Annotated in this window: 50 protein-coding genes (1 of these 50 running past the window's edge); 33 read left to right on the forward strand and 17 right to left on the reverse strand. The window is 73.8% G+C overall.

Features of this window, described 5'->3' with window-relative positions:
- The 3 genes from ABWI07_RS38470 to ABWI07_RS38480 form a co-directional block, all read left to right on the forward strand.
- On the forward strand, positions 1–563 hold a 563-nt coding region (locus tag ABWI07_RS38470), incomplete at its 5' end, for a class F sortase (RefSeq protein ID WP_353821557.1).
- A 197-nt stretch (positions 564–760) separates the two neighbouring features.
- Complete coding sequence (locus ABWI07_RS38475; protein ID WP_353821558.1) at positions 761–2,281, forward strand: MFS transporter; 1,521 nt, start codon at positions 761–763, stop codon at positions 2,279–2,281.
- The gene (locus tag ABWI07_RS38480; RefSeq protein WP_235036750.1) at positions 2,262–2,414 is read left to right on the forward strand and encodes a cupin domain-containing protein; all 153 of its coding nucleotides are present in this window, start codon (positions 2,262–2,264) and stop codon (positions 2,412–2,414) included. The genes ABWI07_RS38475 and ABWI07_RS38480 overlap by 20 nt, the downstream gene beginning before the upstream one ends.
- 78 nt (positions 2,415–2,492) lie before the next feature.
- Here ABWI07_RS38480 and ABWI07_RS38485 read toward each other — a convergent pair whose 3' ends face one another.
- Positions 2,493–3,080: a CGNR zinc finger domain-containing protein gene (locus tag ABWI07_RS38485; RefSeq protein WP_353821559.1), complete on the reverse strand. Its 588-nt coding sequence runs from the start codon at positions 3,078–3,080 to the stop codon at positions 2,493–2,495.
- 84 nt (positions 3,081–3,164) lie between these two features.
- On the opposite strand from ABWI07_RS38485, the gene ABWI07_RS38490 reads away from it, so the two are divergent.
- From ABWI07_RS38490 to ABWI07_RS38500, 3 genes are all read left to right on the forward strand, one after another.
- Entirely contained in the window at positions 3,165–4,034 is an 870-nt protein-coding gene (locus ABWI07_RS38490) for an alpha/beta fold hydrolase (protein ID WP_149259059.1), read from the forward strand.
- A gap of 98 nt (positions 4,035–4,132) precedes the next feature.
- The gene (locus ABWI07_RS38495) at positions 4,133–5,224 is read left to right on the forward strand and encodes an adenosine deaminase (RefSeq protein ID WP_149259060.1); all 1,092 of its coding nucleotides are present in this window, start codon (positions 4,133–4,135) and stop codon (positions 5,222–5,224) included.
- Positions 5,225–5,231: 7 nt separating this feature from the next.
- Positions 5,232–5,882 carry a PH domain-containing protein gene (locus ABWI07_RS38500; RefSeq protein ID WP_149259061.1) on the forward strand — a complete coding sequence of 217 codons (651 nt, stop codon included), beginning with the start codon at positions 5,232–5,234 and terminating at the stop codon, positions 5,880–5,882.
- Positions 5,883–5,891: 9 nt separating this feature from the next.
- On the opposite strand, the gene ABWI07_RS38505 is transcribed toward ABWI07_RS38500, so the two are convergent.
- From ABWI07_RS38505 to ABWI07_RS38515, 3 genes are read right to left on the reverse strand one after another with little or no spacing between them, the layout of a single operon-like run.
- A complete protein-coding gene (locus tag ABWI07_RS38505; RefSeq protein WP_353821560.1) occupies positions 5,892–7,565 on the reverse strand; it encodes a phospho-sugar mutase in 1,674 nt (557 codons plus the stop codon).
- Positions 7,562–8,362 (reverse strand): purine-nucleoside phosphorylase, encoded by an 801-nt coding sequence (locus tag ABWI07_RS38510; RefSeq protein ID WP_149259063.1) that lies wholly within the window; start codon positions 8,360–8,362, stop codon positions 7,562–7,564. The genes ABWI07_RS38505 and ABWI07_RS38510 overlap by 4 nt, the downstream gene beginning before the upstream one ends.
- A 40-nt stretch (positions 8,363–8,402) precedes the next feature.
- The gene (locus tag ABWI07_RS38515; RefSeq protein ID WP_141580950.1) at positions 8,403–8,855 is read right to left on the reverse strand and encodes a gamma-glutamylcyclotransferase family protein; all 453 of its coding nucleotides are present in this window, start codon (positions 8,853–8,855) and stop codon (positions 8,403–8,405) included.
- Positions 8,856–9,172: 317 nt separating this feature from the next.
- On the opposite strand from ABWI07_RS38515, the gene ABWI07_RS38520 reads away from it, so the two are divergent.
- Positions 9,173–10,558 (forward strand): NAD(P)H-quinone dehydrogenase, encoded by a 1,386-nt coding sequence (locus ABWI07_RS38520; protein WP_149259544.1) that lies wholly within the window; start codon positions 9,173–9,175, stop codon positions 10,556–10,558.
- A 54-nt stretch (positions 10,559–10,612) separates the two neighbouring features.
- Here ABWI07_RS38520 and ABWI07_RS38525 read toward each other — a convergent pair whose 3' ends face one another.
- From ABWI07_RS38525 to ABWI07_RS38535, 3 genes are all read right to left on the reverse strand, one after another.
- Positions 10,613–11,485, reverse strand: coding sequence for a hypothetical protein (locus tag ABWI07_RS38525; RefSeq protein ID WP_353821561.1), 873 nt, complete (start codon positions 11,483–11,485; stop codon positions 10,613–10,615).
- 189 nt (positions 11,486–11,674) lie between these two features.
- A complete protein-coding gene (locus tag ABWI07_RS38530) occupies positions 11,675–13,111 on the reverse strand; it encodes a hypothetical protein (RefSeq protein ID WP_149259064.1) in 1,437 nt (478 codons plus the stop codon).
- Between the two features lie 179 nt (positions 13,112–13,290).
- Positions 13,291–15,057: an acetyl/propionyl/methylcrotonyl-CoA carboxylase subunit alpha gene (locus ABWI07_RS38535; protein ID WP_149259065.1), complete on the reverse strand. Its 1,767-nt coding sequence runs from the start codon at positions 15,055–15,057 to the stop codon at positions 13,291–13,293.
- Positions 15,058–15,262: 205 nt separating this feature from the next.
- On the opposite strand from ABWI07_RS38535, the gene ABWI07_RS38540 reads away from it, so the two are divergent.
- The 4 genes from ABWI07_RS38540 (at position 15,263) to ABWI07_RS38555 (ending at position 17,884) form a co-directional block, all read left to right on the forward strand.
- Positions 15,263–16,300, forward strand: coding sequence for an SPFH domain-containing protein (locus ABWI07_RS38540; protein WP_235036751.1), 1,038 nt, complete (start codon positions 15,263–15,265; stop codon positions 16,298–16,300).
- Between the two features lie 90 nt (positions 16,301–16,390).
- On the forward strand, positions 16,391–16,720 hold the full coding sequence (locus ABWI07_RS38545) for a hypothetical protein (RefSeq protein ID WP_149259066.1): 330 nt from the start codon (positions 16,391–16,393) through the stop codon (positions 16,718–16,720).
- Positions 16,721–16,795: 75 nt separating this feature from the next.
- On the forward strand, positions 16,796–17,338 hold the full coding sequence (locus ABWI07_RS38550; RefSeq protein ID WP_149259067.1) for a hypothetical protein: 543 nt from the start codon (positions 16,796–16,798) through the stop codon (positions 17,336–17,338).
- A gap of 276 nt (positions 17,339–17,614) precedes the next feature.
- Positions 17,615–17,884 (forward strand): WXG100 family type VII secretion target, encoded by a 270-nt coding sequence (locus tag ABWI07_RS38555; RefSeq protein WP_141580969.1) that lies wholly within the window; start codon positions 17,615–17,617, stop codon positions 17,882–17,884.
- Between the two features lie 171 nt (positions 17,885–18,055).
- Here the strand turns inward: ABWI07_RS38555 and ABWI07_RS38560 are convergent, their stop codons facing one another.
- The 3 genes from ABWI07_RS38560 to ABWI07_RS38570 all read right to left on the reverse strand — a co-directional run bounded on the left by ABWI07_RS38560 (position 18,056) and on the right by ABWI07_RS38570 (position 24,226).
- Positions 18,056–22,660 carry an FtsK/SpoIIIE domain-containing protein gene (locus ABWI07_RS38560; RefSeq protein WP_353821562.1) on the reverse strand — a complete coding sequence of 1,535 codons (4,605 nt, stop codon included), beginning with the start codon at positions 22,658–22,660 and terminating at the stop codon, positions 18,056–18,058.
- A gap of 38 nt (positions 22,661–22,698) precedes the next feature.
- Positions 22,699–23,640: an NAD-dependent epimerase/dehydratase family protein gene (locus ABWI07_RS38565; protein WP_353821563.1), complete on the reverse strand. Its 942-nt coding sequence runs from the start codon at positions 23,638–23,640 to the stop codon at positions 22,699–22,701.
- A gap of 112 nt (positions 23,641–23,752) precedes the next feature.
- A complete protein-coding gene (locus tag ABWI07_RS38570) occupies positions 23,753–24,226 on the reverse strand; it encodes an SRPBCC domain-containing protein (protein ID WP_149259070.1) in 474 nt (157 codons plus the stop codon).
- Positions 24,227–24,382: 156 nt separating this feature from the next.
- On the opposite strand from ABWI07_RS38570, the gene ABWI07_RS38575 reads away from it, so the two are divergent.
- From ABWI07_RS38575 to ABWI07_RS38625, 11 genes are all read left to right on the forward strand, one after another.
- Positions 24,383–25,111 carry a TetR/AcrR family transcriptional regulator gene (locus tag ABWI07_RS38575; protein ID WP_353821564.1) on the forward strand — a complete coding sequence of 243 codons (729 nt, stop codon included), beginning with the start codon at positions 24,383–24,385 and terminating at the stop codon, positions 25,109–25,111.
- A 227-nt stretch (positions 25,112–25,338) separates the two neighbouring features.
- The gene (locus ABWI07_RS38580; protein WP_353821565.1) at positions 25,339–26,238 is read left to right on the forward strand and encodes a CpaB family protein; all 900 of its coding nucleotides are present in this window, start codon (positions 25,339–25,341) and stop codon (positions 26,236–26,238) included.
- Positions 26,239–26,240: 2 nt separating this feature from the next.
- Positions 26,241–27,209 carry a hypothetical protein gene (locus ABWI07_RS38585; protein WP_353821566.1) on the forward strand — a complete coding sequence of 323 codons (969 nt, stop codon included), beginning with the start codon at positions 26,241–26,243 and terminating at the stop codon, positions 27,207–27,209.
- Positions 27,210–28,511, forward strand: coding sequence for a TadA family conjugal transfer-associated ATPase (locus ABWI07_RS38590; RefSeq protein WP_149259073.1), 1,302 nt, complete (start codon positions 27,210–27,212; stop codon positions 28,509–28,511).
- Positions 28,512–28,530: 19 nt separating this feature from the next.
- On the forward strand, positions 28,531–29,469 hold the full coding sequence (locus ABWI07_RS38595) for a type II secretion system F family protein (protein ID WP_353821567.1): 939 nt from the start codon (positions 28,531–28,533) through the stop codon (positions 29,467–29,469).
- The gene (locus tag ABWI07_RS38600; protein WP_353821568.1) at positions 29,466–30,383 is read left to right on the forward strand and encodes a type II secretion system F family protein; all 918 of its coding nucleotides are present in this window, start codon (positions 29,466–29,468) and stop codon (positions 30,381–30,383) included. The genes ABWI07_RS38595 and ABWI07_RS38600 overlap by 4 nt, the downstream gene beginning before the upstream one ends.
- 70 nt (positions 30,384–30,453) lie before the next feature.
- On the forward strand, positions 30,454–30,675 hold the full coding sequence (locus ABWI07_RS38605) for a Flp family type IVb pilin (RefSeq protein WP_089314798.1): 222 nt from the start codon (positions 30,454–30,456) through the stop codon (positions 30,673–30,675).
- A 5-nt stretch (positions 30,676–30,680) separates the two neighbouring features.
- Positions 30,681–31,118 carry a TadE/TadG family type IV pilus assembly protein gene (locus ABWI07_RS38610; RefSeq protein WP_235036752.1) on the forward strand — a complete coding sequence of 146 codons (438 nt, stop codon included), beginning with the start codon at positions 30,681–30,683 and terminating at the stop codon, positions 31,116–31,118.
- A 41-nt stretch (positions 31,119–31,159) separates the two neighbouring features.
- Positions 31,160–31,576, forward strand: a complete 417-nt coding sequence (locus ABWI07_RS38615; RefSeq protein ID WP_149259075.1) for a TadE/TadG family type IV pilus assembly protein — start codon at positions 31,160–31,162, stop codon at positions 31,574–31,576.
- Complete coding sequence (locus ABWI07_RS38620; RefSeq protein ID WP_235036753.1) at positions 31,573–32,031, forward strand: TadE/TadG family type IV pilus assembly protein; 459 nt, start codon at positions 31,573–31,575, stop codon at positions 32,029–32,031. Before ABWI07_RS38615 ends, ABWI07_RS38620 begins: the two co-directional genes overlap by 4 nt.
- Before the next feature lie 64 nt (positions 32,032–32,095).
- The gene (locus tag ABWI07_RS38625) at positions 32,096–35,218 is read left to right on the forward strand and encodes a BTAD domain-containing putative transcriptional regulator (protein ID WP_353821569.1); all 3,123 of its coding nucleotides are present in this window, start codon (positions 32,096–32,098) and stop codon (positions 35,216–35,218) included.
- A 10-nt stretch (positions 35,219–35,228) separates the two neighbouring features.
- On the opposite strand, the gene ABWI07_RS38630 is transcribed toward ABWI07_RS38625, so the two are convergent.
- From ABWI07_RS38630 to ABWI07_RS38645, 4 genes are all read right to left on the reverse strand, one after another.
- The gene (locus tag ABWI07_RS38630; RefSeq protein ID WP_353821570.1) at positions 35,229–36,410 is read right to left on the reverse strand and encodes a YncE family protein; all 1,182 of its coding nucleotides are present in this window, start codon (positions 36,408–36,410) and stop codon (positions 35,229–35,231) included.
- A gap of 161 nt (positions 36,411–36,571) precedes the next feature.
- Entirely contained in the window at positions 36,572–37,630 is a 1,059-nt protein-coding gene (locus tag ABWI07_RS38635; RefSeq protein WP_149259078.1) for an NYN domain-containing protein, read from the reverse strand.
- A 92-nt stretch (positions 37,631–37,722) separates the two neighbouring features.
- Entirely contained in the window at positions 37,723–37,968 is a 246-nt protein-coding gene (locus ABWI07_RS38640; protein ID WP_353821571.1) for an acyl-CoA carboxylase subunit epsilon, read from the reverse strand.
- Between the two features lie 30 nt (positions 37,969–37,998).
- Complete coding sequence (locus tag ABWI07_RS38645) at positions 37,999–39,591, reverse strand: acyl-CoA carboxylase subunit beta (protein WP_149259080.1); 1,593 nt, start codon at positions 39,589–39,591, stop codon at positions 37,999–38,001.
- Between the two features lie 181 nt (positions 39,592–39,772).
- Between ABWI07_RS38645 and ABWI07_RS38650 the strand changes: the two genes are divergently transcribed.
- From ABWI07_RS38650 to ABWI07_RS38665, 4 genes are all read left to right on the forward strand, one after another.
- A complete protein-coding gene (locus ABWI07_RS38650) occupies positions 39,773–42,373 on the forward strand; it encodes a phosphoenolpyruvate carboxylase (RefSeq protein WP_353821585.1) in 2,601 nt (866 codons plus the stop codon).
- A gap of 492 nt (positions 42,374–42,865) precedes the next feature.
- On the forward strand, positions 42,866–43,201 hold the full coding sequence (locus ABWI07_RS38655; RefSeq protein ID WP_353821572.1) for a YciI family protein: 336 nt from the start codon (positions 42,866–42,868) through the stop codon (positions 43,199–43,201).
- Entirely contained in the window at positions 43,198–44,412 is a 1,215-nt protein-coding gene (locus ABWI07_RS38660; protein WP_353821573.1) for an RNA polymerase sigma factor, read from the forward strand. The genes ABWI07_RS38655 and ABWI07_RS38660 overlap by 4 nt, the downstream gene beginning before the upstream one ends.
- 95 nt (positions 44,413–44,507) lie before the next feature.
- Complete coding sequence (locus ABWI07_RS38665; protein ID WP_353821574.1) at positions 44,508–45,245, forward strand: DUF899 family protein; 738 nt, start codon at positions 44,508–44,510, stop codon at positions 45,243–45,245.
- A 251-nt stretch (positions 45,246–45,496) separates the two neighbouring features.
- Here the strand turns inward: ABWI07_RS38665 and ABWI07_RS38670 are convergent, their stop codons facing one another.
- Positions 45,497–46,270, reverse strand: coding sequence for an enoyl-CoA hydratase/isomerase family protein (locus tag ABWI07_RS38670; RefSeq protein ID WP_353821575.1), 774 nt, complete (start codon positions 46,268–46,270; stop codon positions 45,497–45,499).
- A gap of 80 nt (positions 46,271–46,350) precedes the next feature.
- Here ABWI07_RS38670 and ABWI07_RS38675 point away from each other — a divergent pair, with 80 nt between their 5' ends.
- Positions 46,351–47,211, forward strand: coding sequence for a biotin--[acetyl-CoA-carboxylase] ligase (locus ABWI07_RS38675; protein WP_353821576.1), 861 nt, complete (start codon positions 46,351–46,353; stop codon positions 47,209–47,211).
- A gap of 123 nt (positions 47,212–47,334) precedes the next feature.
- A complete protein-coding gene (locus ABWI07_RS38680) occupies positions 47,335–48,342 on the forward strand; it encodes an adenylate/guanylate cyclase domain-containing protein (protein ID WP_353821577.1) in 1,008 nt (335 codons plus the stop codon).
- Between the two features lie 3 nt (positions 48,343–48,345).
- Here the strand turns inward: ABWI07_RS38680 and bfr are convergent, their stop codons facing one another.
- Both bfr and ABWI07_RS38690 read right to left on the reverse strand, forming a co-directional pair.
- Positions 48,346–48,843, reverse strand: coding sequence for a bacterioferritin (gene bfr / locus ABWI07_RS38685; RefSeq protein WP_141581003.1), 498 nt, complete (start codon positions 48,841–48,843; stop codon positions 48,346–48,348).
- Positions 48,844–48,962: 119 nt separating this feature from the next.
- Complete coding sequence (locus ABWI07_RS38690) at positions 48,963–49,274, reverse strand: (2Fe-2S)-binding protein (RefSeq protein ID WP_149259086.1); 312 nt, start codon at positions 49,272–49,274, stop codon at positions 48,963–48,965.
- A gap of 250 nt (positions 49,275–49,524) precedes the next feature.
- Between ABWI07_RS38690 and glgX the strand changes: the two genes are divergently transcribed.
- The 5 genes from glgX to ABWI07_RS38715 form a co-directional block, all read left to right on the forward strand.
- Entirely contained in the window at positions 49,525–51,690 is a 2,166-nt protein-coding gene (gene glgX, locus ABWI07_RS38695; protein WP_353821578.1) for a glycogen debranching protein GlgX, read from the forward strand.
- A 14-nt stretch (positions 51,691–51,704) separates the two neighbouring features.
- A complete protein-coding gene (gene treY / locus ABWI07_RS38700; protein ID WP_353821579.1) occupies positions 51,705–54,128 on the forward strand; it encodes a malto-oligosyltrehalose synthase in 2,424 nt (807 codons plus the stop codon).
- On the forward strand, positions 54,125–55,990 hold the full coding sequence (treZ, locus tag ABWI07_RS38705) for a malto-oligosyltrehalose trehalohydrolase (RefSeq protein WP_353821580.1): 1,866 nt from the start codon (positions 54,125–54,127) through the stop codon (positions 55,988–55,990). The genes treY and treZ overlap by 4 nt, the downstream gene beginning before the upstream one ends.
- A 119-nt stretch (positions 55,991–56,109) precedes the next feature.
- Positions 56,110–56,781 carry a response regulator transcription factor gene (locus ABWI07_RS38710; protein ID WP_019629095.1) on the forward strand — a complete coding sequence of 224 codons (672 nt, stop codon included), beginning with the start codon at positions 56,110–56,112 and terminating at the stop codon, positions 56,779–56,781.
- 99 nt (positions 56,782–56,880) lie between these two features.
- Positions 56,881–57,479: the start of an ATP-binding protein gene (locus tag ABWI07_RS38715; protein ID WP_353821581.1), read on the forward strand. The gene runs 673 nt beyond the window's last position; only the first 599 of its 1,272 coding nucleotides appear in the window; the start codon lies at positions 56,881–56,883; the stop codon falls past the right edge of the window.

Here is a 57,479-nt window from a genome sequence, read left to right on the forward strand (position 1 = left end):
GCCTCGCCGCGCTCGTCCTCGGGCTGGGCGGCCCGGCCGGGCCGCCCAGCCCGCCCGCGTGGGCCGCGGCCACCCGGCCGGTCGACCGGCACGGGCCGGTGCTCGACCCGTCCCCGCCCGTCCGGGTGGACGTCCCGTCCATCGGGGTGCGGGCGCCGCTGGCCCGCCTGGGCCTTGAGGCCGACGGCTCTGTGCAGGTCCCCTCGGCGGACCGGCCGGGGGAGGCCGGCTGGTACGCGGGCGGGCCCACGCCAGGCGAACGCGGCGCCGCGGTCATCCTGGGCCATGTCGACACCGCGAAGGGGGCCGCGGTTTTCTACGACCTGGGCCGGCTGAGGCCCGGGCACCGCGTCGAGGTGAGCCGCGCGGACGGGCGGGTGGCCGTGTTCACCGTCGAGTCCGTGGAACGTGTCCCGAAGGGCCGGTTCCCCACCGGTCGCGTCTACGGCCCCCTCGACCATCCCGGGCTCCGCCTCGTCACCTGCGGCGGCTCGTTCGACCGGGGCAAGCGCAGCTACACCGACAACGTCATCGTCTACGCCGCCGAGACGGCGGTCCGGTAGCGGCCCGCCCGGCCTGGGAGTCCAGGCGGCGGGCGGCCGGGTCCCCGATACCGCGAGCGCACGAATCGCGCTGCCCCTACAACTTCCAGTTGAGCGAGGGGACGGACGGTTGTTTGATCCGGCGGCCCGCCACCCGCTTTGATCTCTCTCGGCCGCCGGGGGCGGCCGACATGAGGGCGGCCGGCGGGAGGGGCGCGGTGAGGGTGCGCATGGGGGAGGGGCGGTCGCTCGGGCGGCCGTTCGGGTGGCTCTGGGCGGCCTACGCGGTCAGCGCGGTCGGGACGTGGCTCGCCTTCGACGCGTTCCCGTTGATCGCGATCACCGTGCTGGACGCCGGGCCTGCCCGGGTGTCGGCGCTGGCCGCCGCGGGCCTGCTCGTGGGGGCGGCGGTGGCGGTGCCGCTCGGTCCCTGGGTGGAGTTCCGCCGCAAGCGGCCCGTGATGATCGCGATGGACCTGGTCCGGTGCGCGGCGCTGCTGAGCCTGCCCGCCGCGTTCCTGCTCGGCGGGCTCGGCTTCGTCCAGCTGCTGGTGGTGTCGGTCGTGGTCGCCGCGGCCGACATCGCCTTCACCGCGGCGAGCGGCGCCTGCCTGAAGGCGCTCGTCCGGCCGGAGGACCTGGTCGTCGCGAACGGGCGGCTGGAGTCCACGAACTGGACCGCGCTCATGCTCGGGCCGCCGCTCGGCGGCGCCGCGATCGGGCTGTTCGGGCCGCTGGTGACCGTGACGGCCAACGCGGCCAGCTTCGTGCTGTCCGCGGCCGGGATCCGCGCGATCGGCGGGACGGAGCCGCGCCCCGCCCACGCCCCGGAGACGGGCGCCCGGCTCCGGGGCGGGGACCTGCTCGAAGGGTGGCGCCACATCCTCACCAGCCCGGCGCTGCGCCCGCTGTTCCTCAACCAGATCCTGGTCGCCGGGCTGATCATGGCGACGGCGCCGGTGCTGGCCGTGCTGATGCTGGGCCGCCTCGGCTTCGCGCCGTGGCAGTACGCGCTGGCGTTCGCCGCCCCCTGCGTCGGCGGTCTCGTCGGCTCGCGGCTGGCCGGACGGCTCGCCTCGCGGTTCGGGCGTCCGAGGACCATGCTCGTCTTCGGGACCCTGCGCGCGTGCTGGCTGCCCGGACTGGCCTTCGTCCGTCCGGGCGTCGCCGGGCTGGTGCTCGTCATCGCCGTCGAACTGGGGCTGATCACGTGCATGGGGGTGTTCAACCCGCTCCAGGCCGCCTACCGGCTGGAGCACACGCCGTCCGACCGGGTCGCCCGGGTGCTGTCGGCGTGGTCGGTGACCGGCAAGCTCACGATCGCGGGCATGACCGCCCTGTGGGGGCTGCTCGCCGGCCTCACCGGCCCCCGCACCGCCGTCGCGATCGCCGGCGTCCTGTCCCTGGCGACCCCCGCCCTGCTGCTCCGGGCCCGCCGCGCGCTATCCGGCCCGGACGTCTTGACGCAGGTCAGCCCCAGTGCGAGCGTGAAAAGTGAGGGGGAAGGGGGAACCATCAATGATAGAGATCAAGAGCATCGAGAAGCCGGACGACCGGCGGGACTTCCCCAGGGGGCACCTGGAGATCGCCAACCTCAGCGGCCTCGTCTTCGGGAAGGCGACGTTCGAGCCCGGATGGCGCTGGACGGAGTCGGTGAAGGACATCGCGGGCACCGACCTTTGCGAGGTGCACCACAACGGCTACGTGGTCCAGGGACGGATGCGCATCCTCACGAATGACGGCGTGGAGCAGGAGGTCGGCCCCGGTGACGTGTTCGTCGTCACGCCCGGCCATGACGCCTGGGTCGTCGGGGACGAGGCCTGCGTCATGTACGACTTCGCCGGGGGCATCGGCGAGTACGCGAAGGCCTAGCGCCGACTGTTCGGCATTCTGAGGCGGGGGCGCCGGCGCGTGCCCCCGCCTCCTAGCGTCAGCTCCCGCCTCATGGCGTCAGGAGGACGCGGGGTCGGGCTCGGCGGGCCGGTGCCGCCGGTAGTGGCGGGCGACGCGGACGCGGTTGCCGCAGCGGGCCGCCGAGCACCAGCGGCGGCGGGGGTGGGCGGGCAGGAAGAGCATCACGCAGTCGTCGGCCTCGCACTCCCGGACCTTGGCGACCGCCGGGTCGGCGAGGAGTTCGGCGGCGGCCTCGGCGAGCCAGGCCGCCGGGCGGAGCGCGGGCGGGCCGGTGCGGCGGCGGGCCGCGCGGAGCGACCGCCCGTCCCAGTCCAGTTCGGTGACGGCGGGTGCGGCGCGCTGCGCCCGGTTGAGCGCCTCCAGGTCGCCGGCCGATGGCGGCTCGCCGCGGCGGACGCGGTCGAGGGCCAGGGCCGTGTGCTCCCGGACGTCCCGGACCGCGGCCAGCGACTCGGCCGCCGGTTCCGTGGCGGCGAACGTCCGGGCCTCCTCGGACCTCTCGGCTTGCAGACGCAGCCAGACCCGCAGGTCATCGGGCGTGGACAGCAGGTCGGCGCCCACCGGTCGCGTGTTGACCAGGTCCAGGGCCGGCGGCTCACCGATCAGCGGGCTCGGGTCGCTCATGTTCTAACGGTACATCGATGGGTTGACCCGTTAGGTGGTTGACGACTATATCTAATGCGTCTCTTCGGAAAGAAGGCGTTAGATATGCTCACGATCGCTCGCACCGCCCACCGCCACGTCGACGTCGGCGGCGTCCGCGTCTTCTACCGCGAGTCCCTCCCGGAGCGGGAGGACGCGCCCGTCCTGCTGCTGCTGCACGGCTTCCCGTCCGCGTCGCACCAGTTCCGGCGGCTCATCGACGTCCTCGGCGCCCGCTACCGCCTGATCGCTCCGGACTACCCCGGCTTCGGCCGCACATGGGCGCCGGACGGCTTCACCTACTCCTTCGACGGGCTCGCCGACGTCATGGAGGGGTTCGTCGAGCGGCTCGGGCTCACCCGCTTCGCCATGTACGTGTTCGACTTCGGGGCGCCGGTCGGGTTCCGGCTGGCCGAGCGGCTGCCCGAGCGCATCGCGGGCCTGGTCGTCCAGAACGGCAACGCCTACGCCGAGGGCCTGTCGGACGGCGCCCGCGACTTCATCGCCCTGCGTCCCGGAGAGCCGGGCGCGGAGGAGACCGTCCGCGGCCTGCTGACCCCGGAGGGCACCCGGAGCCAGTACGAGACGGGCGTCGCCGACCCGGAGGTGCTCGCACCGGACGGCTGGACCCTCGACCAGCACTTCCTCGACCTTCCGGGACGCAAGGAGGCCCAGGTCGCGCTGGCCTTCGACTACCACTCCAACGTCGAGAGCTACGACCGCTGGCAGGCCTGGCTGCGCCGGCACACGCCGCCCGTCCTCATCGTCTGGGGAGCCGACGACCCGTTCTTCCCCGCGCCCGGCGCCCGCGCCTACCTGCGGGACGTCCCGGACGCCGAACTCCACCTGTTCGGCACCGGCCACTTCGCCCTCGAGACCCACCTCCGCGAGATCGCGCCGCTCGTCGCCGCGTTCCTCGACCGCGTCCGGGCCTAGCGGGGCGGAAGGTCCGCAGGTCGCGCGGGTGGGGCGGGGGCGCCGGGTTGGCGAGAGTTGACGACGCCCGAGGGGGCGGGGACGGGTAGGTTCGAGAAATGAACGTTCGGCCGACTCTTGAGGACATCCGCCGCGCGCCGAAGGTGCTGCTGCACGACCACCTGGACGGCGGGGTGCGGCCCGCGACCGTCGTCGACCTGGCGCGGGAGACCGGGTACGGGGACCTGCCCACCACCGACCCGGACGCCCTGCGGACGTGGTTCGAGGAGGCGTCCAACTCCGGATCGCTCGAACGGTACCTGGAGACGTTCTCGCACACCGTCGGGGTGATGCAGACCGTCGAGGCGCTCACCCGGGTCGCGTACGAGTGCGCCGAGGACCTCGCGAAGGACGGGATCGTCTACGCCGAGGTCCGGTACGCGCCCGAGCAGCATCTGCGGAACGGGCTGTCGCTGGAGCAGGTCGTCGAGGCCGTCCTGGACGGCTTCGCCCGGGGCCGCGAGGACTTCGGGATCCGCGTCGGGACGCTCGTCACCGCCATGCGGCACCAGGCGCGCAGCATGGAGATCGCGGAGCTGGCCGTCCGGTACCGGGACCTCGGCGTCGTCGGGTTCGACATCGCCGGCGCCGAGGCCGGGTACCCCCCGACCCGGCACCTCGACGCGTTCGAGTACCTGCAGCGCGAGAACGCGCACTTCACCATCCACGCGGGCGAGGGGTTCGGGCTGCCGTCGATCTGGCAGGCGATCCAGTGGTGCGGCGCCGACCGGCTCGGGCACGGCGTCCGCATCATCGACGACATCGAGGTGGAGAACGGCGAGGCGCGGCTCGGCCGGCTCGCGAACTACGTGCGGGACAAGCGGATCCCGCTGGAGATGTGCCCGACCTCCAACATCCAGACCGGCGCGGCGAAGTCGATCGCCGAGCACCCGATCGGGCTGCTGCGGCGGCTGAGCTTCCGCGTCACGGTCAACACCGACAACCGGCTGATGAGCGGCACGACGCTGTCGGAGGAGTTCGCCAAGCTCGCCGACGCGTTCGGCTACGGATGGGACGACCTGCAGTGGTTCACGGTGAACGCGATGAAGTCGGCGTTCGCGCCGTTCAACGAGCGGCTCGAACTGATCAACGGCGTCATCAAGCCCGGTTTCGCGCAGCTCAAGTGGAGCGGCGCCCGGCCCCTGGCATGATCGGGCCATGACCATTCGCTCCACCGGCGGGCGCGTCGCCGCGTACGCGTGGCTGGTGTTCGCCGCCCTCAACCTCGTCGACCTGTTCTTCGGCATCACCGGTGACCCCGACTACTCGCTGACGACGGTGACGATCGCGTTCCTGCTGCTGCTCGGCTGCGGGATCGCCTACGCGGTCGGGCTGCGGCCGGTGATCGTCGGCGACGACGCCGGGATCACGGTCCGCAACCCGCTCCGGGACGTCCGGGTGCCGTGGGGCGCGGTCCGCCGGATCGAGGGCAAGAACGCGGTGACGGTCGTGTTCGCCGGCCCGGACGGGACGGACCTGGAGACGCGGGCCTGGGTGCTCCAGACCTCGCCGCGGGCGCAGGCCAAGGCGGAGGCCCGCGCCGAGAAGGAGGCTCGCAAGGGCAGGGGGCAGGGCCTGGACCTGCGGGGGCGCACGCCGACCGCGTACGCCGCGCAGCAGTTGAACGAGATGAAGGACCGGCAGCGCCCCAAGGCCCGGTCGGGCGCGCCCGACAAGGCGGCCAAGGCCAAGGCGGAGGAGGAGGGGCCCGCCAGGGGGACGGTCAAGTGGTCCGTTCCCGCGGTGGCCTCGCTGGCCGTCCCGCTGGCGGTGCTCGTCGCGCTCCTGATCACGGGCGCCGTCACCTGACCGGTGTGATCAGGCGAGGGCCGCGGAGACGTCCGCGCGGAGGGCCTCCAGGCCGGAGGCGGCGCGCGCGCGGACCGCGGCGATGTCCTCGTCCACCGGGAGGACGACCTCCAGGTAGCACTTCAGCTTCGGCTCCGTCCCCGAGGGGCGGATGACCACCCGCGACCCTCCGGCGAGCCGGAACCGCAGCCCGTCGGTGGGCGGCAGGCCCCCGGTGGGCCGGGCGAGGTCGTCGAACGACTCGACGCGCCGCCCGCCCAGCTCGCGCGGGGGATCGGCGCGCAGCCGGGTCATCGCCGCGGTGATCAGCGAGAGGTCGTCCACCCGGACCGACAGCTGGGACGTCGCGTGCAGCCCGTACCGGCGGGCCTGCGCGTCCAGCAGGTCGAGCAGCGTGCGGCCGTCGCGCTTGGCGTCCGCCGCGAGCGCGGCGACGGCGAGCGCGGCGCCGATCCCGTCCTTGTCGTTGACGAGGACGCCCCGGTCGTCGCCGACGCTGTACCCGAGTGCCTCCTCGTACCCGAACACCAGCCGGCTGTGTTCCCTGTGGGGGGACGACCCCCCACGCCCCCCGGAACCACCTCGCGCATCTCCGGCCTTCATGATCCACTTGAAGCCGGTCAGCGACTCGGCGAACCGCACGCGGTGCGCGGCGGCGATCGAGCGCAGCAGCGACGACGACACGATCGTCGTCACGACCAGGCGGTCATCGCCCGAGGTGTGTCGCAGCACGTGCTCGGCCAGCAGCCCGCCGACCTCGTCCCCGGTGAGCGCCCGCCACCCGGACGGGCCCGGGACGGCGACGGCGCAGCGGTCCGCGTCCGGGTCGTTCGCGATCACCAGGTCGGCGCCGCGGGCCTCGGCGAGCGCCAGCGCCAGGTCGAGCGCGCCCGGCTCCTCCGGGTTCGGGAACTCGACGGTCGGGAAGTCCGGGTCGGGCTCGGCCTGCTCGGGGACGACGATCGGCGCGGGGAACCCGGCACGGTCGAACGCGGCGAGCAGGACGTCCCGGCCCACCCCGTGCATGGGCGTGTAGACGATCGAGACGTCCCGGTCGCCGCCGAGGCGCAGGGACGACACCGCGTCCAGGTAGAGGCCGGCGCCGTCGTGGACCGGCCAGCCCGCACCGAGCGGCAGCTCGTCCACGCGGCCGACGGCGTCGATCGCGGCGGAGATCTCCGCGTCCGTCGGCGGGACGATCTGCGCCCCGTCCGCCCAGTACACCTTGTAGCCGTTGTCGCGCGGCGGGTTGTGGCTGGCCGTGACCATGACGCCCGCGACGATGTCGTCGAACGCCCGGGTGAAGTGGGCGAGGACGGGCGTCGGGACGGGGTCGGCGAACACCTCGGGGCGCAGCCCCGCGCCGCTGAGCACGGCCGCCGTGTCGTCGGCGAACCGGCGGGACCCGTGCCGCGCGTCGAAACCGATGATCACTCGGCCGCCGGCGGGCAGCCGGGCGGCGAGGCCGGCGGCGGCGCGCATCACCGTCACCCGGTTCATCCGGTTCGGCCCGGCGCCGAGCTCGCCGCGCAGGCCGGCCGTCCCGAACTCCAGCCGCGCCCCGAACCGGTCGGCGAGGGCCGCGTCGTCGCCGGCGTCCAGGATCGCCCGCAGCTCGGCGCGCGTCCCGGGGTCGGGGTCCTGTTCGAGCCACTCCTCGGCCCGCGCCCGCAGGTCGCTCACAGCTTCGCCAGGACGGTCGCGAGCAGCGTGCCCATGCGTCCGGCCGACGCGCGTCCCGCCGCGAGGACCTCCTCGTGGTCGAGGGGCTCGTCCGACAGCCCGGCCGCGATGTTGGTGACCAGCGAGATGCCGAGCACCTCCGCGCCGCCCTGGCGGGCCGCGATCGTCTCCAGCACCGTCGACATGCCGATCATGTCGGCGCCCAGCGTGCGCAGCATGCGGATCTCGGCGGGCGTCTCGTAGGTCGGGCCGCGGAACGCCGCGTAGACGCCCTCCGACAGCGTCGGGTCGACCTCTTTGGCCAGGGCCCGCAGGCGTCCCGAGTACGCCTCGGTCAGGTCGAGGAACGTCGCGCCGGTCAGCGGGTTCGCGCCGGACAGGTTCAGGTGGTCGGAGATCAGCACCGGGTCGCCCACCCGCTGGTGCTCGGGGCGCAGCCCGCCCGCCGCGTTGGTGAGCACCATCGTCTTCACGCCGGCGGCGAGCGCCGTGCGGACGCCGTGCACGACGGCCTCAACGCCGCGGCCCTCGTAGAGGTGCGTCCGGCCGAGGAAGACCAGCGCGTGGCGCCCGGCGATCTCCACGACGCGGATCCGCCCGGCGTGGCCCTCCACGGCGGGCGGCGCGAAACCGGGCAGCTCGGTCACCGTCAGCTCGGCGACTGGCTCGCCCAGCCTGTCGGCCGCCGGGACCCAGCCGGACCCCATGACGAGTGCGACGTCGAAGGAGTCGATGGACGTGCGGGCGCGCAGCTCGTCCGCCGCGTCCCGTGCCAGTGCAAAAGCGTCGTTGCTCACGCCGCCGACACTACCGCCGCCCCGGCACGGCCCCGCCGGGTCAGTCGCCCAGCGACTTGCAGGGGCGTGTGCGCAGGTCCTTGACGTAGTCGTCGGGCGCGCCGGCCTTCTCCGCGGCGTCGGCGAGGATGCCGAGGTAGCGCGCGGACGGCAGGCCGCCCTCGTAGTCGTCGAGGACGTACAGCCAGCACAGCGCGTCGCCGTCGAGCGTCTGCACCCGCACCCTGATCTTGCGGTAGACGCCGAGCGCGGCCCCCTCCCAGGCGTCGAGCTCCTTCTCGTCCCAGGCGGGCACGTCGTACATGACGACGAAGACCTGTTCGGAGTCGTCCTCGACGACCGTCGCGAGGGCCCCGTCCCAGCCCTTGTCCTGCCCCCCGAAGGTCAGGCGCCACCCGGCGAGCCAGCCGGTGCCGCGCATGGGCGAATGGGGAGCCCGGCCGGCCATCTGCTCGGGGTCCATGTTGGAGGCGTACGCCGCGTACAGAGCCACGTTGGCAGGCTACGCCAAGTAGAGCTCGGGGGTGTGGGGGTCGCCCCCCCCGCAGGGACGCGTGGGCTCGGGGTGTGGGGTCCCGCCCCCATAAGGGACGCGTGGGCTCGGGGGCCCACAACGCATGCGCCTGGTGGGGCTGTTGGTGCGAGAGGCGGTCCCCGCAGGGGAGGCGCCGCCCGGAGCGCCGGGTGTGGCGGTTGTGGTCTGGGGATGGAGCGGGCCGGGGCGGGGAGCGGGGGTCGGTGGGGTTGTTGCAGGAAGAAGTGGTCCGGAGCGGGACTTTTCACTGCCGAGAGTAGGAAACAATGGAAGATGTGACCCGCATCGTGATCATCGGAGGAGGCCCGGGCGGTTACGAGGCCGCGCTCGTCGCGGCGCAGCTCGGCGCCGACGTGACCGTCATCGAACGGGACGGTCCGGGCGGCGCGTGCGTGCTCACCGACTGCGTGCCTTCCAAGACGCTCATCGCCACCTCGACCCGCATCGCGGTCATGTCGGAGTCGGCCGGCCTCGGACTGCGCTTCAACGGCGGCCCGGACGGCATCGTCGGCGCCCTCGAGGCCGACATGGCCACCGTCAACAAGCGCGTGAAGGACCTCGCGCGGGCCCAGTCGTTCGACGTCGCCGAACGGCTCGCCTACGAGGAGGTCAAGATCGTCCGCGGCGAGGCGCGGCTGGTGGAGCCGCATGTCGTGGCTGTCGGCGAGCGCCGCATCCGCGCAGACATCGTGCTCATCGCGACCGGCGCGACGCCGCGCGTGCTGCCCGGCGCGGAGCCGGACGGCGAGCGCATCCTGAACTGGCGGCAGCTCTACGACCTGCCGGAGCTGCCCGAGGAGCTGATCGTGGTCGGCTCCGGCGTGACGGGCGCCGAGCTGGCCGGGGCGTACCTGTCGCTCGGCTCGAAGGTGACGCTGGTGTCGTCGCGGGACCGGATCCTGCCGACGGAGGACGCCGACGCCGCGGCCGTCCTGCAGGAGGTGTTCCTGCGGCGCGGCATGAACGTCATGTCGCGGTCCCGGGCGGCGGCCGTGGAGCGGTCGGGCAACGGCGTGATCGTCACGCTGGAGGACGGGACGAAGGTCGAGGGCACGCACTGCCTGATGACCGTCGGGATGGTCCCGAACACCAAGGGCATCGGCCTGGAGGAGGTCGGCGTGCGGTGCGACGCGCGCGGCTTCGTCGAGGTCGACAAGGTGTCGCGGACGTCCGTCCCGCACATCTACGCGTCCGGCGACTGCACGGGCGTGCTCATGCTGGCGTCCGTCGCGGGCATGCAGGGCCGCATCGCGATGTGGCACGCGCTGGGCGAGGCCGTGCAGCCGCTGAAGCTGGGCTGGGTCGCCTCCAACATCTTCACCGATCCCGAGGTCGCGTCGGTCGGCGTGACGCAGCACATGGTCGACTCCGGGGACGTCAACGCCCGGACGGTCATGCTGCCGCTGTTCACCAACGCGCGCGCCAAGATGCAGGGCTTCGAGGACGGCTTCGTGAAGCTGTTCTGCCGGCCGTCCACGGGGATCGTGCTCGGCGGCGTCATCGTGGCCCCGCGGGCGAGCGAACTGATCCTGGGCGTGTCGATCGCCGTCCAGCAGCACCTCACGGTCGACCAGGTGGCGCACACGTTCGCGGTGTACCCGTCGCTGTCGGGCAGCGTCACCGAGGCGTCCCGGCGGCTGATGTCCGAGCACGCCTACTGAGAGGTCCCCCGCCCGGGCCGGGATCGCCGGGAGCCCGGCCATGGGCGGCGCGCTTCAGTAGTGGCCGCCGTGCCCGCCCCCACCGAAGTCGCCGCCGTGCCCGCCGTGGCCTCCGCCTCCGTAGTGCCCGCCGTGCCCGCCGCCTCCGTAGTCGTGGCCCCCGCCCCCGCCGCCTCCGCCGGAGTCCGCCGTCACGTCGAAATCTGCCCCGAGCGCAGCGTCGGTGGCCGAGTCCCTACCGGCGGAGTCGGAGGAAACGCGCGCGTTGGAAGAGGCGCGGGCTCCGGCGCCCCGAGAAGGCCGCCGCCCTCCGCGCTTCGGGACCATGGGGGCGTCCAGGGCGGCGCCACTCAGGACGGCCTCGGCGTCGGCCGCGCATGCCGGTACGGAGCGGGCGGTGCCACCGGACGGCGTCCACACCACGTTCTGGACGGAGGGTCCGTGCTCGGGGTCGAAGAAGCACGGCGCGCGCTCGGGCACTTGTTCCCCGGCGAGCCGGGCCCGGGTTGCGGTCATGTAGTAGTGGCTGTCCTCCGCCGCGCTGACGACCTCCTCCATGTCCTCCAGGCCGGCGGCGTGCTCAGCCGCCTCCTTGGCCCGGTCGTAGCAGCTCATAGCGCGCTCGTAGTCGGCGCGCACGTCGGGATCCAGATCGCCGTCCGCCACGTCCAGGTCGAGGCGGGCGATGTCCTCGCCGAGGTGCGCAACGGCCGCCTGGAGGTCGGCCATCTCGCGGGTCGCTCGTTTCCGCCGCTCTCTGCGGCGTTTGAGCCTGCCCCGCCCCCTGGACGCCGCTATCGGCCCGCCGAACAGCAAGAGCCCCGCGAACACCGCGAACAGCGCGGCGAAAACTACGCCCTCGGCCGTGCTGTCGGGCTCGGGGACTGACGGGAGCAACGCCCAGATCGCCCGGGTCTCGGGGTTCATTTCCTCAGCATGCCTGCGTGGGCGCGCCGATGCTCGCCGGACGGCTTTGCGGACACCTCGAACGGGCGTCGCACCCCATCCGCTCCCGGAGCCCCGTGGGCTTACCGGTCGGGTGGGCGGAGGCCGTGGCGTCGCAGGCGGGAGCGGCGCAGTTCGTCGGCGCTGATCACTACCGTCGGGGCACGCACCTCAGAAGCCGCCGAAGTCGCCGCCTCCGCCACCGAAGTCGCCCCCGCCGCCGAAGTCTCCGCCGCCGAAGTCCCAGCCGCCGCCGATGTCGCCGTCGCCTCCGCCGCCGAAGTCGCCGCCTCCGCCGAAGCCGCCGCCGCCCCAGCCGCCGCCCCACATCGAGCCGAGGGCGGTGCCGATCAGCATGCCGCTGAGCAGGTCCATCCCGCCGTACCCGTAGTAGTAGCCGCCGGCGTAGGGCGCATAGGCGGGGCCGGCGTTCCAGTACGGCCGGCGTTCCCCGCCCACCGGGACCATGCGGACGTCCGGGTCGCCCCCGCGCAGGACGGCCTCGGCGTCGGCCGCGCATGCCGGGACGGAGCGGGCGACGCCACCGGGCGGCGCCCACGTCACGTCCTGGACGGAGGGTCCGTGCTGCGGGTTGAAGAAGCACGGCGCGCGCCGTTCGGGCGCCGGTTCCCCGGCGAGCCGGGCGCGCGTGGCGGTCATGTAGTAGCGGCCGTCCTCCAACGCGGTCGTGACCTGCTGCATGTCCTGCGGGCGGGTGGCGCGCTCGGTCGCGGCTTTGGCCTGGTCGTAGGAGTTCATCGCGCGCTCGTAGTCGGCGCGGGTGTCGGGGTCGAGGCCGGTGTCCATGACGTTCAGGTCGAGGCGGGCGATGTCCTCGCCGAGGAGCGTGACGTCTTCCTGCACGCCCGCCTTGAGGTCGGCCATCTCGCGGGCCGCGCGTTCCCGCCGCTTCTTGCGGACGTTGAGCATGACGCCCACGACCGCCGCCGCCACGAGCACCAGCAGGCCGAGCAGCACGTATCCGGCCGTCGCGCTGGACTTGGAGGCGCTGTCGACCTTCTTCTCGGCGAGGCCGCCGAACTGGATCAGCCGCTGCTTCAGCGGTGCGCCCTCGGTGCGGGTGACCAGCTGGTTGATCTCCGCGCGGTCCAGCTTCTTGGAGATCGCGCCCATCCGGGCGCCGTCGGCGGTGATCGCGACATAGGTCGCGCCCTTGCCGACGCGCTCGGCGACGGCCGGGAGCAACTGCCTGACCTGGGCCGCCGTGATGTCGTTGCGGACGACGACGGCGCGGATGTCGGCGTCGCCGTCACCGCCCAGGGACGTCTCGATCTCGTTCCTGTCGGCGGGGGTCAGCGGGTTCCCGGCGCCGCTCGTAACGTAGAGGCGCGAGTCGATCAGGCCCTTGGCGATCTGGCCGACGGTGTCGTCGGCCGCCGCCCGCGGGACCGCGGCCTGCGCCCCGACCCGCACGGCCTCCCCCTGCACGGCCCCGGTCTGCGCCGTCGCGGTCTTCGGTGCCGTGGCCTGGGACGTGGCGGCCACCGCCGGGGCGGCGAGGGCGAACGCCGGCGCGGCGACGGCGACGACGACCGCCGATACGGCCCCGCCGCGAGCCGCCCGATTTGCCCGCTTCTCGGTGCTCATTCCCTCAGTCTGCCCACGTGGACGCGGCGATGCCTCGTTCGTGGGACGGATTTGGGACATCCCGAATGGGGACCGGACCCCAACTGCTCCCATGGGTCCCCGTCTCGGGAGCGCCGAGGCCCGGCGGCGCCCTCGTCCCTACACCGGCCGAGGGCGCCGTACCGCTGTGCGGCGCGCGGTCAGGAGTCCTTGATCTCGCAGATCACCGCGCCCGCGGACACCGTCTGGCCCACCTCGGCGGACAGGCCGGTGAGCGTCCCCGCCTTGTGCGCGGTCAGCGGCTGCTCCATCTTCATGGCCTCCAGGACCACGATGGTGTCGCCGGCCGCCACGGTCGCGCCCTCCTCGACGAGGAGCTTGACGATCGTGCCCTGCATCGGGCTGACCAGGGCGTCGCCGGACACCTGCGCGGCGCCGCCCTTCTTGGCGCCGCGCCGCTTGGCGGGCGCCGCGCCGCCCGCGGCGGGGGCCGCGGAGGCGCCGAGCCCGGCGGGCAGCACGACCTCGATGCGGCGGCCGCCGACCTCGACGGTGACGCGCTCGCGCTCGCCCTCCGCCTCCTCGCCGGCCGGGGGAGCCTCGTAGGGCGGGATCTGGTTGTCGAACTCCGTCTCGATCCACCGCGTGTGGACGCTGAACGGGGTCTCGTCGTCCGCCGGGACGAACGCCGGGTCGTCCAGCACCGCCCGGTGGAACGGCAGGACGGTCGGCATGCCGTCGATGACGAACTCGGCGAGGGCGCGGCGGGACCGCTCGACGGCCTGCCGCCGCGTCGCGCCCGTCACGATCAGCTTGGCGATGAGGGAGTCGAACGCCTGCGGGACGGTCTGCCCGGCCTCGTAGCCGGCGTCCAGCCGGACGCCGGGGCCCGTCGGGGGGTGCCAGGCGGTCAGGGTGCCGACGGCGGGCAGGAAGCCCCGCCCGGCGTCCTCGGCGTTCAGCCGGAACTCGATCGAGTGGCCGCGCAGCTCCGGGTCGCCGTAGCCGAGCTCCTCGCCGTCGGCGACGCGGAACATCTCGCGGACCAGGTCGACCCCGGCGACCTCCTCAGTGACGGGGTGCTCGACCTGGAGGCGCGTGTTGACCTCCAGGAACGAGATCGTGCCGTCCTGGCCGACGAGGAACTCGCACGTCCCGGCGCCGACGTAGCCGGCCTCCTTCAGGATCGCCTTGGACGAGGAGTACAGCAGCTCCAGTTGCTCCTCGGACAGGAACGGCGCCGGCGCCTCCTCGACGAGCTTCTGGTGGCGCCGCTGGAGCGAGCAGTCGCGGGTGGACACGACGACCACGTTGCCGTGCTTGTCGGCCAGGCACTGCGTCTCGACGTGCCGGGGCTTGTCGAGGTACCGCTCGACGAAGCACTCGCCGCGCCCGAAGGCGCCGACGGCCTCGCGGACGGCCGAGTCGTACAGCTCGGGCACCTCCTCCAGCGTCCGGGCCACCTTGAGACCGCGCCCGCCGCCGCCGTAAGCGGCCTTGATCGCGATGGGCAGGCCGTGCTCCTCGGCGAACGCGACGACCTCGTCCGCGCCGGACACCGGGTCCGGGGTGCCGGCGACCAGCGGCGCGCCGACCCGCTGCGCGATGTGCCGGGCCTGCACCTTGTCGCCGAGCGCGGTGATCGCGGCGGGCGGCGGGCCGATCCAGGTCAGCCCCGCGTTCTCCACCGCCGCGGCGAAGTCGGCGTTCTCCGCCAGGAACCCGTAGCCGGGGTGGACGGCGTCGGCGCCCGACTCCGAAGCGATCTTCAGCAGCTTCTCGATGTCCAGGTAGCTCTCGGCCGCCGTCTGCCCGCCCAGGGCGAACGCCTCGTCGGCGACCCGAACGTGCAGCGCCTCCAGATCCGGCTCGGCGTACACCGCCACACTGACCAGCCCCGCGTCGCGGCAGGCACGGGCGATACGGACCGCGATCTCGCCGCGGTTGGCGATCAGGACTTTGCGCACGTGGGTCTCCTCCTTCAACCTCGCAGGCAGTCTAGATAACCGCGATCCCAGGTTTTCGTAAGCCCCTCCTTATTGGGGGCGCGGTCCCGGATAGCGGGAGGTTTCCCGAGAAAGCGGTACCCCCGCGGGGATCCCGGCGGACGTCCGCTCCGTCTGATCCACGAACCCGCGGAACGACCCCCGTGCGGGTGTGAGAGGAGCCACCGTGGCCGAGAAGAAGACGTCCGCAGCCAGGGAGCGGGCCGGTGCGAGCCGGCTCTCCGGGGTGCGAGCGCCCAGCCGGCGCACCGCGATCATCACCGCCGTGCTGCTGGTCGTCGTGGGCTGGCCGGTGCTGAGCGCGCTGCTCGGCGGTTACGAGCGGACCGGCGGCGGCGAGATCGCCGTCGTCCGCAACGGCGGGTTCTTCGACAACAACAGGATCCGGCAGGTCATCGACCCCGGCTCCGGCCGCGTCTGGATCGGGCTCTACTCGCAGGTCCACAAGTACCCCGCCCAGCAGCGCTTCTACACGATCACCTCGGACGCCGGGAAGGGCGACGAGTCCGGCGTGGACGTCGTGACCGTGCCGAGCTCGGACGGCGTCAACATGGGCATCGAGGGGACGCTGTACTTCACGCTCAACCAGGACCACCAGGCCCTCAGGCAGTTCGACGACAAGTACGGCACCCGCAAGTTCCGCAGCGCCAGCGGCGAGACCTACAACGTCTACGACGGCGACAAGGGCTGGTCGGCGTTCCTCGACCAGATCGTCCGGCCGGTGATCGACAACGACCTGCGCAGCCAGATCAACAGCTTCCGCTGCGCCGAGCTCGTCTCCTCCTGCGCCCTCGTGCAGAACTCCTCCGCGCCGCGGAACGTCCAGGCCGCCGGGCAGCAGGCGCAGAGCAACAACGGCAACATCGCCAAGGTGCAGAACGCGATCAACACGAGCCTGGCCGCGGACCTCAAGCAGACGCTCGGCGGCGAGTTCGTCACCAACATCCACTTCAACCTGGTGCGGATCACCCTGCCGTCCAAGGTGCAGGACGCGGTGGACCGCGCCCAGGCCGCGTTCGCGCAGATCAGCGAGGCGCAGGCGAAGGTCGCCTCGGCCAAGGCGGAGGCCGCCGCCAACAAGGCCCGCCAGGACGGCTACAACAAGTGCCCGACCTGCGCGAGGATCGAGGAGCTGAAGGCCCTCCCGCAGGGCATCACGGTCTACGCGCCCGGCAACCCGAACGGCTCCCTCCTGAGGGACTGAGCGGGACCCGGAGCGGGATGAGCGGGCACCGCGGGCGGGCCCGCCCATGAGAGCGGGAGGCGGCGCGGTGGACGCGGGACGGAGGCGGTCGTGCGGTTCCTGATCGTTCTGGCGGAGCTGGCGGTGGTGGCCGCGGCGGCCGTCCTGCTGCTGTACGCGTTCACCGGCCGCTCGTCGCGGAGCCGGGCGCAACTGGAGAGCGGCGCCCGGTGGGAGACGCACACCGAGTCGTCGGACGGCGTCACCACGGTCGTCGTCCGGCGCGTCTCCCGCGGCGACGGGGGCGACGTGCTCGCGGAGACCGGCCGCCAGACCGTCGCGGCCATCCCGGACGCCGATCCGCAGTGGGAGGAGCGCTACCACGAGGCCATGGCGCAGGCCCGCTCCCGCGTCGCCGCGCTGGAAAGCGAAGTGGACTGATCCGGCGTTCCGCCCGGGGTCCGGCCGTGTAATCTCGGCTCGGATCTACCAGCCCCTGATCATCGGGAGACGCCGATGGTTCGCCCGTGGCCCCGGGCCGGACTGGCGGTCGTCCTGGCCGCCTGCCTGCTGGCGCCCTCGTCCGGCGTGCGCGGGCAGCCCCCCGCCGTGGAGGACTACGTCACCCGCCAGCTCACCGTCGCCGCGAGCACCTACCTGGAGCGCCGCTCCGAGGCCCTCGTGCACAGGGGCGACCGGGAGCGGCGCGCCGCTCCCACGGAGGTCCTCGGCGTGCGGATCTCCCCGACGCTGGTGCGGTCGCAGGAGAGGGCCGTCCGGGAGCTGGAGACCCGCAACCGCGCCCCCGTGGAGGGCGGCCCCGCCTACACCGGTGCCCGCACCCGCCTGGACGAGGGCCGCGCCGTCCGCACCGGGGACCGCATCACGCTGGAGGCGGTCGAGCACACCGAGATGCGCTACGGCAGCGGGAAGGTCACCCAGTCGGTGCGGCGCCGGTTCGAGTTCCGGGCGACCGGCGAGCAGATCACCATGGTCGGCGAGCGCGTTCTGGACCCGGGGGCGCACCCGGTGAACGACCCGCTCGGCGACGGCCGCTGACACGCCGGATTTCCCTTTCCGCCGGGATCGGGCATTCGGTCGCGGAAACCGCTCTGAAACTCCCTTGACGGGTAGTAATTATGCTCGTCACAAGCCCTGCGGCATGGCGTTGCTGGCCACATCCGGACAGGCCAGGATGGCGGGAATGTGGCCGTTTCGACGAGGGATTCGCGGGGTGCCTCTGGCTCGATGTGATCGGTGGGGCGTAGGCTGGCGCCATTCCTGCGGCAGAGCGTGGAAACGTTCCAACCGATCAGCGAGGAAAGGGCCGGGGCGATGGGTGACAAGCGCGGCGCCAACCTGGGCGAGCTAGAGGAACTGTCCCGCATCTTCAGCAAGCACTCCCGCAACCTCGACGCCCTCATCAAGGACCTCAACGGCCGCACCGTGAGCAGCAGCGCCGCCTGGTGGGGCCCCGGCGCCGACCGCTTCCGCGCCGCCTGGGCCGAGGCCAAGACCGCGTTCGACAAGATGGCCGTCGCGCTCGAACAGGGCAGCCAGGACATCCGCAGGTCCCAGCAGAACATCGAGGCCGCCACGCGCTGACGCGCCTCCCGCGAGCCGCGGGTCCCGGCCCATCCCCCCGAGGCCGGGACCCGCCTCTTTTTTCGGACCTTTTGGCGCGCTGCGCGCCCGGCTCTGCGCCCCAGGCTCTGCGCGTCGCCTCTCGCGTCCGGTGGTGTCGCGCTCGCCGCTCGCGGCTGGGGGTCAGTCGGGTCAGGGTGCGGTGGCGTCGGTGCCGACCGGTGGGGGGAGGGCCACCTGGATCCGGGTGGTGACACCTGCGGCGACGAACAGGCCGCGGCCGGTGGGGCCGCCCAGCGGCGCGTTGCGGGGCAGGCGGAGGCCGAACAGGTCGCCGTCGTCCGGCGAGTCCACCGACAGCAGCACCCCGGAGCGGGAGCGGCGGGTGTCGGACAGGAAGCCCCGGTAACCGCGGCCCAGATCGTCGGTGGTGCCGCCGATGACGACGGCGTGCTCCCCGTCGCGGGCCGTGCGCAGGACGGCGCTCAGGGCGTCGTCCAGTTCCGTCTCGTCCAGCAGTTCGGCGTCGTCCACGACCACGGCGTAGCGGTGCTCGTCGCCGATCGCGCGTTCAAGGTCGTCGGCGTCGGAGTCGGACGTCAGCACCCCGAGCACGCCGGGCCGGCCCGCCAGCAGCCGCAGCGGGGAGCGGCGCGGCGTCACCAGGACGACCGGGACCAGCCCGCCGCCGACCGCGGGGTCGAGCAGCGAGTGGACGACCGTCCGCAGCGTCGTCGAGCGGCCCGAGCGGGGCGGTCCCGCGACGGCGAACCCCGGGCCCTCGTTGAGCAGGTCGATCCCGACGGGGGCGAGCGTGTCGCCGCCGACGCCGACCAGCGCCCACAGCGCCGACGGGGCGAGGAACTCCGGGTCGAGCGACATCGCCTCCCGGTAGGTGACGCGGACGGGCAGCTCGTCCACGTGCAGCGGGCCCCGGCGGCGCGGCAGCCGGCCGTAGCGGGACACGCAGGTCCGGGCGATCTCCTGGAGGGCCGCGACCTGGGCCGCGCCGGACGCGTCGTCCCCGAGGACCGCGATCTGCGACTCGCGGGGCGGCGCGCCCGGCCCCGCCGGTTCGAGGGCGCGGCCGGGCGGCATCTCGGCGGGGATCTGCTTGTCCTGCAGGCCGCCGTAGCCGTAGTCGTTCGGGTCGGCCATGCGGAGGATGAGGCGGCGGTCGAAGACGGTGGAGACCTGGCCGCCGAGGCCGGAGCGGTCGCCGGTGAACACGGCGCGCAGGCCGGCCGCGGCCCCCTCGCGCAGCAGCCGGACGACCTGGTCCACGAGGCGCCCGTAGTCGTAGTGCTCGAACGCGCCGAGGAAGCCCTCCCAGCGGTCGAGCAGCAGGACCATCCACGGGAGGCGGTCGGTGGCGGCGACGGCGGCGCGCTGCTCGGCCACGGAGGAGAACCCCGCCTCGGCGAGCACCTGCTGGCGGCGGGCGACCTCGGCGGTGAGCGCGGTGAGGAGCCGCTCGCAGCGGTCGAGCTGGTCGCGGGTCACGACGGCGCCGCAGTGCGGCAGGGAGACCAGCGGGAGCAGCGCGTTCGCGCCGCAGTCGATCGCGTAGAGGTGGGCGTCGTAGGGGGAGCAGGCGCCCGCCAGCGACCCGGCGATCGTGCGCAGCGCCGTGGACCGGCCCGACTGCGCCGACCCGGCGATGTAGAGGTGGCCGCCCGCGGTGAGGTCGAGCGTCAGCTCCTCGCGGGACTGGACGGCGGGCAGGTCCGTGACGCCGAACGGGATCGGCGGGACGTCCACGACGGAGCCGCCCGCGGCGGTGCGGGGCGCCAGCGAGACCCGCTCGGGCAGCGGGCTCAGCCACGGCGAGGGCTGCCGCGCGATCCCGGCGCGGCGCGCGGCCTCGTCGGCGGCCTGGACGAGGACGCCGAGGTCGGTGGCGAGCACCGCGTCGTCGGCGGCCTCGCGCGGCCCGGGCAGCGGGTGGCCGAGGCCCTGCCAGGGGAGCGGGTGGACGGTCGGGCCGGCCGAGCCGGTTCCGGCCCCGGGGCGGCGGCCCCCGATCCGCGCCGACTGCACGGCCTGCGGCGCCGCGGCCCCGGAGCGGACGTAGCAGCGCCCGGGGGCGGCCTTGGAGATCTGCGCCGCGTCCGGCGAGTCGAGGACGTCGGCGGACTCGTCCGGGTCCGTGACGCGCAGCGCGATGCGCAGGTTGGTGTTGGCGCGGATGTCGGCGGTCACGACCCCGGCGGGACGCTGCGTGGCGAGGATGAGGTGGACGCCGAGGGACCGGCCCCGGCGGCCGATGTCGACCAGCCCGGCGACGAAGTCGGGCAACTCGGTGACCATGGCGGCGAACTCGTCGATGACCAGGACGAGCCGCGGCATGGCCGCCAGCCCCGGATCGGACGGGCGCAGGTCGTTGTAGTCGTCGATGTCCTTGGCGCCCGCGCCGAGGAGGATCTCCTCGCGGCGGCGGAGCTCGGCGGCGAGCGACTCCAGGGCGCGTTCGGTGGCGTGGCCGTCCAGGTCGGTGACCATGCCGACGGTGTGGGGGAGGTTCGCGCAGTCCTTGAACGCGGCGCCGCCCTTGTAGTCGATGAGGACGAACGTCATCTCGTCGGGGCGGTTCGCCGCGGCGAGCGACGCGATCAGGGTCTGGAGGAGCTCCGACTTGCCCGCGCCCGTGGTCCCGGCGATGAGGCCGTGGGGGCCGTCCGCGCGCAGGTCGATCTCGTAGCGGCCGCCCGAGGCTAGGCCGATGGGGACGCGGGTCGTCCGCCCGCCCGTCCTGTTCCACGACTGGAGGATGTGCTCGGCCGTGGGCTCCGGCATGTCGAGGACGTCCAGGAGCCGGACGTCGGCGGGGAGTGAGTCCTCGGCGTCCTCGCGGGAGACGTCCCGGACGGGGGCCAGAGCGCGCGCCACCCGGTCGGTCCAGGTCGCGGACACCTGGTCGGCCAGGACGGGGCCGACGGCGTCCAGGCCCTGCCCTCGGAGCAGGAGCGTCGAGTGCCGGTGCGTGTCCCATGCGGCGACGACGCTGCACTCCTCGGGGAGCATGCGTTCCTCGTCGTCCACGCAGATGGCGTAGAGCCCGTACTCGGCGCCGCGCGACAGCAGCATCGGCATGCCCGGTATGCGGCGCAGCGCGCGTGCGCCGTCCAGGACGATCAGGATGTTGTACGGCACGGCGTCGGCCGCCCGCGCGCCCTGCCCGAAGAACGACGACTCGGCCTGCGCCGCCCGCCGCCGCTCGGTGACCCGGATCGCCAGTTCGGTGACGCGGTGCGCCGCCGACTCGGGGTCGGTGCCGACGAGGGCCACGCAGTCCTCGCCCTCGCGCGGCGCGCAGTGCGGCAGCCAGCGCACCCAGTTCCACTCGTCGCCGGCGTCCTGGTCGGCGGACAGCACGACGATGGCCAGGTCGCGGGGGCTGTGCAGGGCGGCGGCCTGCGCGACCATCCAGCGGGCCAGGGCACGGGACGCGTGCCGGGGACCGGTCAGCCCGACGACGCCGAGCTCGGTGAGCGGCAGCGCCACCGGGACCTGCCGGGCCGCCGGGACCCGGATCGCGTCGCCCGCGTGGGAGGTCGGGCCCTCGCGTCCCGCGGGCTCGGCTCCGGCGGTCGGCACGGCGCTTCCGGTGGACACGGCGTTTCCGGTGGACACGGCGTTTCCGGTGGACACGGCGTTTCCGGCCGGCGCGGCGTCCCCGGTCAGTTCGATGCGGGCGGGCAGGTCGGCGAGGCCCAGCCGCAGGTGGAGGACGTCGGGGTCGTCGCGGCGGCGCTCCCACAAGCGGCGCCGCGGTCCGGTCGCGGTCAGCAGCACCTCGGCGGGGTCGGGGTGCAGCGCGCGGCGCTCGGCCTCGTCCTCGCGCCGCAGCCGCTCCAGCTCGCCGTCGAACTCGCCCGCCTTCTGGTGGTACTCCTTCAGCGACCGCTTGTAGGACTTGCGGCCGTGCATCCGGTCGCCGAGCCACTCGCCGAGCGTCATCACGGGCCAGGCCAGCGCGAACAGCGCCCACCACCACTGGCCGAGCCCGAACGCCATGGCGAGCCCGAACGCCGAGAACAGCAGCGCGCCGAAGAGCCGGAGCCGCTCGCGCGGGTTGCGCTCGGGACGCTTCGGGACCTCCAGCGTCCGCGTCCGCAGCGGCCGGTTCAGCCGCGGCGGCCGGTTGAACGCGAGGCCGCCCTCCGGCATCGGCTCCAGGTGGGTGTCGGGGGCGGCGCACGGCGCGAGGGTCAGCACGCTGGCCCCCACCGTCAGCAGCGCGCCCATCGGCCACACCGTCTTCGCGCCCAGGGGCGTCCCGTCCAGGACGGCGGCCCCCTGCATCGTCATGGCGGACGCCTCGACCTGGACGGACGTGCGCCCGACCGTGAGCCGCAGGGACCGGGCCGGGACGGACGGGTCGTCCAGCACCACGTCGACGCCGGTCCCGGACCCGATCGTGCTGACGCCGAGCCCCAGCCGGTGCACGGACCCGGCCGCCGGGCCGCCGGCGACGCGGACCTCGACCAGCCCGGTCGGTTCGGTGAGCACGGTCGCGGCGGCGCCGCGCCGCTCGACCGCCACGACGGCGCCGTCCCGCAGCTCCTTCACCGCGAGCGCCTGCGGGTCGAGCATGCGGCCGTCCATCCAGAGCGCCTTGCGCGCGCCCCTGGACCGCAGCGCGTCCTTGGAGAAGCGCGGCGCGGGGACGGCCGGGCGGCCCTCCAGCGTGGCGGCGAGCGTCTGGGCGACCCCGTCCACGGTGGCCTCGGAGTCGACGTTCAGCACGACGTCGCGGGGGCCTCCGCCGGTCAGCGCCGTGAACGAGATCCGCATCCGAGCCCTCCGACGTCCTCGGGACAACCGGGCCTAGCTTAATTACCCGCCCCCTCCGCCATCCGGGAAGCGGCCACGACCGCCTTCAGAGCGTCGTCCATCGGCGTCGGGGCCATCCCGAAAGCCGACTCGAACGCCGAAGAGTCCAGCACATACGGCTTGTCGAACTGGTACCGGGTCTCCCGCAGCTCCTTGGCCATGGGCGAGAAGAACCCGGCCGCGTGGAAGACCGCGCGCGGCACCTCGTAGATGCGCGGCGCGGGCGCCCCGGCGATCTCGCACAGCCGCTCGCCGACCTCCCGCGTGGACACCGCGGGGCCGGTGGGGATGTGCCAGGGCCGCCCCCAGGCGCGCTCGTCGGTCCCGGCGATGGCGAGGGCCTGCGCGACGTCCGGCAGGTACGTCCAGGCGTGCGGGACGGACGGGTCGCTGAAGTACGGGACGCGCTTGCCCGCCAGCAGCGGCTTCACGAACCGCGCCTCGCCGATGTAGGCCTGGTCGGTGCTGCCCGGCCCGTAGTAGTCGGATCCGCGCAGTTCGGTGGCCCTGACCCGGCCCGCCTTGTGCGCGGCCAGGGCGTCCCGCCACATCTTCGCCCGGACGCGTCCCTTGGTGCCGGTCGCGGCGAGCGGCAGGTCCTCGGTCATCGGCCCGTCGACCGGGCCGTACCCGTACAGGCAGCTCAGGGTGACGAGGGCGGCCCCGGTGTCCTCGGCGGCGCCGAGGAAGGACGCGGCCATCGGCGGCCAGTCCTGCACCCACCTGTGGTACCGCGGGTTGACGCAGTTGTAGAGGGCGTCGGCGCCCTTGGCGACCCGGGTTAGGTGCTCCCGGTCGGCGACGTCGGCCGCGACCCGCTCGACCCCCTCCGGTCCCGATCCCGAACGCGTCACGACGACGACGTCGTGGCCCCGTCCGGTCAGCAGTTCGGCGAGGTGCGTGCCGACCTGCCCGGCTCCGACGATCACGTGCTTGCCCATGGTGTTCTCCTGACGCTGGTGTGCTGCGGTTCTGTGCTCTGCGGTGTTCGTGCTCGGCCCGTTCTCAGGGGCCCGTGCTCAGGGGCCCGTGCTCAGGGGCCCGTGCTCTGGCTCAGGCGGAGCCCTCGATGTGGCTCTTCAGGGCGGCGAGGCGCTTCTCGTGGCCCGCGCGGAGCTTGGGCTCCCCGTAGATCAGCCGGATCAGGGGGCCGCTCAGGGACTCCTCCGTGGTCACGCGGGTCCGGCCGCCCTCCTCGGCCAGGACGAGGCGGTCCACGGCCCGGTAGACGGCCAGGAAGGTGCCCGTCCAGCTGAGCTCCCGGCCCGGGTCGACCACGGCGAAGCGGGACCGCAGGGGCGTGCCGGCCTGGCTCCAGCGGAACTCCTTGCCCGGCTCGACGGCGTCCAGCGCGCGCAGCCGGAAGTCGGGCGACCAGGTCTCCCAGCCGCGCAGGTCGGCGAGGACCTCCCAGACCAGCGCGGCCGGCGCGTCGATCAGGACGCTGGAGGCGCTGGTGACGGGCGCGGCCTCGTCGATGCGTCCGCGCAGTGCGTAGTCGTCGTGCAGGGTGGCGAGGCTCGGCATGGTCACTCCTTGGTCAGTGCTCCGTTTCGAGAGCAATGCTCTCCTTCGAGAGCAGTGTTGTCAAGAGCAGTGCTCTCGAATTAGCGCGGCGCTCTGCTAACCTCCCGGAGACGAGAGCGGACCGGGGCGCGCGACCGCCCCGGAGGGGAGGCGGGCATGAGCACGGGGCGGACGGCGCGCGAACGGGTCCGGGCGGAGCTGGTCCGGGAGATCACCGAGATCGCGAGGCGGCAGCTCGCCACCGAGGGCGCCGCGGGGCTGTCGCTGCGCGCGGTCGCCCGCGAGATGGGCATGGTGTCGTCGGCGATCTACCGGTACTTCCCGAGCCGCGACGACCTGCTGACCGCGCTGATCATCGACGGCTACAACGCCGTCGGCGAGGCCGTCGAGCGCGCCGACGCGAAGACCCTGGCCGACGCGAAGACCGGGGCCGATGCCGAGGCCGGGTACGCCGGGCGCTGGCTCGCCGTGTGCCGGGCCGTCCGGGAGTGGGCTCTGGCGCACCCGCACGAGTACGCGCTGCTCTACGGCTCGCCGGTGCCCGGCTACAAGGCCCCCGAGGACACCATCGCCGCCGCCGTGCGCGACACCCTCGTCATGTCGCGGATCGTCTCCGAGGCGCACGCGGCCGGGGCGCTCGACCCCGCCGGGCCGTGCCCGCCGGCGCCGCCCGCCATCGCCGAGGACATGGCCCGCGCCCGCGCGATGCTCCCCCTGGACGTCCCCGACGACGTCATCGCACGGGCCTTCACCGCGTGGGCCGCTTTGTACGGGACGGTCAGTTTCGAATTGTTCGGCCAGTACAACAACGTGATCGAGGAACGGGCCGCCTATTTCGACCACACGGCGGCTCTGCTCGGACGCCTCATCGGCCTGCAACCGTGACCCGGCGGGGCCTGCGGGCCGCCCGGAGCGGGGGTCAGTGACAGATGTGACTGGTGGTAAGTAGCCATGTGATCCGTGAATTCGCAGGTCATCGCCCTCCACTCGGATATGGAGGGGCTCGGCTCCACCGAATCCATTGACGTGGCCTCGCCGCCCCCGCGAGCATGGATCGCCCGATGACGCGGACTCCGGTGGGACGGGGCCGGCGTCCGGGCGGGAAGGAGCGCGTGAGCAGCGCGATGAAGTCCAACCAGTCGACCATCTCCGGCGGCGGCGCGGCGGGCTCGTCCGGCGGGACGGCGGGGCTCGGCCGGTCGGGGCTCGGCACCTCGGGAGGGCAGCGGCTCCCGGCGTCCCCGCGCGAGCGCAAGCCGGCGCTCGCCGCCCTCGCGGTGCTGCTGATCCTCGGCGGCGCCCTCGCCAGCGCCTACCTCGTGATGGCGAGCGGCGAGCGGGTCTCGGCGATCCGGATCGCGCAGCCGGTGGCGGCCGGGCAGCGGATCCCGGCGAGCGCCCTCGAGGAGGTGCAGATCGGCGACACCGGCATCCAGTACCTCAAGTGGTCCGAGCGGGCGAAGGTGAGCCAGTACTTCGCGGCCGTGCCGCTGGTGAAGGGCGCGCTGCTGACCAACTCCATGATCAGCCCGGCCGACGCCCCGGCCAGCGGCCGGCTCGTCGTCGGGCTCGCGCTCAAGCCGGGCCAGATGCCCTCCGGCGACGTCACCCGCGGCGCGCACGTCACCCTGTTCGCGGTCGGCGGCGGCACGGGCGGCGGGCCGCGCCCCGGGACCGTCCTCGCGCGGGACGCGGTCGTCCTGAACGTGGGGAGCGGGGACGCCGGCGGCCCGACGCGGCTGCGGTCCGAGCAGACGAGCGTCGACGTCGCCGTCCTCCCGGCGGACGCGGCGCGGGTGACGCAGGCGGCCTCCGCCGGGACGGTCGCGCTCGCCCTGATCCCGCCCGGCACGAACGCCTCCGTGCCGCCCGCGCCGGAGGGGGACGGCGGCGGTTCGGGCGTCCAGCCCGTCCCGGGATCCGGCACCCCCGGCCCGGGCGCGGGCGGCGGCACCCCGGGCCCGGGCGGTACTCCGGGTCCAGGCGGGACACCAGGCACGGGCGGGGACTGACGGTGGCACTCATCGCGCTCGCGGCCGACAAGGGGGCGCCGGGCGTCACGACCGCGGCGGTCGCGCTCGGCGCCGTGTGGCCGCGTCCCGTGCTCGTCGCCGAATGCGACCAGGCCGGCGGCGACCTCGTCTACCGGCTCCCGGCCGCCCAGCCGGACGGCGACGCCGACGGCGGCATGCTCAACCCCTCGCGCGGCCTGCTCAGCCTCGCCGCCACGGCCCGCCGCGGGCTGCGCCCCGACCAGGTCGCCGAGCACTGCCAGCGGCTCGTCGGCGGCCTCGACGTGCTCGTCGGCGTCACCAACGCCGAGCAGGCCCAGGCGATGACGTGGCTGTGGGGGCCGCTCGGCCGGGCGTTCGCCGGCCTCGCCCCCGTCGACGTGATCGCCGACTGCGGGCGGCTCGGCGCGGCCGGCCCGCTGATCGACCTGATGCACGAGGCCGACCTCGTCGTCCTGCTCACCAGGGCCACCCTGGAGCAGGTCGCCCACCTTCGCGAACGCGTCGCCGCGCTGACCGCGGAGCTGCGCGGCGGGCCGCCGGTCGGGGTGCTGGTGCTCGCCGACCCGCGCGACTTCCGCGGCTCCATCGCCGAGGTCGACCGGATCCTCGCGGGCGTCCGCGGCCGCGCCGCCGACGCCGCGCAGGGGCCCCCGCCTCCGGACGTCAGCGTCCTCGGCGGCCTGGCCCTCGACCCGAAGGGCGCCGACCTGCTGTCGGGGAGCTGGGGCGGCCGGCTGGACCGCTCGCTGCTGATCCGCTCGGCGCGCGAGGTCGCGGCCGACCTCGTCGGACGCCTCCCCGCCGCGCCGCCCGGACCGCAGCCCGCCCGGCAGGACGTCCCGCCTGCGCCGCGGCAGGCCGAGCAGCCGCCGCAGGCCCGGCAGCCACCACAGCAGGGGCCGCAACAGGCGCAGCAGCAGGGGCCGCACGTGCCCGCAGGCGGCGGGCACGAGGAAGGGAGGCGCTAGATGGACCACGCACTCGTCAAGCGCCTCCGCCAGGAGGTCGGCGACCGGCTGGCCCGGCAGCGCCGGCTGGACGCCGCCAACGGGCTGCCGCCGATGTCCGGCGAGGACGAGCGGCAGTTCGCCCGCGCGCTGATCGGCCAGGTGCTGGAGGAGTTCGCGCGCGGCGAGATCACCTCCGGGCGCCGGCCGCCGAACGCCGAAGAGGAGGAGGCCCTCGCCGCCGGGGTGCACGCGGCGCTGTTCGGCGTCGGCCGGCTCCAGCCGCTGCTGGAGGACCCCGAGATCGAGAACATCGACGTCAACGGCTGCGACCGCGTGTTCATCGGCTACGCCGACGGCCGCGAGGCGATGGGCGAGCCGGTCGCCGAGAGCGACGAGGAGCTGGTCGAGCTGATCCAGATCCTCGCCGCCTACAGCGGGCTGTCCTCGCGCCCGTTCGACACCGCGAACCCGCAGCTCGACCTGCGGCTCCCGGACGGGTCGCGGCTGTCGGCGGTGATGGACGTGACCGTCCGCCCCGCGCTGTCGATCCGCCGCGCCCGCCTCGGCAAGGTGTTCCTCGCCGACCTGGTCGGCAACGGCACGTTCACGCAGGAGCTCGGGCAGTTCTTCCGCGCCGCCGTGCACGCCCGCAAGAACATCATGATCGCCGGGGCGACGAACGCGGGGAAGACGACCCTCCTGCGCGCCGTCGCCAACGAGATCCCGCCGCACGAGCGGCTCATCACCGTCGAACGCGCCCTCGAACTCGGCCTCGACGCGTTCCCCGAGCTGCACCCGAACTGCGTGGCGTTCGAGCAGCGGCTGCCGAACTCCGAGGGCCAGGGCGCGATATCGATGGCCGAGCTGGTCCGCCGGTCGCTGCGGATGAACCCGTCCCGGGTGATCGTCGGCGAGGTGCTCGGCGACGAGATCGTCACGATGCTGAACGCGATGACGCAGGGCAACGACGGGTCGCTGTCCACGATCCACGCCAACTCCTCGGCCGAGGTGTTCAACCGCGTCGCCACCTACGCGATCCAGTCGGAGGAGCGGCTGCCGGTCGAGGCGACCCACATGCTGATCGCGGGCGCGATCGACTTCGTCGTGTTCATCGAGAAGCGCAACGACTACGCCTCCGGCGGCCGGCTGCGCCGCTACGTGGCCAGCGTCCGGGAGGTCACCGGCGTGGACGGGCGCGTCCTGTCCTCGGAGGTGTTCGCGCTCGGGCCGGCCGGCTACGCCGTCCCCGCGGCGCCGATCGCCTGCATCGCCGACCTCGCCGAGCACGGGTACGACCCGTCCGCCGGGGGTGTCTGGTGACGCGCGGGGGAGGTGGGTGATGTACGCGCCGGACGTGCTGCTCGCAGTCCTGACCGGCGCCGCGGTCGGCGGCGGCGTCCTGCTGCTGGTCGTCGCGCTGCGCGGGCTGCCGCCGAGCCGCCGGCCCGCCAGGGGCCGCAGCCGCGAGGACCTGGTCCGCACCCTCACCACCCGCACCGCCCTCGCCGTCATCATCGGCACCGTCGTGCTGATCGTGACGCGCTGGCCGATCGCCGCCGCCGGCACCGGCGCGCTCGTCCTCGCCTGGAACGGCCTGGCGGGCGGCGCCGCCGAGGAGCGCAGGGGCATGGCGCGCCTGGAGGCCCTCGCCGCCTGGACCGAGTCGCTGCGCGACACCATCGCCGGCGCCGTCGGGCTGGAGCAGGCCATCCCCGCCTCTCAGCGCGCCGCTGCACCCGCCCTCCAGCAGCCGCTGCGCCACCTGGTCGACCGGCTGCACACCCGCGTCCCGATGCCCGAGGCGCTCCGCCGGTTCGCCGACGACCTGGACGACCCGTCCGCCGACCTGGTGATCGCCGCCCTCATCCTGAACGCCAAGCTGCGCGGCCCCGGCCTGCGCGACATGCTCAGCGCCCTCGCGAACTCGGCCCGCGCCGAGCTGGACATGCGGCGCCGCGTGGAGGCCGACCGCCGCGCGACCCGGCGCAGCGTCCGGATCGTCGTCGCCGTCTCCGTCGGGACGGCCCTGGCGCTCGCCGTGTTCAACCACTCCTACGTCGAGCCGTACGACGACGTGCTCGGGCAGCTCGTCCTGTGCATCGTCGTCGCCCTGTACGGCGCCGCGTTCCTGTGGCTTCGCCGCCTGTCGCGGTACGAGCTGCCCGGCCGGTTCCTCAGCGAGCCGCGCAGGGCCGCGCAGCCGGGCGTGCCCGCCGAGGTGCCGAGCACCGTCGCGGGCTGGCAGGGCCGCGCCGCCGAGGGCGGTGGCGCCCCGTGAACGCCGCGATGCTCGCCGGCGCCGTCGTCGGCCTCGGCCTGTACGTGCTGGTCCGGGCGCTGTTCCCGCCGCGTCCCGGCCTCGCCGCGCGGATGGCCGCGCTGGACGCCGCCCGCCGCCGCGACCTGGAGGCGCAGCGGGCCGGGACGGCGTCGCCGACGCTGGAGCGGGTCGGCGGGACCCGCGCGAAGATCGGCCGGGAGCTGGCGCGGTTCTGCGAGTCGCGCGGCTGGCGGCTGCGGTCCGTCCGCGCCGACCTCGCGATCACCGAGCGGTCGCTGGAGGCGTTCCTCGCGACGAAGTTCCTGCTGCCCGCCGCCGCGCTGCTGTTCATCCCGCTGATCGTCGCCTACTTCGCGCTGCTCGGGCTCGGCTCGTCCGTCGCCGTCCCGGTGTGGATCTGCGTGCTGTTCGCCGCCCTGTTCTTCTTCTTCCCCGACATGCAGCTCCGGCAGGAGGCGCAGGCGCGCCGGCAGGACTTCCGGCACGTCGTCGGCGCCTTCCTCGACCTGGTCTCGATGAACCTCGCGGGCGGCCGCGGCGTCCCCGAGGCGCTGATGACCGCGTCGAACGTCGGCGAGGGCTGGGCCATGCACCGCATCCGGGACGCCCTGTCCAACGCCCGCATCACCGGCCAGACCCCGTGGCAGGCGCTCGGCGGGCTCGGCGAGGAGCTCGACATCGCCGAGCTGCGCGACCTCGCCGGGGCGCTCGCGCTCGTCTCCGACGACGGCGCCCAGGTCCGCAAGTCCCTCGCCGCCCGCGCCGCGTCGATGCGCAGCCGCGAGCTGTCGGAGCTGGAGGGCAAGGCGGGCGAGCGCTCCCAGTCGATGCTGATCGCGCAGCTGTTCCTGTGCGCCGGCTTCCTGATCTTCCTCGCCTATCCGGCCCTGATGCGGGTGCTCGCCTCATGACCGCGACCCCGACGACCCCGGACCGCACACCGCGAACCGTCCCCGCCGTACGCCCCCTGGAGGTGTCACGATGAGTCCGCTCAACCCCCTGAACGACCCGGCCGTCGTCTACTTGCGCGCCCTGCTCGGCACCCGCCTGGCGCGGCTGCGAGACGAGGAGGAGCGCTGCCGGGGCGCGTCCGCGATCGAGTGGGCGATCATCACCGCGATCCTCGCGCTGATCGCGATCACGATCGGGGCGGTGATCCAGAAGAAGATCCAGGACAAGGCCAACAGCATCAACACGGGCTGACCGCCGTGCGGCCCCGGGAACCCGACGTCTCCTCCGACGCGGGCGCTTCGTCGATGGAGTGGGCGCTGCTCACCCCCGTCCTCATCCTGATGATGCTCGTCGCGGTGCAGTTCGCCATGGTCTTCCACGCCCGGCACGTCGCGCTGGCGGCGGCGCAGTCGGGCGCCCGTGTCGCCCGCACGTCGCCGGTCGGCGGCGGCTGGGAGGGCGCGGCGACCGCCAAGGCGGCCGGCAGCGTGCGCGAGATCGGCCCCGACCTGCTCAGCGGACTCCAGGTCCGGGCGGGGGAGGACGACGACGAGCGCTGGGTCGAGGTCAGCGGCGAGGCGGTCCAGGTCGTCCCGTTCATGACGTTCCACGTGTCGCAGCGTTCGCAGGGCCCGATCGAGTGCTTCCGCCCCGACGTCGGCTCCGGGACGGCCTGCCAGCGGGGAGCCGGATGATGAGGGCCCGCGCTCCGCGTCCGTGCGCCGACGGAGGCTCCATGTCCCTGGAGATGGTCCTCGTCACGCCCATCTTCGTCGCGTTCCTGCTGTTCCTCGCCGGCGCCGGACGGATGGTCGACGCCAAGAGCCAGGTGGACGGCGCCGCCCGGGACGCCGCCCGCGCCGCGTCCATCGCCCGCAGCGCGGGGTCCGCGCAGAGCCTCGCCGCCGAGACGGCGTCCGCCGGGCTGCGCGGCACCGCCTGGTGCTCGGGCGGCCCCACCGTGCAGACCGACGTGTCCCGCTGGGGGCCGGGCGGCAGCGTCGGCGTGACCATCACCTGCGACGTCGACCTCGGCGACCTCGCGTTCATCGGGCTGCCCGGCAGCAAGCGTCTCCAGGGCCGCGCGATCGCCCCCGTCGACACCTTCACCTACCGCGGAACCGACGGCGACCAGCCGGAGGACGCGCCATGACGACACCACCCGAGCCGAGCAGGACACACGCCGTGGGCGACCGGGGCACGATCGCGATGTACACGGTGCTGTTCACGCCGATCGTCATCCTGCTGGCGGGGCTGCTCGTGGACGGCGGGCTCGCCATCCACGCCCGGCAGCGCGCCGCGGACATGGCCGAGCAGGCCGCCCGCGCCGGGGCGAACCAGATCGACACCGACGCGCTGCGCGAGACCGGCGAACCCGTCCTCGACCCGGGCCGGGCCCGGGCGGCGGCGTGCGACCTGATCGCCTCCTACAGCGACCAGGTCACCGGGTCCCAGTGCGACGCCGACGAGCAGGAGGTCGCGGTCAGCGTGCGGATCAGCGTCCGGCCGCAGCTGCTCGGGATCATCCCGGGCTTCGGCGAGTTCGAGATGACCTCCAGCGCGACCGCCCGCCCCGTCACGGGCGGACCGGGAGGAATCAACCCGTGAGCATCAGCGAGAACGCATCTACGATGAGGACGACGTCCGGAGACCGGCGAACGGCAGGGGCGCGATGGTGACGCGGCAGGGGCGCAGGACACCCGTCCGGGTGAGCAGGCACCGCAGCACGGGCGACGTACTGGCCGGGATCGGGGCGCTCGTCGCGCTCACCGCGCTGCTGGCCGGCGTACCGCTCGCGCTGCTCACGATCTTCGGTTCGCCGCTGCCGGACCATGTGCCGTCCGCGTCCGACCTCACGCACAAGGTGGGCCCCGGCTCGCTCATCGCGATCCTCGTCGTGCTGGTGTGGCTGGCCTGGATCCAGCTCGCGGCGTGCGTGGTCGTCGAGGTGTACGCGGGGATCCGCGGCGTCGGCGTCCCCGCGCGGGTTCCGCTCGCGGGCGGGACGCAGTCGCTCGTGCACCGGCTCGTCGTGGCCGCGCTGCTGCTGTTCACCGCCACCACCTCGATCATGCCGGCGCTGGCCGGCGGGCTGTCCCAGCGGCCGCCCGTGGTGCAGATGCAGATGCAGGTGCAGCCGCAGGCGCAGGAGTTCCACCAGGTTCCGGAAGCGCCGGAGCGTCCCGCCGCCGTTCCCGTCGCCGCCGTGGAGGACCTCGCCGAGCACCCGACGGAGAAGGCCGCCACCACCAAGATCTACCGGGTGCACCCGCCGGACGGACGGCACCACGAGTCCCTCTGGGAGATCGCCGAGAAGTGCCTCGGCGAGGGCCGCCGCTACAAGGAGATCTACTCCCTGAACAAGGGGCACATCCAGCCGGACGGGACGCGGCTGACGATCGCGAGCCTCATCCGCCCCGGCTGGATCCTGGAGATGCCCGCGGACGCCAAGCACGCGCAGGTCATCCCCGCCAAGGACCTCCACGACTACTTCCGGCACGGGCACGCCGTCCCCGACGCGCCCGCGAAGCCGCGGAACCCGGCCCCGCCCGCGACGCCGAAGCCGACCCCGCCCGCGCAGCAGACGCCGCCGCAGCAGCAGACCCCGCCGACGCACGAGGCGCCGCCCACTCAGCCGCCCGCCTCCCAGGCGCCGCCGACCGCTCCGCAGCCCTCGGTCTCGCAGGCCCCGCCGACCGCCCCCCAGCCCTCGGTCTCGCAGGCGCCGCCGACCGCTCCCCAGCCCTCGGTCTCGCAGAGCCCGGCGCCCAAGCCCAGCCATGAGCAGGCGCCCGCGCCGGAGAAGTCCGAGACCGCGCGGCCGCCCGCGCACGGCGGCGGGCCGTCCGGCGAGATGGGCGGCCACGCGGGCAGCGGCGGCGCCGAGGTCCCCGGCCACGGCTCGGAGCACGAGGACGGCGGCGGCGCGTTCGACGTCGGCTGGCCGCACGGCCTCGCGGCGGCGTCGCTGCTCGCCGCCGGGCTGCTCGGCGCGCTCGGCCGGCGGCGCCGCACCCAGATGTGGAACCGCGCGTTCGGGCACATGATCGTCCGGCCGCGGGGGGAGGCCGCCGAGGCGGAGCGGGCGCTGCGGATCGGCGCCGACGACGACGCGGCGCGGCTGCTCGACCTCGGCCTGCGGCACATGTCCAAGTCGATGGCGGCGGGCGGGCGCGCCCTGCCGACCATCTACGGCGTGCACCTCGGGCACAGCAGCCTCGACCTGTGGATCGCGCCCGCCGACCGGAACCCGCCCGCCCCCTGGCAGGCGTTCGACGACGGGCAGGTCTGGCGGCTGAACGCCGACGCGCTGCCCGCCCTGGAGGCGTCCGACCTCGCGGACGTCCTCGCCCCCTACCCCGGCCTGGTCTCGATCGGCACGAACGACAACGGCCGCATCCTCGTCGACCTGGAGGCCGCGCACGGGCTCATCGCCCTGCGCGGGCCCGAGGACACCCGCCGCGCCGTGCTGTCGGCGGTCGCGCTGGAGCTGGCGACCAACCGCTGGTCCGACCACATGCGGATCACGCTCGTCGGGTTCGACGCCGAGCTCGGCGAGGGCTTGGCGGAGATCGCCCCGGACCGCGTCCGGTCCGTCCCGACGCTCGCGGACGCGCTGCCCGAGCTGGAGGGGCGCAGCGAGGAGGTGCGGCAGGCGCTCGCGGCGTCCGGCGTCGACTCGGTGCTCACCGGACGCTGCCGCGGCGTGTTCGGCGAGGCGTGGATGCCGCACTACCTGATCATGGCGGACCAGCCGCCGGAGTGGGAGGCCGACCGGCTCGTCGCGCTGGCCCGCACCGGCACCCGGATGGCCGCCGGCTACCTGGTGCCCGGCGACGTGCAGGGCGCCACCTGGACGTGGGACGTCGACGCCGCCGGGCGCCTGCAGGCCGGCGTGCTCGGCTTCGACGTCGAGGCGCAGCTCGTCGGGGACGACGACTACCGGGGCGTGTTCGAGCTGTTCCGGACGTCCGCGCGGCTGGCGCCGGTGGAACTGCCGGGCCTCGCCGGCGGTGACGAGCCGCCGACCGCGCAGGAGTCGTCGGTGGAGGTCCGGCTGCTCGGCCCGATCGAGGTCGAGGCGCCGGGGCCGATGGACGAGAGCCGCCGCGAGCTGTGCACGGAGCTGCTGGTGTACCTGGCGGCGCACCCGGAGGGCGTCCACCCGACGGTGCTGTCCGGCGCGATCTGGCCGCGCGGCGCCAGCGCCGGGGTCCGCGACGCGTGCGTGGCGCGCGTGTCGGACTGGCTCGGCCGGGACGCGCGCGGCCGCCCCAACCTGTACTACGACGACCGGGGCCGGATCCGGCTCGGCTCCGAGGTCCGCGTCGACCTGAACGTGTTCCGCTGGCTGGTGTGGCGGTCGGCGGCCGAGCCCGCGTCCGAGACCGCGTACATGGCGTACGCGCTCGACCTCGTCCGCGGCCCGCTCCTCGCCGACCGGCCGCGCGGCCGGTACGCCTGGCTCGCCGACCACGACCTGGAGTACGAGGCGCCCGCGCGGGTCATCGACGTCGCGCACCGGCTCGTCGTGCTGCGGCTGGAGGAGGGCGACCCGCGCGGCGCGGTGAGCGCGGCCCGCGCCGGGCTGCGGCTCGCTCCCGAGGACGAGGGCCTGTGGCGCGACCTGCTCCGCGCCACCCACGCGACCGGCGACGTGGCGCAGGTCCAGGTGGTGGTGGACGAGCTGCGCGGCCGCGTCGGCCGGGACCCGATGTTCGACCGGCTCCAGCCCGAGACGGAGGCGCTCGTCGAGGAACTGCTCCCCGACTGGCACCACGTCGGCTCGCACTAGGGGCGCCGCGCTAGCGGTACAGGCCGGTGCCGCCCAGCGAGTAGCGGCCGGGCTGCGGATGCACGCACAGCCCCGACGGGCGTCCCGGCACCCTGAGGGACTGGAGCACGCGCCCGTTGCGGGTCGAGAGGGCGTAGACGAACCCGGCGGGGTCGGCGAGCCACAGCGACCTCCCGTCCGAGGAGACCCCGCCCGGTACCGCCGAGCGGCCGGGCAGCGGCCAGCGGGACGCGATCCGCCGCGAGCCGAACTCGACGGCGGTGACGGCGCCGCGGCCGACGACGAAGAGCCGGCGCGCGTCCCGGCTGATCGCGAGGCCCCGCGCGCCGGGCCCCGTCCGGACGAACCCCAGCAGGGTGAAGTGCCGGGCGTCGACCAGCCACACCCCGCCGTGGCGGGCGTCCGCCACGTAGAAGGCGGACCCGTCGGGGGACAGCCGCAGGTCGCCGGGCCGCGCCCCCGCGGGCAGCCGGATGGTGCCGGAGACGGCGCGGCTCGGGAGGTGGACGCGGACGAGCACGCCGGCGGCGGTGCACGTCGCCACGAGGGACGCCTCGTCCGGGGTGAAGTCGGCGTGGCCCGCCGCGCAGGGCATGGGCGTCGACGCCCGCGGTGCCATCGTGCGCGGGTCGCGCAGGTCGATCCGCTCCGGGTGGCGCGCGAGGACCAGCGCGTCGCGCCCGTCGGGCGAGAAGTAGAGCCCGGTCGGCGCGGTCACCCCGACCGGGCGGCCCCGCCTCCCGCTGCGCGGCCCGAGCGGGACGAGCAGGCCGTGCGCGCGGTCGGTGGCCCACAGCCGCCGCAGGTCCCAGGAGGGTGCCACCCGCCACGCCGCCGCCCCCGTGTGGAACCGGCCGACGATCCGGAGCCCGGCGGGGTCGAGGACGTCGATGTAGGGGCCGTTCGGCACGTACAGCCGCGGCGGCACCCCCCGCGCGGCCGGTGCGAGCATGCCGGGGCCGGTGGCCGCGTAGACGCGCCCGCCCGCGGGCGCGACCGGCACCCCGCCGGACGGCCCGGACTCGGACGCGCGCGGAGCGGGGGCGCCGGGACGCGCCGGCAGGTACGGCGTCGGCCCGCCGAGCCCGACCACCGGGTCGTCCGGGGAGCCGTCCCCGGGCTGGTAGAAGGGGACGGGCGACTCGCATCCCGCCAGGCAGGTCAGCGCGAGCGCCGCGGCGAGCGGGAGCACGGCGGCCCGTGATCGTCGCCTGTGCTGTCGACTGTGTGGTCGTTCGTGAGGTTCCATGCGCGGTCTCCCCCCATCACGGCGGGGACGTTACCGAGGGGCGACGCACGGTACCCGGCTAATTGCCAAACGTGTCCACTGCGGCGAAGGGATCGAGGAATCGTCTAGTCGGACTTGCCGATGCCTATGCCGAACTCGCGGTAGACGCGCTCCCAGAAGCCGTCCCGCAGCCAGGTGCGGGCCTCCTGGTAGGGGCGCAGTGAGCCGCCGAGCTCCTTCTCGGCCTCGATCAGCAGCTCCTTGTCGATGACGGGCGGCAGGATCGGGCCGGGCAGCAGGTCGCGGATGTTGTCCCGGCCCCGCTCGAAGATCCACTTCTGGGCGACGTGCTCGCCGATCTCCAGCATGTGGTCGCGGTCGGGCCCGAGCTTGCCGTCGGACGGCGCGGCCGTGGTGGAGTTCAGCGACGCGGCCACCGTGGCGGGCGTGGCGCCGCCCGGCACCGGGACGGCCGCGCGGGCGGCCGCGGGCGTCGGCTTGACCGCCGGGGGACGCCCCGCGAAGACCTGCGACGGGGACGGGACGGGGCTCGTGCGCTGCGCGGCGGCCGCGGCGTCGCGGACCGCGGCGGCGGTGCCGGGCGCGGGCACCGGCAGGACCTTGGCCTTGGTGAAGTACGGGCGCAGGAACTCGGCGGGCAGCACCTCGACCGTGTCGGACTCCCACACCAGCCACTCGGCCTGGTTGGAGCCGTGCGTCGGCTCCACGCCCCACAGGTGCACGCGGACGCCGTAGCGCTGCGCGGCCTCCACGGCGGGCAGCATGTCCTCGTCGCCGGCCAGCAGCACCGCGTCGGTGATGGCGCGGTGCCGGGCGAGGGCCTCGAGGTCGGCGCGCAGCTGGGCGTCAACGCCCTTCTGCTGGCCCTGCGCGTTCAGGTTCCCGAGGCGGAGCTTCACCAGCGGGAGGTTGGCGATGACGCGCTGGTCGACGGTCGGCTGCCGCTTCGGCGCGGCGTCGAACCAGTACACCCGCAGCAGTTCACCGCGCCGCTGCTCGTCGGCGTGGTCGGTGAGCGCCTTGATGAGCTTCTCCGCGGCGACCCGGTACTCCCGCCGGGAGCCGCAGCCGAGCAGCAGGGCACCGGAGGCCGCGTAGAGGTACCCCGCGTCGACGAAGATCGCGTAGCGCGCGGGCTGTGGGACGTACTCCGAGGTGGCCATGGCCTTCCACCTTATTCGTGCGGAGCGCCCCGCCGGGTGCGAACCACGGTTACATGTCGCGGGGGCCGCCCCGGCGAGGCCCCCGTCGGACGTCAGCGCGGCAGGCCGCTGGCCCTCCACGCGCCGGGCCCCCGCGGCCTCGGCGCGCCCCCGAGCGGGGCGCGGACGAGCCGGGAGCGGTCGGCCCAGCGCGACGGCGGGGCCCCGGGGCCCGCGGCGGCCCGGGACGCGGCGGCGGCCCGGGCCCGGGCGGTCAGCACGGCGACGAGCGCCGCGAGCTCCTCCGGGCTCGCGTCGCCGCGGACGACCCGCAGGAACGGCTTGCTGTCGGCGGTCACGAAACCTCCCACCTTCCGGGCGTGTCCCCGCTAGAGCGGGATGTTCCCATGCTTCTTCGGCGGGAGCGTCTTGCGCTTCTCGCGCAGTGCCCTGAGCGCCCGGACCACCTGCCCGCGCGTCTCGGACGGCTTGATCACGTTGTCGATGTAGCCGCGGTCGGCCGCGATGTAGGGGTTGGCGAGCGCGTCCTCGTACTCGGTGATCAGCTCGGCGCGGCGGGAGTCGGGGTCGTCCGCGGCGGCCAGCTCGCGCCGGTACAGGATGTTGACCGCGCCCTGCGCGCCCATGACGGCGATCTGCGCGGTCGGCCACGCCAGGTTGATGTCGGCGCCGAGGTGCTTGGAACCCATGACGTCGTAGGCGCCGCCGTAGGCCTTGCGGGTGATGACCGTGACGAGCGGGACGGTGGCCTCGGCGTAGGCGTACAGCAGCTTCGCGCCGCGCCGGATGATCCCGTTCCACTCCTGGTCGGTGCCGGGCAGGAAGCCGGGGACGTCCACGAACGTCAGCACCGGGATGTTGAACGCGTCGCAGGTCCGGACGAACCGGGCGGCCTTCTCGGAGGCGGCGATGTCGAGCGTCCCGGCGAACTGCATCGGCTGGTTCGCGACGATGCCGACCGAGTGGCCCTCGACCCGGCCGAACCCGACGATGATGTTGGGCGCGTACTGGGCCTGGACCTCCAGGAACTCGCCGTCGTCCAGCACGTGCTCGATGGCGGTGTGCATGTCGTACGGCTGGTTCGGCGAGTCGGGGATGAGGGAGTCGAGCTCCTCGTCCGTCTCGGACGGGTCGACGGGCACGTCGAACGCGGGCGGGTCGGACAGGTTGTTCGACGGCAGGTACGACAGCAGCGCCTTGACGTACTCGATCGCGTCGTCCTCGTCCGAGCCCTGGTAGTGGGCGACGCCGGACCGCGAGTTGTGCGAGTGCGCGCCGCCGAGCTCCTCCATGGTCACCTCCTCGCCGGTGACCGTCTTGATCACGTCCGGCCCGGTGATGAACATGTGGGACGTCTGGTCCACCATGACGATGAAGTCGGTGATCGCCGGGGAGTACACGGCCCCGCCCGCGCACGGCCCCATGACCAGCGAGATCTGCGGGATGACGCCGGAGGCGTGCACGTTCCGCTTGAAGATCTCCGCGTACAGGCCGAGCGCGACCACGCCCTCCTGGATCCGCGCGCCGCCGGAGTCGTTGATGCCGATCACCGGGCAGCCGGTCTTGACCGCGTGGTCCATGACCTTGCAGATCTTCTCGCCGAAGACCTCGCCGAGGGAGCCGCCGGAGACCGTGAAGTCCTGGCTGAAGACCGCGACGGGACGCCCGTCGACCGTTCCGTACCCGGTGACGACGCCGTCGCCGTAGGGGCGGTTCTTCTCCATCCCGAAGTTGGTGGAGCGGTGCCGCGCCATCTCGTCGAACTCGACGAACGAGCCGGGGTCGAGCAGAGCGTCGATCCGCTCCCGGGCCGTCATCTTGCCCTTGGCGTGCTGCTTCTCCACGGCGCGGGCCGAGCCGGCGTGCACCGCCTCGTACCGGCGCCGTTCCAGATCCGCGATCTTTCCCGCCGTGGTGTGGATGTCGTAGTCCACCGGGGGTTCAGGGGCTTCCATCGCCATGCGCGCCAGGGTAACCGCCCGCTGATACCGCGCTCGCGGCCGGGGCCCGCTGACCGGGACGGCGCCGGCCGGGGCGGCCCCGGGCCAGGTGGGAGGCACGGGCCGGTGGAGGGCCGCCGCGCGGCGGCTCGTTACGCTTGGGCGGGTGGCCACGAAGACGCGAGACATCCTCCGCCAGGACATGCCGGAACCGCTGCGCCGCGACGTGCGGCTCCTCGGCGCCATGCTCGGCGACTCCCTCGTGGAGTACGGCGGCCAGGGGCTGCTGGACGACGTCGAGCGGCTGCGCCACGCGGTGATCGCGGCCCGCCGCGGCGAGACCGGCGGCGACGAGGTCGCCGCCCTCGTCGACGGCTGGTCGCTGGAGCGCGCCAGGCAGGTCGCCCGCGCGTTCACCGTGTACTTCCACCTCACGAACCTGGCCGAGGAGCACCACCGCATCCGGACGCTGCGGGAGCGCGACACCGGCGGCACCGTCCCCGGGTCCGTCGCCGCCGCGGTCGAGGACATCCGCGCCGCGGGCGACGGGCGCCTTGAGGCGATCGTCGACGGCCTGGAGTTCCGCCCCGTCTTCACCGCGCACCCCACCGAGGCCCGCCGCCGCGCGGTCGTCACCGCCATCCAGCGGATCAGCGACCTGCTGGCCCGGCTGAAAGGCGACCCGGGCGCGAGCGAGCGCGAGGAGACCGAGCGCAGCCTCCGCGAGGAGATCGACCTGCTGTGGCGGACCGCGCTGCGCCGGGGCACGCAGATGGACCCGCTGGACGAGGTCCGCACCGCGATGGCCGCGTTCGACGAGACGATCTTCCGGGTCGTCCCGCACGTCTACCGGGCCCTCGACCGCGCCCTGGAGGGCGGGGCCGGCGGCGAGGAGTCCGGCGCCCGCCCGCCGAAGGCCCGCCCGTACCTGCGGTTCGGCAGCTGGATCGGCGGCGACCGCGACGGCAACCCCTACGTCACCGCGCAGGTCACCCGGGACGCCGTGATGATCCAGGCGGACCACGTGCTGCGCGCCCTGGAGGCGGCCTGCGCCCGGATCGGCCGGGAGTTGACCGTCCACGAGTCGACCACCCCGGCGTCCGGCGCCCTCCTGAACGCGCTCGCCGCCGCCCGCACCGCCCACCCCCGGCTGGTCGGGGACATGGCCAAGCGCTCGCCCGGCGAGCCGCACCGCCAGTTCCTCCTGCACGCCGCCGCCCGCATCGCCGCGACCCGCGAGCGCGACGCCGACCTCGCCTACTCCTCCCCGGAGGAGCTGCTCGCCGACCTGCGCACCGTGCAGGACTCCCTCGCCGCCGCGGGCGCCCCCCGGCAGGCCTACGGGCGCGTCCAGCAGCTCGTCTGGCAGGTCGAGACGTTCGGCTTCCACCTCGCCGAGCTGGAGGTCCGCCAGCACTCCGAGCTGCACGAGAAGGCGATCGAGGAGGTCCGCTCGGGGGGCGCGCGCTCGGAGATGACCGAGGAGATCCTGGAGACGCTGCGGGTCATCGCGTGGATCCAGCGGCGGTTCGGCGTCCGCGCCTGCCACCGCTACATCGTCTCCTTCACCCGCTCCGCCGAGGACATCGCGAACGTGCACGCCCTCGCGGAGTCCCTCGGCGAGGGCGCGCCCGTCCTGGACGTCATCCCGCTGTTCGAGACGGGCGAGGACCTGGAGCGCGCGCCGTCCGTCCTCGACGGCATGCTGGGGATCCCGGCCGTCCGGCGCCGCCTGGACGACACCGGCCGCCGCCTGGAGGTCATGCTCGGCTACTCCGACTCCGCCAAGCAGCTCGGCCCGACCAGCGCCACCCTGCGGCTGTACGACACTCAGGAGGCCCTCGCCGCGTGGGCGGCCCGGGCCGACGTGAGGCTGACGCTGTTCCACGGCCGCGGCGGCTCCCTCGGCCGCGGCGGCGGCCCCGCCAACCGCGCGATCCTCGCGCAGGCGCCGGGCTCGGTCGCGGGCCGTTTCAAGGTCACCGAGCAGGGCGAGGTCATCTTCGCCCGCTACGGCCACGCCGAGATCGCCAAGCGGCACGTCGAGCAGGTCACCAGCGCCGTCCTGCTCGCCTCGACCGACGCCGTGCAGGACCGCGCCCGCGAGGCCGCCGCCCGGTTCCGCCCGCTGGCCGACAAGATCAGCGAGGCGGCCAGGGCCGCGTTCCGGAGCCTCATCGAGACCGAGGACTTCGCGCTCTGGTTCGCCCGGGTCAGCCCCCTGGAAGAGATCGCCGAGCTGCGGATCGGCTCCCGCCCGGCCCGCCGCAAGGCCGCCCGCGGCCTGGAGGACCTGCGCGCCATCCCCTGGGTGTTCGCCTGGACGCAGACCCGCGTCAACCTCCCCGGCTGGTACGGCCTCGGCAGCGGCCTCGCCGCCGTCTCGGACGACGGCCGCGACCTCGCCGAGCTTCGCGAGGCCTACGAGGCGTGGCCGCTGTTCAACACCCTCCTCGACAACGCCGAGATGAGCCTCGCCAAGTCCGACCGGGCGATCGCCGAGCGCTACCTGGCCCTGGGCGAGCGGCCCGAGCTCTCCGAGACCGTCCTGACCGAGTACGACCGCACCCGCCGGCTCGTCCTGGCGGTCACCGGCCACGGCCGCCTGCTGGAGAACCGCAAGGTCCTCTCCCGGGCCGTCGAGCTCCGCAACCCCTACGTGGACGCCCTCTCCCACCTCCAGTTGCGGGCCCTGAAGGCGCTGCGCGCGGGCGTGGAGGACGAGACGGAACGCGCCCACCTGGAGGACCTGCTCCTCCTGTCCGTCAACGGGGTGGCCGCCGGCCTCCAGAACACGGGATGACGGTGTCTTCCCAGGGGGGGCGACCCCCTGGAACCCCCGTTGCGACGCAGGCGATCCTCACGCCGCCGTTGCGGTCGCTGTGCCTGTTGCGGCTTGTGTGGCGTCGCTGCGGTCGCCTGCGTCGGCGGGCATGCGCGTTGCGCTCGCTGCGCTCGCTCCACGCGCCTGCCCGCGCCCCGGCTGAGCACCAAGTCCAAGAGGGTGTGAACCGTCCACACCCCACGCTCTTGGTCCAACGCTCTTGGACGTGCACACCTTGACGCTCTTGGATGTGCCAGCTGTGGCGCTCTTGGAGTGGACTTGAGCGACGGCGCGGGTCGGGGGGCCGGAAGGCGCTCTGGCGCCTGGAGGTCGCACGGCCCGTCGAGCCGGACGACCGGAGCGACACGACACCAACCCGCACGGGCACAGCACACCCGCACCGTGGCGTGAGGATCGCCCGGCTCGTGACGGGGGTTCCAGGGGGTCGCCCCCCTGGGCAGAATCAAGCGCATGAAGTACGGGCTGCTGATATGCGACGACGAGTCGGCGTCGCCGAGCAACGAGGAAATCGCGGCCGATCCGGCGCACCGGGCGTGGCTGGCGGATCTGGAGCGGACCGGAGCCAAGCTGCTCGGCGTGCGGCTGCGGCCGGTGGCGGAGGCGACCACGGTCCGCGTCCGCGACGGCGAGACCCTGGTCTCGGACGGCCCGTTCGCCGAGACCAAGGACTTCGTCGGCGGCTTCATGGTCATCGAGTGCGCGGGCCTGGACGAGGCGGTCCGGATCGCCGCCGGGCACCCCTACGCGCGCCGGGGCAGCGTCGAGATCCGCCCCCTCTGGGAGTGACCGCGCCCGGCGACCCGGTGCGCGCGGCGGTCGACGCGGCGTACCGGGACGAGTGGGGCCAGGTCGTCGCGACGCTGATCGCGGCGACCGGGGACTGGGACCTGGCCGAGGACTGCGCGCAGGACGCGTTCGCCGCCGCGCTGGCGACCTGGCCGCGCGACGGCGTCCCGCGCCGCCCGGGCGCGTGGCTCACGACGGCGGCCCGCAACCGCGCGCTCGACCGGCTGCGCCGCGACGCCGCGGGCGCGGCCAAGCTGCGCCTGCTCGCGGCGGACGGCGCGCGGGAGCCCGCGGAGGAGGACATCCCGGACGAGCGGCTCAGGCTGATCTTCACCTGCTGCCATCCGGCGCTGCCGTTCCCCGCCCGGGTCGCGCTCACCCTGCGCACGCTGGCCGGGCTGAGCACCGCCGAGATCGCCCGGGCGCTGCTGGCGGCCGAGCCCGCGATGGCGCAGCGCCTCGTCCGGGCGAAGCGCAAGATCCAGGAGGCCGGCATCCCGTACCGGGTGCCGCCCGCCGAGCAGCTCCCCGAACGGCTCGCGGCCGTCCTCGCGGTCCTCTACCTGATCTTCAACCAGGGCTACGGCGAGGAGGACCCGGACCGGGCGCTGAACGCAGAGGCGATCCACCTGGCCCGCGTGCTCGTCCGGCTCATGCCGTCCGAGCCCGAGCCGCGCGGCCTCCTCGCGCTGATGCTGCTGCACGAGGCCCGCCGACCCGCGCGCATGGAGGGCGGCGTCCTCGTCCCGCTGGAGGACCAGGACCGCTCCCGCTGGGACCGGGACCTCATCGACGAGGGCGTGGCCGTGCTCGACCGGGCGCTCGCCCTGCGGCGCGGCGGGCCCTACCAGGTGCAGGCCGCCATCGCCGCCTGCCATGCCACCGCGCCGGACACGGCGAGCACCGACTGGCCGCAGATCGCGGCCCTGTACGGCGCGCTGGCCCGGCTGGCGCCGTCCCCGGTGGTGGATCTCAACCGCGCGGTGGCGGTCGCGATGGCCGAGGGCATCCCGTCCGGCCTCGCCCTGGTCGAGGAACTCGCCGCGTCCGGACGCCTGGACGGATACCACCTGCTCCCCGCGACCCGCGCCGACCTGCTGCGCCGCGCCGGCCGCAAGGCCGAGGCCAAGGCGGCGTACGAGGAGGCGCTGGAAATGGCGCCGACCGAGCCCGAGCGCCGCTACCTCACCGGACGGCTCCAAGAGCTCTGATCTCCACCCAGGTAAAAACTCGGCGGCGATGTCGATCCGGGGCGGGCGCCCTTCGTCGGTGGTGTGAAGGTCCACCGGAAGGAAGGGAAGAGCCCATGAGCACCGACACGACGCTCCCAACCCCCGAAGTGGTCGACCGGGCCGCGTTCCAGGCCGAACTGGACGCGCTCCGCGTACGGGAGAAGGCGCACACACGCGCGGGGGACGCGGTCGCGGCGGCCCGCCGCCGCCTGCCGATGGTGGAGGTGGACGCCTCGACCCCGCTGACCGGCCCGGACGGCCCCGTCACGCTCCTCGACACGTTCGAGGGCCGCCGGCAGCTGGTCGCGTACTACATGATGTGGTTCACCGGCCGCCCCGCGGCCGAGCAGTGCCCGGGCTGCACGTTCTTCAACGGGCAGGTCCGCGAGCTGTCCAACCTGCACGCCGCCGGGATCACCTACGCGACGTTCTGCCAGGGCCCGTACGAGGAGAGCGTCCGGTACCGCGACTTCATGGGCTGGAACATGCCCTGGTACTCCGCCCGGGACTCCGCCGACACACTGCTGACCGGCCGCCAGGTCGGCATGTTCCACCTGGTGTGCTACCTGCGTGACGGCGACCGCGTGTTCGAGACGTACTGGACGAACGGCCGTGGCGTCGAGGCGATGGACATCGCCTACTCGCTGATGGACCTCACGGTCTACGGACGCCAGGAAGACTGGGAGGACTCACCCCCCGCCTGGCCCCGAGCCGGCTCCGTGGACGGCGGCTTCTTCACCACCAACGGCCGCCCCACCACCCAATGGCCCCGCCTGCACAAAGGCCACCCCGACCCCCTGCCCCCCACCTGAGAGCCCCCGCCAAAACCCTCTTGGACGTGCCACGCCGAACCTTCTTGGAGTGGACCTGAGCGGGCCCGCGGGTCGGGCGGCCGGAAGGCGCTCTAGCGCCTGGAGGTCGCCCGACCCGCCGAGCCGGGCGACCGCAGCGCCACGCAACAAACCCGCACGGGCACGAGAACCGAAACCGTGGCGTGAGGATCGCCCGGCTCGCAACGGGGGTTCCAGGGGGTCGCCCCCCTGGGAAGACACGCCCCCCTGGGTTAAGACGGCCAGTTGGGTTTGCGCTTCTCGTTGAAGGCGGCGATTCCCTCGCGGCGGTCTGCGGAGAAGGCGACTGTGCGCCAGGCGTTCTCTTCGAGGTCGAGGGCGGCGTCCAGGGCGGTGCCGCCGCCCAGGCGCATGGCGCGTTTGGCGGCGCGGACGGCGGTGGGGGAGTTGCGGGCGATCACCTCGGCGATGCCGAGGGCCTCCTCGCGGGCGGTGCCGGCGGGGACCCTGCGGTCGGCGAGGCCGTAGGCGAGGGCCTCCTCGATGCCGAGGCGGCGGCCGGTGAACACCAGGTCGGCGGCCTTGCCGGGGCCGAGGCGGCGCAGCGCGAGCTGGGTTCCGCCGCCGCCGGGGACGAGGCCGACGCTCACCTCGGGGAGGCCGAACACGGCCGACTCGTCCGCGACGATGATGTCGGCGGACAGCGCGAACTCGCAGCCGCCGCCGAGGGCGTAGCCGTGCACGGCGGCGACGACGGGTTGCGGCAGGTTCAGGACGCCGCCGAACGCGGCGCGGAAGACGGGGCGCTGCGCGAGGATCTCCTCGTCGGTCATCCCGTTGCGCTCCTTGAGGTCGGCGCCCACGCAGAACGCCTTCTCGCCGGCGGCGGAGAGCACCACCGCGCGGACCGAGGCGTCCGCCGCGACCTCGGCGCACACGTCGGCGAGGCGCCGCGCCATCGCGGTCGACAGGGCGTTGAGGGCCTCGGGCCGGTCCAGCACGATCTCCGCGACGTGCCCGTCGCGCCGCAGCGTCACACCATCCATGGGGGCACCCTAACGAGCGGGTTCCCCGCGGCCGGATGCCGGTCCCAAGATCGAACTCGTTATGGGGTTGGATTGGTGGTGTGACCGACTCACGGTATGGGGACCTGGACCGGCCGCCGCTGCACGAGGCCGCGCTGCGGCGCGCGCTCGTGCGGGAGGACGGGCTGTGGCGGGACGTCCGCGTGGTGGAGGAGACCGGCTCCACGAACGCCGACCTCGCCGACCGGGCGCGGGAGGGCGCGCCGGAGGGGACCGTGCTGGTCACCGAGCTCCAGACGGCGGGCCGCGGCAGGCTCGGCCGGACCTGGACGGCGCCGCCGCGGTCCGGGCTGACGTTCTCCGTGCTCCTGCGCCCGCGGGTGCCGCAGTCGCGGTTCGCCTGGGCGTCGCTGCTGACGGGGGTGGCGGTCGCCACCGCCCTCCGGCGGATGACCGCCTGGTCGCAGGCGGGGGAGGGGTTCCTCGGGGAGGGCGGCGACGTCGCGGTGGACGTCCGCCTGAAGTGGCCGAACGACGTGCTGGTCGGGGACCGCAAGCTCGCCGGGATCCTCGCCGAGATGGTGGACGGCGGCCTCGTGGTCGGGGTCGGGCTGAACGTCGGGCTGCGCGAGGACGAGCTGCCGGTGCCGACCGCGACGTCCCTCGCGATCGAGGGCGCGCCGCTCAGCGACCGGGCGCCCCTGCTACGCGCGATCCTCCGCGAGTTCGCCACCTGGTACCGGGAGTGGACGGCGCTCGACGGTGATCCGGAGAGCAGCGGGCTGCGTACCGCGTACCGCGACCTGTGCGCGACCCTGGGCCGCGAGGTGCGGGTGGAGCTGCCCGGCGGCGAGCGGCTCGCCGGGACGGCGCGGGACGTGGACGAGACGGGGCGGCTCGTGGTGGCCGGACCGGGCGGCGAGCGCGCGGTCAGCGCCGGAGATGTGGTGCACGTCCGATGAACGGGACGGGACGATCCGCCATCCGGCCGCTGAAGTTGATGCTGATCTGCGACGATATGTTCGGGTACCGATCCACGACGCCGGCGCCACGGCCCATGGCGGCGGCGGACTGAGGGGCGGATGATGGCGGCCGGATTGCCGGATCCGAAGGAGATCGAAGAGCTCCTGCTCGGAGGCGAGCTGCGGTACAACCGCGTCGAGGCCGTCCGGCAGTCCGGGGTCTCCCGGGACTTCGCCGGACGGATCTGGCGCGCGTTCGGCTACCCGTCGATGCCCGACGAGACGATCGCCTACACCGAGGGCGACGTGGCGGCGCTGGACCGGCTCCGCAAGCTCGTCGACGACGGGATCCTGGACGAGGACGGAGTGATCCGGCTCGTCCGGGCGTTCGGCCAGACGATGACACGGCTCGCCGAATGGCAGGTCAACCTCCTGCGCAGCATGCTGACGCAGGACCTGAACGACGCGCCGTCCGCGCAGGCCGTGGACACGGTCGTCGACATCGCCGAGAAGCACATCGGCGACTTCGAGCCGCTGGTGGTGCACGCCTGGCGGCGGCAGCTCGCCGCGGCCGGGACGCGGGCGCTGGCCGCGGCGGCGAGCCGGGAGAACGGCGATTCCGCGGGCCGGCCGATGACCACGGTCGGTTTCGCGGACATGGTCTCCTTCACCCAGGTCAGCCGGGAGCTGGAGGAGATCGAGCTCGCCCGGGTGGTGGAGTGGTTCGAGGAGACCGCCGCCGACATCATCGCCTCCTGCGGAGGCCGGCTGGTGAAGACGCTCGGCGACGAGGTGCTGTTCAGCGCGGAGACGCCGGAGGTCGGCGCGGAGATCGCGCTGACGGTGGCGTCGGCGATCCAGGACGAGACGGAGGTCCCGGACGTGCGGGTCGGCGTCGCCCACGGGCCCGTCCTGCCGCTGATGGGCGACGTGTTCGGCACGACCGTGAACCTCGCGGCCCGGCTCACCTCCCTCGCCCGGCCGGGCTCGGTGGTGATCGACGCCGAGCTGGCGGCGTGCCTGGAGAAGGCGCCGGGCTACGAGGTCACCCGGATCGTCAGGCGCCCGGTCCGCGGTCTCGGCATCGTCCAGCCGTACGTGCTGCGCCGGAGCGGCGGGCAGGCGCCGTAGGCCTCAGACGGGGCTCGGGCCGCCCTCGCCGGGCGAGTCGGTGAGGCGCTGGAGGTAGTTCTGCTCGCCGAGGGCCTGGACGAGGCTCAGCTCGGTCTCCAGGTAGTCGATGTGCTCCTCCTCGTCGGCGAGGATGTCCTCGAAGATCCGGGCGGAGGTGACGTCGCCGCGCGAGCGCATGAGCTCGATGCCGGGCCGCAGCCGGGCCACGGCCTCCATCTCGATCTCCAGGTCCGCCTTGAGCTGCTCGACGATGGTCTGCCCGATGCGCAGCGTGCCGAGCTTCTGGTAGTTCGGCAGCCCCTCGAGGAACAGGATCCGGTCGGTGAGCCGCTCCGCGTGCCGCATCTCGTCGAAGGACTCGTCGCGGGTGTGCTTGGCGATGCGGGTGAAGCCCCAGTTCTCCTGCATCTTGGAGTGCAGGAAGTACTGGTTGATCGCCGTGAGCTCCGCGGTGAGCTGCTCGTTCAGCAGCGCGATGATGTCGTTGTCGCCTTCCATGGCCCCCATGCTTCCATGCCGGACCGGATCCGGGACAGTACCGAACCCCGCACGGTGCGTGCCCGATTCGTGGCACACCGTGCGGAACGGGGCGCTGACCGGAGGGGCGGAAGGGGGCCTCAGGCGGCGGTCGAGGACGCGGAGCCGCCGTCGGCGCGCTGCCCCATGGCCTGTGCGGGCTCCGGGAGCCGGGAGGCGTCGAGGGGCGCCTCGGGGACGGCCGCGAGAGGGTGCGGGCCGCCGTTCAGGGCGTCCGCGAGGGCCGCGGAGGCGCGGTACTCGCTGACCATCGTGTGGATGCGCTTGGTGCACAGGCCGCAGCCGGGCTTGAATCCGCAGGCCGCCTTGACGGCCTTGGCGGTCGTGCAACCGCTCGCCATGCAGCCGTGGACGTCGTCCTCCGTGACGGCGTTGCAGATGCAGACGTACATTCCGGTGGGAGACCTTCCGTGCGGCTCGTCCTGTTCGCGGCGTCCTGTTCGCAGCGTGCCCGACCGGGGCCGGTAAGGGCGCCCTCATTAAGGTTAGGCTCCCCTAACGTAACGCACCGATGTCCGTTCTGGCCAGTGGGGTCCCGATCGGTGTGATCTATCCCCCAGGGGGAAGGGCATCCCGGGTGCGGCCCCCGGTACGTGCGCGGTCGGGCGCCCCGGTGCCGCACCCTTACGAAGGGCGGAACAATTGGCTCAGGTTTGGCCGGGTGACGCCTACCCCCTGGGGGCCCGGTTCGACGGCGCGGGGACGAACTTCGCCGTCTTCTCCGAGGTGGCCGAGAAGGTGGAGCTGTGCCTGTTCGACGGCCCGGCGGGCGACGGTGAGGAGACGCGGCTGACGCTGCCGGAGGTGGACGCCTTCGTGTGGCACGCCTACCTGCCGGGCGTCATGCCGGGGCGGCGGTACGGGTTCCGGGTGCACGGCCCGTACGACCCGTCGCGCGGCCTGCGCTGCAACCCCGCGAAGCTGCTGCTGGACCCCTACGCCCAGGCCGTCGAGGGCCAGGTCGACTGGGACGAGGCGTGCTTCGGCTACGACTTCGGCGACCCGTGGTCGCGCAACGACGCCGACTCGGCGCCCCACACGATGCGGTCGGTGGTCGTCAGCCCGTACTTCGACTGGGGGGACGACCGCCCGCCCCGCACCCCGTACCACGAGACGGTGATCTACGAGGCGCACGTCAAGGGGCTCACCGCCAGGCATCCGGACATCCCGCCCGCGCTGCGCGGCACCTACGCGGCGCTCGGCCACCCCGTGATCACCGATCACCTGCGCTCGATCGGGGTGACGGCGGTGGAGCTGATGCCCGTCCACCAGTTCGTCCACGACGACGCGCTGACGAGCCGCGGGCTGCGCAACTATTGGGGCTACAACACCATCGGCTTCTTCGCGCCGCACAACGAGTACTCCTCGTCCGGGCAGCGCGGCGAGCAGGTGCTGGAGTTCAAGGCGATGGTGAAGTCGCTGCACGAGGCCGGGATCGAGGTGATCCTGGACGTCGTCTACAACCACACCGCCGAGGGCAACCACCTCGGGCCGACGCTGTCGTTCCGCGGCATCGACAACGCCTCGTACTACCGGCTCACGGAGGACGACCCCCGCTACTACATGGACACCACGGGCACCGGCAACAGCCTGCTGATGCGCAGCCCGCACGTCCTGCAGCTGATCATGGACTCGCTGCGGTACTGGGTGACCGAGATGCACGTGGACGGGTTCCGCTTCGACCTCGCCGCGACGCTGGCCCGCGAGCTGCACGCGGTGGACCGGCTGTCGGCGTTCTTCGACCTCGTCCAGCAGGACCCGGTGGTCTCGCAGGTCAAGCTGATCGCCGAGCCGTGGGACGTGGGCGAGGGCGGCTACCAGGTCGGCAACTTCCCGCCGCTGTGGACGGAGTGGAACGGCCAGTACCGCGACACGACGCGCGACTACTGGCGCGGGCAGCCGGGCGCGCTGCCCGACTTCGCGTCCCGGCTGACGGGCTCGTCCGACCTGTACGCCGACGACGGCCGCCGCCCGCTCGCCTCGATCAACTTCGTGACGTGCCATGACGGCTTCACGCTGCACGACCTGGTCTCCTACGACGGCAAGCACAACGAGGCCAACGGGGAGGGCAACCGCGACGGCACCGACGACAACCGGTCGTGGAACTGCGGCCACGAGGGCGCGACGGACGACCTGGAGATCATCTCGTTGCGCGAGCGGCAGAAGCGCAACTTCCTGGCCACGCTGTTCCTGTCGCAGGGCGTGCCGATGCTCCTGCACGGCGACGAGATCGGCCGGACGCAGAGCGGCAACAACAACGCCTACTGCCAGGACACCGAGCTGTCCTGGGTCGACTGGACGGGCCTGCGCGACGACACGTTCTTCGACGAGCGCGGCCCGCTGCTCGACTTCGTCCGCCGCCTCTCCGAGCTGCGGACCGAGCACCCGGTGTTCCGCCGGCGGCGCTTCTTCAGCGGCGGCGTCGAGGGCTCCAGGCGCACCCGCGCGGGGACGCGGCCCGAGGACCTGCCCGACCTCGTGTGGTTCACCCCCGGCGGAGTGGAGATGACCGACGAGGACTGGTCCGCCGGGTTCAACAAGTCGCTGACCGTGTTCCTGAACGGCGACGCGATAGGGGAGCCGGACCGGCGCGGACGGCAGGTCAGGGACGACTCGTTCCTGCTGCTGTTCAACGCCCACGAGGGGGACCTGCCGTTCACGCTTCCGCCCGCGCGTTACGGGCAGATGTGGATGAAGGTGCTGGACACCGCCGATCCGCTGCTCGCCGAGGAGGAGTCGCCCGTCGTGAAGGCCCGCGAGAACGTGCCGGTCGCCGCTCGCTCCGTCCAGGTCATCCGCCGGCTCTGAGGCAGGACGGGCAGATGGACGACGACGCGCATACAGCCCCCGCGTGGGTAGACCTCAGGCAGGCGGACGCCGCGCAGGCGGACGCCCACACGCAGGCCGAGCCCGTCCCCGAGGAACCGCTTCCCGCCGCCGAACCCCCCGAGGAAACCGTGTCCGAGGACCACATGCCCGAAAGGGCGGACAGACCCGAACAGGCCGACAGACCCGTCCCCGAGGAGGACGCCCTCCCCGTGCCGCCGACCGGCACCTACCGCCTCCAGCTCCGCGGGACGCCCGAGGAGCACTTCGGATTCGCCGAGGCCGCCGCGCTGGCCCCCTACCTGGCGGCCCTCGGCGTGTCGCACGTCTACCTGTCGCCGATCCTGCAGGCCGCGCCTGGTTCCACGCACGGCTACGACGTCGTGGACCACTCCCGGTTGTCGGAGGAGCTCGGCGGGCCCGAGGCGTTCGGGGCCATGGCGACCCGGTTCCGGGCGCACGGGCTCCGGGTGCTGGTGGACGTCGTCCCGAACCACATGGCGATCCCTGAGCCGCCCGAGCTGAACCTGCCGTTCGCGGACGTCCTGGCGGAGGGGCCGCGGTCGCGGTTCGCGCGGTGGTTCGACGTCGACTGGGAGGCGGGCGGCGGGCGGATCGTGCCGCCCGGCGAGGGCGAGCCCAACTACCGGCGCTTCTTCGACATCTCCGGCCTGATCGGGCTGCGGCAGGAGGACGCGGAGGTCTTCGAGCGCACGCACGCGCTGCTGCTGAGCCTGGTCCGGGACGGCCTGGTGGACGGGCTGCGCATCGACCACCCCGACGGGCTCGCCGACCCGCGCGGCTACCTGCGGCGGCTGGCCGAGGCCGCCCCGGACCGCCGGCTGCTCGTCGAGAAGATCACCGAGGGGGAGGAGCGGCTGCCGGCGGACTGGCCGTGCGCGGGCACCACCGGCTACGACGCGCTCGGCATGATCGGCGGGCTGTTCGTCGACCCGGCCGGGGAGAAGCCGCTGACCGACTACTACGTGTCGCTCACGGGCAACCCGGCCGAGTTCGAGGAGGTCGAGCGCGACGCCCGGATGCACGCCGCGACGCACAGCCTCAAGCCCGAGATCGAGCGGCTCCAGCGCGTCCTCCACCGGGTGGTGGGCGAGCGCCGCCCCGGCCTGGAACGGGCTCTGGTCGAGCTGCTGGTCGCCATGCCCGTCTACCGCGCGTACGTCGTGCCTGGGGAGGACGCACCCCAGCAGGCCGTGGACGTCGTGGACGAGGCCGCCCGCCGCGCACGCGCGCACTTGCCAGAGGAAATGCACGGCGACCTGGAAACCATCGTGGACCTGGCCCTCGGACGCGGCGAGCGCACCGACGCCGAGTTCATCGTCCGGTTCCAGCAGACGTCGTCTCCGCTGGCCGCCAAGGGCGTGGAGGACACGGCCTTCTACCGGTGGAACCGCATGGCCGCCCTGAACGAGGTCGGCGGCGCGCCAGGGCGGTTCAGCGTCGGCGAGCCTGAGTTCCATGCCTTCTGCATACGGCTCGCCCGCGACTGGCCGTTGACGATGACCACGCTCTCCACGCACGACACCAAGCGCGAGGAGGACGTGCGCGCCTGGCTGGCCGTGCTGTCGGAACTGCCCGGCGAGTGGGTCGAAGCCGTGGACCGGTGGCGGACCTGGGGCCCCGGCACGTCCCCCTTGGAGCCGGACCTTGAGTACCTGCTCTGGCAGACGCTCGTCGGTGCCTGGCCGCTCACCATCGGCAGGCTGGAGGAGTTCCTCACCAAGGCGATGCGGGAGGCCAAGACGCGCACCTCCTGGGCCGAACAGGATCCCGAGTACGAGGAGGCCGTCCTGGAGTACGCGCGGGGCGTCCTGGCCGACCCCGACCTCGTGACCGACATGACGTCGTTCGTCGCGAAGCTGGCCCCCTACGCCCGCGTGAACACGCTCGGCCAGAAGCTCGTCCAGCTGGCGATGCCGGGCGTCCCCGACGTCTACCAGGGCTGCGAGATGACCGGCCTGTCGCTGGTCGACCCCGACAACCGGCGGCCCGTCGACTACGGGCGGCGCCGCGAGCACCTGTTCCGGCTCGACACCGGCCGGCAGCCGAAGGAGGTCGACGACGAGAAGCTGCTGGTCACGTCGCGGGTGCTGCGGCTGCGCCGGTCCCATCCGGAGTGGTTCGGCCCCGGCTCCCGGCACGAGCCGGTCACCGCGCGCGGGCCCGCCGCCGAGCACGTCGTGGGGTTCGCCCGGGGCGAGGCCGTCGCGCTCGCCACCCGGCTCCCCGTGGGCCTGGAGCGCCGCGGCGGCTGGAAGGGAACCCGCGTGGACGTGCGCCGCCAGGGCTGGCGGGACGTCCTGACGGGCTGCACGCACATGGGCCCGATCCTGGACGCCTCGCGCTTGTTCGAGCACCTTCCCGTCGCGCTGCTCGTCCCCCGGGAGATCGATCGGTGAGCGCCCGTTTCGAGGTGTGGGCACCCGCCGCCGGCCGCGTGGACGTCGTGGCCGGCGGCGCCCGGCACCCCATGGAGGCGCGGCCCTCGGGGTGGTGGGAGGCCGAGGTCGCGGACGCCTCCCACGGGACCGACTACGGGTTCGTCCTGGACGAGGCCGACGAAGTGCTGCCCGACCCGCGTTCCCCTTGGCAGCCCGAGGGCGTCCATGGCCGCAGCCGCCTCTACGACCACGGACGGTTCGCGTGGACCGACCAGCACTGGCACGGCCGCCCGCTCGCCGGCAGCGTCCTCTACGAGATGCATGTGGGGACGTTCACGCCCGAGGGCACGTTCGACGCGGCGGTGGAGCGTCTCGACCACCTGGTGGCGCTCGGCATAGACGCGGTGGAGCTGCTGCCGGTCGCGTCCTTCCCCGGCCGGCACGGGTGGGGTTACGACGGGGTGCACCTATGGGCGCCGCACGAGCCGTACGGCGGCCCGGACGGGTTGAAGCGCTTCGTGGACGCCGCCCATGCCCGCGGTCTGGCCGTCGTCCTGGACGTCGTCTACAACCACCTCGGGCCGGACGGGAATCGCCTGGGAAGCTACGGCCCGTATTTCACGAGCGCCCACGCCACGCCTTGGGGCGACGCCGTGAACTTCGACCAGGAGGGATCGGACGAAGTCCGCGCATTCGTCGTCCAGAACGCGCTGATGTGGCTGCGCGACTACCACCTGGACGGGCTGCGCCTCGACGCCGTCCACGCCTTCACCGACCACAGTGCGGTGCACATCCTGGAAGAGCTGGGACGCGCCGTGTCGGCGCTTTCCGCTCACCTCGGCAGGGACCTTTTCCTCATCGCCGAATCGGACCTGAACGACCCGCGCCTGGTGACGTCCCGGGAAGCCGGCGGATACGGTCTGGACGCCCAATGGAGCGACGACTTCCACCACGCGCTGCACGCCGCGCTCACCGGTGAGAGGCAGGGATATTACTGCGACTTCGGCTCCCTGGAAACGCTGGAGAAGGCCTTCACCAAGGCCTTCGTCCACGACGGGACCATGTCGACCTATAGGGGGCGGCACCACGGCCGCCCGGTCAATGTCAGGGAAACGCCCGCGCACAGATTCCTCGGCTTCCTGCAGAACCACGACCAAGTCGGCAACCGCGCGGCGGGCGACCGCATAGGAGCCCTTGTGCCGTCCCCCGGGCTGCTGAAAGCCGGCGCGGCGCTGCTGCTGCTCGGGCCGTTCACGCCCATGCTCTTCATGGGCGAGGAATGGGGCGCGTCGACCCCGTGGTGCTATTTCACTGACCACCAGGATCCGGAACTGGCGCGCGCGGTCAGCGAGGGGCGGCGGCGCGAGTTCTCCCGGCACGGCTGGAGCGGCGAGGTCCCCGATCCACAGGCTGTGGACACGTTCCGGCGCTCGGTGCTCGACTGGGCCGAACCGGACCGGCCCCCGCACCGCGACCTGCTCGAATGGCACCGCGACCTGATCGCTCTGCGCCGCTCCCGGCCCGAGTTGAACGACCCCCGGCTGACCGCCGTGAAGGTCGAGACGCACGGCGAGGCGGGCGGCGAGACGCACGGCGAGGCGGGAGGCGAGGAGGCCGGCGGGGCGGCGGGCGAGGCGGTGCGCGCGCTGGCCTTGCGGCGCGGCCCGGTGTGCGTGGCGGCGAACCTCGGCGAGGGGCCCGTCCTGCTCCCGATGCCCGGTCCCGGCGGGGCGGCCCCACGGCTCCTGCTCGCCTCGGATCCGGCGATTCGCATCGAATCGGTCAGCTTCGGCGATTCCGGATCGGTGGCGGTGGCGCTGCCGGGGGCCTCGGCAGCGGTCCTCGACCTGGCGGCCGCCCCCGCCTGGGGACGTGACTAGGGCCACATCCGCGACGCGTCGGCAAAACCGTGTTCGTTGTTGTACTACGAGTGGCAAACCGCAGGTCAAGAGCGCGGCGGGAGCCGGGCAATGGTCAAGTTTGGTCATACGATCGGTTCATGACCTCAGTACTGCTCGCCGAGGACGACACGTCCATCTCCGAGCCTCTCGCCCGCGCGCTGCGTCGCGAGGGGTACACCGTCGAAGTCAGCCCCGACGGCCCACAGGCGCTGGAGCGGGCGCTCGGGGGCGGCGTGGACCTGATCGTCCTTGATCTCGGCCTGCCCGAGCTGGACGGCCTTGAGGTGGCCCGCCGGGTGCGGGCCGAGGGGCACGGCGTGCCCATCCTGATCCTGACCGCCCGGGCCGACGAGGTCGACACCGTCGTCGGGCTGGACGCCGGCGCCGACGACTACGTGACCAAGCCGTTCCGGCTGGCGGAGCTGCTCGCGCGGGTGCGCGCCCTGCTGCGCCGGGGCAGCACCGAGACCCCGATCGTCCAGGGCGTGCGGATCGACGCCGAGTCGCGCCGTGCCTGGATGGGCGACCAGGAGTTGCAGCTCACCACCAAGGAGTTCGACCTGCTGCGCGTCCTCGTGCGCGACGCGGGCAAGGTCGTGACCCGCGAACAGATCATGCGCGAGGTGTGGGACACCAACTGGTGGGGTTCCACGAAGACCCTCGACATGCATATTTCCTGGCTGCGCCGCAAGCTCGGCGACGATGCCGGCAGTCCCCGCTACATCACCACGGTGCGGGGCGTCGGCTTCCGGTTCGAGCGCGGCGACTAGCACCGGCCGCCGCGGTCGTGCGGGACGCCGGGGGCCTTCCCGAGAGGCCTCCGGGGCGAGTGCCGCACGCTCCGCGGCCCCACCCTCGAAGGAGCCCCCATGAGGCGCCGACTGCTCCTGTCGACGCTCGCGGTGGCGGTGGTCGCGCTGCTCCTGCTCGGCATACCCCTCGCCTACGCCGCCCACAAGCTCGTGTACGAGGAGGCCGGCCGGTCGCTCGACCGGGAGGCGTCCTCCATCGCCGGCGGCGTCGGCTACAGCCTGGAGGCGCACCAGCCCGTCACCGGCACGGTCCTGGCCCGGGAGTACCCGGGCCGGCACGTGTCGATCACACTGCCGGACGGCCGGACCGTCACCGCCGGGCCGCCCGCGCGCGGGCCCGTCCTGTCGGCGACCGCCACCCACGGCCGGGTCAGGGTGCGCGTGTCGCGCCCCGAGGCGCAGGTCCGCGACGCCGCGCTGCGGCTGCTCCTGCTGGTCGGCAGCCTGGCCCTGCTCTGCGTCGCCGTCACCGTCGGCCTGGCGATGGTGCAGGCCCGCAAGCTGACGCTGCCGCTGGTCGACCTCGCCGAGACCGCCGACCGGCTCGGCAGCGGAAACGCCCGGCCGCGCCCGCGCCGCTACGGCATCCCCGAGGTCGACCGGGTCGCCGAGGTGCTGGACCGCAGCGCCGTCCGCATCACCGACCTGCTGGTCGC

It is taken from the genome of Actinomadura sp. NPDC000600, from assembly GCF_040492135.1.
GTDB lineage: Bacteria > Actinomycetota > Actinomycetes > Streptosporangiales > Streptosporangiaceae > Spirillospora.

Bases quoted from the DNA above. Each gene is read 5' to 3' on its own strand.
- ABWI07_RS38480 (WP_235036750.1), top strand. From the start codon at position 2,262: ATGCGCATCCTCACGAATGACGGCGTGGAGCAGGAGGTCGGCCCCGGT.
- ABWI07_RS38485 (WP_353821559.1), bottom strand. From the start codon at position 3,080: ATGAGCGACCCGAGCCCGCTGATCGGTGAGCCGCCGGCCCTGGACCTG.
- ABWI07_RS38490 (WP_149259059.1), top strand. From the start codon at position 3,165: ATGCTCACGATCGCTCGCACCGCCCACCGCCACGTCGACGTCGGCGGC.
- ABWI07_RS38495 (WP_149259060.1), top strand. From the start codon at position 4,133: ATGAACGTTCGGCCGACTCTTGAGGACATCCGCCGCGCGCCGAAGGTG.
- ABWI07_RS38500 (WP_149259061.1), top strand. From the start codon at position 5,232: ATGACCATTCGCTCCACCGGCGGGCGCGTCGCCGCGTACGCGTGGCTG.
- ABWI07_RS38525 (WP_353821561.1), bottom strand. From the start codon at position 11,485: ATGAACCCCGAGACCCGGGCGATCTGGGCGTTGCTCCCGTCAGTCCCC.
- ABWI07_RS38530 (WP_149259064.1), bottom strand. From the start codon at position 13,111: ATGAGCACCGAGAAGCGGGCAAATCGGGCGGCTCGCGGCGGGGCCGTA.
- ABWI07_RS38550 (WP_149259067.1), top strand. From the start codon at position 16,796: ATGGTTCGCCCGTGGCCCCGGGCCGGACTGGCGGTCGTCCTGGCCGCC.
- ABWI07_RS38555 (WP_141580969.1), top strand. From the start codon at position 17,615: ATGGGTGACAAGCGCGGCGCCAACCTGGGCGAGCTAGAGGAACTGTCC.
- ABWI07_RS38560 (WP_353821562.1), bottom strand. From the start codon at position 22,660: ATGCGGATCTCGTTCACGGCGCTGACCGGCGGAGGCCCCCGCGACGTC.
- ABWI07_RS38565 (WP_353821563.1), bottom strand. From the start codon at position 23,640: ATGGGCAAGCACGTGATCGTCGGAGCCGGGCAGGTCGGCACGCACCTC.
- ABWI07_RS38570 (WP_149259070.1), bottom strand. From the start codon at position 24,226: ATGCCGAGCCTCGCCACCCTGCACGACGACTACGCACTGCGCGGACGC.
- ABWI07_RS38575 (WP_353821564.1), top strand. From the start codon at position 24,383: ATGAGCACGGGGCGGACGGCGCGCGAACGGGTCCGGGCGGAGCTGGTC.
- ABWI07_RS38590 (WP_149259073.1), top strand. From the start codon at position 27,210: ATGGACCACGCACTCGTCAAGCGCCTCCGCCAGGAGGTCGGCGACCGG.
- ABWI07_RS38595 (WP_353821567.1), top strand. From the start codon at position 28,531: ATGTACGCGCCGGACGTGCTGCTCGCAGTCCTGACCGGCGCCGCGGTC.
- ABWI07_RS38605 (WP_089314798.1), top strand. From the start codon at position 30,454: ATGAGTCCGCTCAACCCCCTGAACGACCCGGCCGTCGTCTACTTGCGC.
- ABWI07_RS38615 (WP_149259075.1), top strand. From the start codon at position 31,160: ATGTCCCTGGAGATGGTCCTCGTCACGCCCATCTTCGTCGCGTTCCTG.
- ABWI07_RS38620 (WP_235036753.1), top strand. From the start codon at position 31,573: ATGACGACACCACCCGAGCCGAGCAGGACACACGCCGTGGGCGACCGG.
- ABWI07_RS38625 (WP_353821569.1), top strand. From the start codon at position 32,096: ATGGTGACGCGGCAGGGGCGCAGGACACCCGTCCGGGTGAGCAGGCAC.
- ABWI07_RS38635 (WP_149259078.1), bottom strand. From the start codon at position 37,630: ATGGCCACCTCGGAGTACGTCCCACAGCCCGCGCGCTACGCGATCTTC.
- ABWI07_RS38645 (WP_149259080.1), bottom strand. From the start codon at position 39,591: ATGGCGATGGAAGCCCCTGAACCCCCGGTGGACTACGACATCCACACC.
- ABWI07_RS38650 (WP_353821585.1), top strand. From the start codon at position 39,773: ATGCCGGAACCGCTGCGCCGCGACGTGCGGCTCCTCGGCGCCATGCTC.
- ABWI07_RS38655 (WP_353821572.1), top strand. From the start codon at position 42,866: ATGAAGTACGGGCTGCTGATATGCGACGACGAGTCGGCGTCGCCGAGC.
- ABWI07_RS38665 (WP_353821574.1), top strand. From the start codon at position 44,508: ATGAGCACCGACACGACGCTCCCAACCCCCGAAGTGGTCGACCGGGCC.
- ABWI07_RS38670 (WP_353821575.1), bottom strand. From the start codon at position 46,270: ATGGATGGTGTGACGCTGCGGCGCGACGGGCACGTCGCGGAGATCGTG.
- ABWI07_RS38680 (WP_353821577.1), top strand. From the start codon at position 47,335: ATGGCGGCCGGATTGCCGGATCCGAAGGAGATCGAAGAGCTCCTGCTC.
- bfr (WP_141581003.1), bottom strand. From the start codon at position 48,843: ATGGAAGGCGACAACGACATCATCGCGCTGCTGAACGAGCAGCTCACC.
- ABWI07_RS38690 (WP_149259086.1), bottom strand. From the start codon at position 49,274: ATGTACGTCTGCATCTGCAACGCCGTCACGGAGGACGACGTCCACGGC.
- treY (WP_353821579.1), top strand. From the start codon at position 51,705: ATGGACGACGACGCGCATACAGCCCCCGCGTGGGTAGACCTCAGGCAG.
- ABWI07_RS38710 (WP_019629095.1), top strand. From the start codon at position 56,110: ATGACCTCAGTACTGCTCGCCGAGGACGACACGTCCATCTCCGAGCCT.